Raw genomic sequence first — 55,494 nt, 5'->3', positions numbered from 1 at the left:
CGAGGCGACGGCGCAGTCGAGCCGGGTCAGCGTGACCATGTCCATGATCGTCTTTATACCGGCGCCGGGCTCGCCGACCATCTCGCCGATGGCGTTGACGAACTCTACCTCCGATGAGGCGTTGGAGCGGTTGCCGAGCTTGTCCTTCAGCCGCTGAAAGCGGAAGCCGTTGCCGGAACCGTCGCCGAGGATGCGCGGGACGAGAAAACAGGAAAGCCCTTCCGGCGCCTGTCCAAGCACGAGAAAAGCGTCCGACATCGGCGCCGACATGAACCATTTGTGGCCGGTGAGGCGATAAAAGCCGCTGCCGGCGCGTTCGGCCCGTGTGGTGTTGGCGCGCACGTCGGTGCCGCCCTGCTTTTCGGTCATGCCCATGCCGAGCGTCAGCCCGGCCTTGTCGACCGGCGGCTTCTGGCTCTGGTCGTATTTGCGCGTCGTCACGCGCGGCGCCCATTCGCGAAACAGCTTTGGGCTGGCCATCAGGGCGGCCAGCGAAGCGCTGGTCATGGTGATGGGGCAGAGATGCCCGGTCTCGAGTTCGGCGGTCAGGTAGAAACGCGCGGCGCGCACCTGATGGCGACGGCCGATCTCGCTATCGCCGTTTTCCCAGATCGAGGAATGCAGGCCGCCGGCAACCGAGCGGCGCATCAGCGCATGATAGGCCGGATGGAATTCGACGAGGTCGATGCGCCGGCCCTGACGGTCATGCGTGCGGAGCTTCGGCGTCTCGACATTGGCGAGGCGCGCCAGCTCCTGCGCCTCCTGCGTCAGGACGAACCGGCCAAGCCCGTCGAGGTCCTTGCGCACCGGATCGGAAAAACGCTCGGCAAGCTGGATCAGCAACGGATCGCCCCGCCAGGCGTTGCCGCCCGTCAGCGGCGGCGGCTGGTTGGTCACGTCGTCGGTCACGCCCAATCCTTCTGAAAGTAGAAGGGCCTTCTAACGGTAGAAAGGCCTTATCATCACAAGGCTTCGAATCCGAAGCAATCGGCTAGATATAGCCCAAGCCAGGCGGCGCGCGCGACGAAAATACCGGGGAGAAAGGCCGCAATCCCAAGCTGGCGCTTGCGGCAAGGAATTCTCCCCCCTATAGCAGCGCCTTGAGATGACCGACGCTTCGTCCCTGCCGCTTTATCCTCACCGCCATCTTCTGGGCATCCGCGATCTTTCCCCCGGTGACATCGAGCTTCTGCTCGACCGGGCCGATCGCGCCGTCGCCATTTCGCGGCAGTCCGAAAAGAAGACCTCGACGCTGCGCGGCCGCACCCAGATCAACCTCTTCTACGAAGCCTCGACGCGCACGCAGTCGTCGTTCGAACTGGCCGGGAAACGGCTCGGCGCCGACGTCATGAACATGTCGGTGGCGAGCTCTTCGGTGAAGAAGGGCGAGACGCTGGTCGACACGGCGATGACGCTGAACGCCATGCGCCCCGACATCCTGATCATCCGCCACCAGTCTGCGGGCGCCGCCGCCCTTTTGGCGCAGAAGGTCGGCTGCTCGGTGGTCAATGCCGGCGACGGCGCGCATGAACACCCAACGCAGGCGCTGCTCGACGCGCTGACCATCCGCCGCGCCAAGGGGCCGCTGTCGAAACTGATCGTAGCGATCTGCGGCGACATCCTGCATTCTCGCGTGGCGCGTTCCAACATCATGCTGTTGAACGCGCTTGGTGCGCAGGTGCGTGTGGTGGCGCCGTCGACCCTGCTGCCGTCCGGCATCGAGAAAATGGGCGTCATCGTCTCGCGCTCGATGGCAGAGGGCCTCAAGGGCGCGGACGTGGTGATGATGCTGCGCCTGCAGCGCGAGCGGATGGAAGGCGCCTTCGTGCCTTCGGTACGCGAATATTTCCGCTATTTCGGCCTCGATGCCGAAAAGCTGAAGGCCGCCAAGGACGGCGCGCTGGTGATGCATCCCGGTCCGATGAACCGCGGCGTCGAGATTGCGTCCGAAATCGCCGACGGTCCGCAAAGCGTCATCCAGGAACAGGTCGAGATGGGTGTCGCCGTGCGCATGGCGGTGATGGAAGCGCTGCTCGACCCGCGCCGCAACGAGGGCCGGAGCGCATGAGCACGACGGTCTTTGAGCGCGCCCGCATCGTCGACCCGTCACGCGGCTTCGACGAGGTCGGCACCGTGATCGTCGAGGGGAAAAAGATCGTTGCCGCCGGCAAGGCTGCCCTGAACCAGGGCCTGCCGGCGGGAGCCACCGTGGTCGACTGCGCCGGCAAGGCAATCATTCCCGGCCTGATCGACGCGCGCGTCTTCATCGGCGAACCGGGCGGCGAACATCGCGAGACCATCGCTTCGGCCAGCGTTGCGGCGGCGGCCGGCGGCGTTACCTCCGTCGTTATGATGCCCGACACGGACCCGGTGATCGACAATGTCGCGCTGGTCGAATTCGTGCTGCGCACCGCCCGGGACACGGCAAGCGTCAACATCTTTCCGGCGGCGGCGATCACCAAAGGCCTCGCCGGTCGCGAGATGACCGAATTCGGCCTGTTGCGCGAGGCCGGTGCGGTCGCCTTCACCGATGGGCGGCACACAATATCCAGCGCACTGGTGATGCGCCGGGCGCTCACCTATGCCCGCGATTTCGGCGGCGTCATCGCACATGAGACACAGGATGGCGACCTCGCTTCGGCAGGCGTGATGAATGAAGGCCTGTATGCCAGCTGGCTCGGCCTTGCCGGTATTCCGCGCGAAGCCGAGTCCATCCCACTGGAGCGCGACCTGGCGCTGGCGCGGCTGACGCGCGGCGCCTATCACGCGGCCAAGATCTCGACGGCAATGGCAGCGCAAGCGGTGACGCGGGCGAAAGCCGACCAGGCCAATGTCACGGCGGGCGTGGCGATCCACAATCTGTCGCTGAACGAGAACGATGTCGGGGAATACCGCACCTTCTTCCGGCTGACGCCGCCTTTGCGCGCCGAGGAAGACCGGCTGGCCATGATCGAGGCAGTCAAGGACGGCACAATCGACATCATCGTCTCCTCGCACGACCCGCAGGATGTCGACACCAAGCGCCTTCCCTTCGCCGATGCAGCTGCCGGCGCGATCGGGCTGGAGACGCTGCTTGGAGCAGCGCTTCGGCTCTACCACAATGGCGACGTGCCGCTACTTCGGCTGATCGAAACACTGTCCACCGCACCAGCAAGACTGTTCGGCCTGCCGGGCGGCACGCTGAAGCCGGGAGCGCCGGCCGATCTTGCCCTGATCGACCTCGAAGAACCCTGGATCGTCAGTGAAAGCGGCATCCGTTCGCGCTCGAAAAACACCTGCTTCGAAGGTGCGCGGCTGCAAGGCATGGTCTTGCAAACGCTGGTGGCGGGCCGCACAGTGTTTTCCACCTAGAGCGATCGCGCTACGTCGCCGACCGATATTCTGCTGGGGAAATGCGGGGGAAACAATGAGTTATAACGTTATCCTGGCATTGCTGTTCGGCTATCTCCTCGGCTCGATTCCCTTCGGCCTCTTGATCACCCGCGCGGCCGGCCTCGGCGATGTGCGCAAAATCGGCTCCGGCAATATCGGCGCCACCAACGTTCTGCGCACCGGCAACAAGGGCCTCGCCGCCGCGACGCTGGTGCTCGACGCGTTGAAGGGTACGGCGGCGGTGATGATCGCGCGCCATTTTGGACACGACTACGGACTGTGGGCCGGCCTTGGACTCTGGGCGGGCCTTGGCGCCTTCCTTGGCCATCTGTTTCCGGTCTGGCTCGGTTTCAAGGGCGGCAAGGGCGTGGCGACCTATCTCGGCGTGCTGATCGCGCTCGGCTGGCATGTGGCGCTGATTTTTATCGTCGTCTGGCTGGCGATGGCTTTTCTGTTTCGCTATTCCTCGCTGGCAGCGCTGACGGCGGCGGTCATCGTGCCGATCGCGCTTTATTTCTGGAGCACACCTGAGACCGCCGGGCTGTTCCTGGTGATGAGCCTGATCGTCATTTTCAAACATCGCGCCAACATTTCGCGCCTTCTTGCCGGCACCGAAGGCAAGATCGGAGCCAAGGGTTGAGCAAGCCCGCCGCCGGGCCGCGCCTCAGCGACCGGCAGCGGCTGAGCTGGCTGCGGCTGATCCGCACACAAAATGTCGGCCCGGCCTCGTTTCGCGAATTGATCAACCGCTTTGGTTCGGCGGAGGCGGCGTTGGAGATGCTGCCCGAGCTGATGATTTCGGGCGGAGCCAAAAGGATCATGCGCATTCCTTCCGTGGAGGAAGCCGAAGCGGAACTCGACGCAGCCAGTGAAAACGGCGCCCGCTTCGTCGGCATCGGCGAGGCCGACTACCCGCCGATGCTGAAAAACATGGACAATCCGCCGCCACTGATTGCCGTGAAGGGCGAGGCAGCCGTCTTTCGCCTGCCGGCGGTGGCCATCGTCGGCGCCCGCAACGCGTCGCTCGCCGGCATCAAGATGGCGCGCATGCTGGCGGCGGATCTTGGCCGCGACGGCTACGTCATCGTTTCCGGCCTGGCGCGCGGCATCGACACGGCAGCACACCAGGGCAGTCTCTCGACTGGTACAGTGGGTGTGCTGGCCGGTGGGCTCGATGTCCCCTACCCGCCCGAAAATATCGGCTTGTGCGAAGACATTGCCGAGCGTGGCGGCGCCGTTATTTCGGAAATGCCGTTCGGCTGGCAGCCGCGGGCGCAGGATTTTCCGCGCCGCAACCGGCTTGTCGCGGGCGCCGCCCTCGGACTGGTGGTGATCGAAGCTGCGCAACGCTCCGGCTCGCTGATCAGCGCGCGCCTGGCCGGCGAGATGGGCCGGCTGGTCTTTGCCGTGCCGGGTTCGCCGCTCGATCCGCGCTGCGCCGGCTCCAACGGCCTGCTCAAGGACGGCGCCACCCTGGTCACCGAGGCGGCCGATGTTTCCGGTGCGATCGCACCTTTGGCGGGCACGCGAACGCGAAGCATTGCGCCGCCAGAAAAGGCACCCGATTTTTCGGCAACTCCCCCGCCCGGTGAGGACGAACGCAGCGGCGTGCTCGAAGTGCTGGGCCCAACGCCGGTGGGCGTGGACGAGATCATCCGCCACACCGGCCTCAACGCCGCGCAAGTCTCCATGGTGCTGCTTGAACTCGACCTTGCGGGCCGCATCGAGCGCCATGCCGGCGGCAATGTCTCACTGGTTTCGTGAAAGCCTGAGACTTAGTTTGCGGCCGCAAATACCGCAGCACTTTCAGACATGAGGCGCCGCGCGGCGGGCTGGACATTATCCCTGTATGTAATGCATTGGCGGTAGCGGCCATCGGCAACGCGCTGTTTACCAATGCGCTCCCACTCCGGTGTCCAGGAGGAATTCCAGTCAAAATCCTGGGACAGCAGATTTTCCCTGTCGAAGCATTGTGGATCCCTCTCGAGTATCCGACGCGCTTCATCGGCGAGGGGACTATAGTTTTCAACAGCCGCTATCTTCCGCGCCCGCGCGGCCGGGGAAAGCTGAATTGCCGATTCGACACGTCCCGCCACATTTGGAACCGCAGCGGAACAAAGCTGTTTGCCGACCTGTGCCGTCTTTCGCAGTCCTCGGCAGAGGGCCTGGCCAAACGCAAAGGCAAGATCATGTATGGGATTATAGCCGTCGACCGCATCCGATACGATCTGGACACTCTTTGCGGTCGTTAGATCGGCGCGCACTCTCGAAAACACGTCGATCAGGAAATCATGGTTCCCGGCCAGCAGCGCTTCGTACCAGGCGCCATCCGGAATTTCCCCAAACACCGCGCCGCGTGTCGCGCCCGCAGCTTCGACCAGATCGCGCGAATAGCGGGTTCGCGATGTTTCCTTGCCGCCTGATCCGTCGGTCAGAAGATAGACCCTTGGTTTGGCGATCTCGAGCCAATGGTGGATCCTGAGTTCGTGCCCGGGGTGAGCGAGGATCAGCACGTTTTCCAGTTTTTCTCCTGACTTTTCAGGCAACAATGGCTCCAATCCAGTTTCTGGTCCGATCGAGCCGAATGGCCTGGGGACAAATTCAGGCGCAAACCTTGGCCGCGACAATGCTGACGAAGCTTGTTTGGTCAGCGGCTTCAACTTAAGACGCTGCCAGAAACTCATGCGCCTTTCTCTCTCATATCAGATGTAGTGCGCAAGCAAGGAATCGCCCGTTGCGAATTCTTATCACCAATCTCTCCCTGTCGCGAAACAGCGGATCGGAAGCGGTCGTCGAACTGTTGGCCGACGGGCTTCGCGGCGCCGGCCATCAGACCATGCTGCTGGCTCCCACTCTGGGCGACATGGCCGATAGAATGCGTCGGCGCGGGCATCATGTCGTCGATCGGATTGCCGAGATCGTCGAAAGGCCCGATGTCATTCACGCCCAGCATCTGACGCCCTGCCTGACTGCGCTCGCCAGGTTTCCCGACGTGCCAGCGGTATTTTCCTGTCACAGCGCCTTCTTTGAAGTCGAAGCGCCGATGCTGCATCCCCAGATACGCCATTGGATTGCGGTCGACGAGGCGTGCCGAGCCAAATGCCTGTCGAGGGGCATACCGGCCGACCAGATGAGCCTTGTCTACAACGCGGTCGATCTCAATCGCTTCAAACAGCGCCCACCGCTGCCCGCCAGACCCGCGCGAGGCCTGCTGCTGACCAAGAATTTCGAGCACCAGGCGGCGGTTCGTGAGGCCTGTGCGAGAAGTGGCATCCAGCTGGATGAGCTAGGTCCAGCCACCGGGCGGTTTTCGCAGCAGCTGGAACAGGATCTGCTTGGTTACGACATCGTGTTCGCAACCGCCCGGATGGCCATCGAGGCAGCTGCGGTCGGCTGTTCCGTCGTGGTTTGCGACGCGCGCGGTTTTGCGGGATTGCTCAGCAGCGCAAACATGGAGGCATGGCGTCGCTTCAATCTGGGCGTTGGGCTTTTGACCAAGCCGACCACGGTCGAAAATCTTCTGGGCGCGATATCCGGTTTCGATGCGAACGATGCCGCGGCGGTGTCCACCTATTTTCGGAAGGCGGCCGGCGACGCGTATTTTGTCGAGGAACATGTGCGCATCTATGATCAGGTGCTGCGATCCGACAGGGGGCTGAATCCCGATGAGCGCGCGCTTGCGACCGCCGTGTGGATCGAAGAGATCGGGGTCTCGCATCCACGCCGCAGATGGTTTCACATCGTGAAAGAATTGCACGGCTGGCCGGATGCGCCCGAATTGGCGACGCTTCTGGCTCAGTCCCACGCAAACTCGCGAGTTTTGGAGAAGCTTGGCGAACAGATCGCCAGAACCCAGCAGCTTGTTCTGGACGAGGCTGTCTCGCGCGCCGCCGCGCTGGGCGACAACCCGACTGTGCTGAGCCGGGTGGAGGAACAGCTTTCGAACCTTTCAAATTTTATGGACGAGATAAAGCGGCTGTACAACGGTATGATCCCCCTGTTCATCAGAAAGCTTCTCCTTCGGGCGCGTAAAGGGGTCGGACATTGACAGGGCTCGACGGCTTGGACCGCGATAAATTGAGTGGCTACAGCATCTGCACCTCGCCACGATCCGGCAGCAATTTCTTGTGCCAGCATCTGAGCGGCACGGGCCTGCTCGGACATCCGCTGGAATATTTCAATTGGGGCGGGCGGCGCTATTTCGATGACCCGGACTACCCCAAGGATATCGCCGGCCAGGTCTGGAAAATCCTTACCATGGGCGCCACTCCCAACGGCATCTACGGCTTGAAGTTATTTGCCCACCAGCACGACTGGATTTCGGGCGAGGTGAACTGGGTCGATGCCCTTCCCAATCTTCGCTTCGTGCTGCTCACCAGACGCGACTTGCTTGGCCAAGCGATTTCCTGGGCACGCGCGCTGCAGACAGGACAATACCGATCGAGCCAACCGATGGCCCAGAAGCCGGTCTTCGACGCTGGACTGATCCAGAGCCAGCTCAACGCCCTTGCTCGTGAACGAGCCCGCTGGGAGATGTTCTTTGCGCGCACCGGTATCGAGCCCTTGCGGTTCGAATACGAGACAATGATCGAGGACCCTCGCCACGCCGTCAGTCAGGTCGCCGAGCTGATGGGCCTGAAGCCGCCCTCCAAGCTGGACCCCGGCAACGTGACCGTTGAGCTGCAAAGGGATGCATCAAACCTCGAATGGGCAGACCGCTTCCGGGCAGAGCGCGGCGACCCGAACATCCTGGACTTGATCTAGCTCCGCAGAATTCGTCTTCGGGCTGTCTGGAGCGCCGCTGAGCGGGTAGCAAAAGTAGCCATTTACTCTTCGCCATCCCGTCTGTATCACCGCCCCAGACCGCGTGGGGCGCCACGCCATCCAGCCGGGGGGCAGATGTCGACACCGTTCAGTGCATTTACTTTGGTTGAGTTTCTCGCCTTTGCAGGGTTGAGCTTCCTTTATGTCCGGGCAGACGATTCGTTATCCCCCAGGGGCAAGACCGAGTGTACCATCGTCGCAGGGATACTGTTTGCGATCCTGGTCGCGGCAAGAGCCCCGGCGTTGCTTACTTTCTACAGGGTTTGGGCTGAAATTGGCCCTCTGTACTTCGGCTATGCCTATGCGAACGGTCCGTTAGCCGCTCTGTTCAACCCGGCAAGCAATTACTACGATCTAGCGGCAAACCTATCTTCAGCCGTTGCGGTGTCGGCCGGACTTCAGTGGTGGCCGGTCGTTGACACCGGCTCCGGTCTTCTGGTGGCTTTGCTGTTTCCATTTGTTGTCGCCGGCACAACGCAATCGATATCGTGGCGAACCGGAATCCTGTTGGCGGTTGCGACCGCGCTCTATTGCGTCACTGCATCGGAAACATTCGGAACGGCACTGCACATCAAAGGCTGGGGACCTGTTTATGCCGCGCTTGTTTTTGGGTCGTTAGCGTTCAAACAGCCGCTCAATCGCGTTCATATCGGTCTTCTTCTAGTGCTGCCGTTCACAGGAACCCCCGCAGCTTTCGCGCTTATCATATGGGCGGCTGCCGGCTTTGTGCTACGGCAGCCTTATCTTGTCCGACCTCTGGTTTGGTCTATTCCTGGATTGGCGACGCAGATCGGCTGCGCACTGTTGCCGGCAACGAATACCGGCTTGGCCGTACGGCCGTTCACGTTCCTCGGTTTTGCAAGCTTGCCGGACCTGTTCCTGCTCAAGGTGGGTGGTGCGATCCTTTGGCCGGCCTTGTTTTTCAGCAACTTGACACCGGGTACGCTTGAACTGATAGCAGCTGCCATCGTCTTCCTTGGCGTGCTTGGAGCTGCAGTTTTCCTCGCCCGCCGCCAGCCCATCCTGCTGCTCGTCCCGATCGTTGCGCTGCAATTTTCGGCTACTGCGATTCTCGCCGTCGGAGGTGCCGAGTCACTGCTCCAATCAGGATCTGGCTTCAGGTATTACTTCGCGCCAGTCGCAACACTTCTGATCGTTCTGGCGATTTGGGCGTCTTCGTGGAGGTTGGTTACAAGGGTCGCGGCGGTTGCTATTTGCCTATGCGCGGTCCTCGCAAATCGAGACTACAACGCCATGGTCGAAGGCTTGTTCTTCACACCGTCCCACACCAGTTGGTCCTCGCAGGCAACGACCCATCTCACGTCACCGTCGCAAACGCTTGTAAATTACCCCGGAGCAGGCGGAGTGCAGCTACCGGACTGTGGAGAATACCACTGCTAACAAGCACATCAGGTTGTTTCGGAATTGTGCTTATACATGACGAACCTGCCGACCAACGTCGCGCCTGCAATAACGCCTCCCGCCAGCATCAGCAAAAAAACCTGGTGAAACTCAGGCGATTCGAGAGACGCCGCATTGCCGAGCAATGAACCGACATAGACATAACCAAAAAGGGCGGGAAGCGACGCTGCGGTTCCTATCACGTAGTCGGCGAGGCGAATTCCACTCGCGCCCAGCGCAATGCTTGTGGCGGCAAAGGGAACGACCGGTGACAGGCGGATCAGAAAAACCGATCGCCAGCCGTCAGCGGCAAGGAACTGTTTGACCTTGTCGAGGCCGCCAACAATTTTCGTGTTGGTAAAAGGAACGTTTTGGAGACCCTTTCGGCCTACGTAGTAGCCGACGATGCCGCCGGCCAAAGTCCCGACGAGCGCCATTGCCGATCCACCGGCGAATCCGTAAACCGCTCCGCCTGCGATCCCGAGCAGGGACGCCGGCAATATGCCGGTGGCGGCCACTAGAAACTGCATCACGACCAGCGCAACGAAACCAAACAGCCCTGTCTGCTGAACGCTCGCTTTGGCGATCCGCAAGATATCGTCGAGATAGCCCGACAGCGCCGCGGGGACGAGAACCATCGCAAGGCCCGCCACACCGAGGGCCATTCGTGTCCGACGCCTCATCAGATATTGCTCCCGACGAATAACGGATCTTGTCGAATGCCCAGTTTGCTGAGGCGAAACTTCGCCGCGGTTTTCAAGACACCCAAGCCATAGACGACGCTACGCCGAAAGTTGATCGACGACGCCTCCGGGAAGTATCTCGTCGGACAGGACATCTCGCCACCACGCAGGCCGAGATAGACGGCCTGGCAGACCATCTCATTGTCGAACACAAAGTCGTCCGAGCACCGGTGATAAGGAATCTCGGTCAACGCTTTCCGGCTCCAGCACCGAAAGCCAGTGTGAAACTCCGACATTTTCTGACCGATCAGGATGTTTTGAACCAGGGTCAGAAAGCGATTGGCGATATATTTATAGACCGGCATGCCGCCGCGCAGGGCACCCTTGCCCAAGATGCGCGAACCAAAGACGTAATCATACTCGCCAGAGGCGACCATCGAGGCAATGGCCGGCACCAACCTGGGCGAATATTGATAATCGGGATGAAGCATCACGACGATATCGGCATCGCGCTGCAGCGCCGCATCGTAACAAGTCTTCTGATTGCCACCGTAGCCCTTGTTGATCGAATGCTCGATTGTGTGAATGCCGAGCTGTCGCGAAATGCCGACAGTATCGTCCTTCGAGAGATCGTCCGTGAGAATAACGTCGTCGATCAATTGCATCGGCAAGGCGAAGTAGGTCTTCTCCAGTGTAGCCGACGCATTATAGGCGGGCATGATCACCGCCACACGCAATCCATCAATCATTTCTACGCCAGCGCCCCGATGTTGCGTTTCCATTGCCGGAAAACGTCCTATAGCGCAAGCCGGCCTAGCATTTCCCGATCCACGTGCGGCAAAAACGCCACGCAATGTTTCCGTCCGCACCAAACGACGCCGGAACGAGAGACCGTGGTGGTCGAGGTCCCGGTTTATGTCGAGCCGCCAATCCAGTCGACGGCAGAACTCGCGCGCCTGCTGGCAAAGCGGGTCCGGCGCAAGGCGCTTTCCCTGGTCGGGTTGTCCTAAAGTTAGCCGATCAAGCAAACTGGGGCCGTCGGTTGCCGGGCAACGACGGCGCGCAGTCAGATCCATTCCAGATTGATGTTTCGGATGTTTCCTGGGCGATGCGCTGGCGAATGCGCTCCACCCGACGCGCTATGTCTGGCGACACCCGGTCGTGCGTTTCAACCAGAATGGCGCCGATAGCGTCTTGCAGCCCAGCTTCGCGGGATGCTTCGAGGCATTCGGCTTCGCTGCCCTCAATGTCCATCTTCATGATCGATGGCACGCCGGCGGCGCCAACGGCGGTACAGATGCCACCGCAGGGTATTTTCCAGGCGGCTCTCGGAAAAGCACTCCGCCATTCCAGGGCTCTCCGTTGCACTGACGATCACGCTCGCGATGGCATACTCGACAGCTGACGAAAACCGGGCTCGACAGTCTGCGCATCAGTCAGCGGAACAGATACTTCGATACCTCCGGATTGCCACGGCGCCACATCACATTGTCCAGAAAATAATGGTGCACATTGATGAAGATGAGCACGATGAAGAAGAACAGGGATGACCCCAGGACTTGCCTGTCATAGGGAATCAAAGCCGTCAGCGCGGATGGGATCAGCCAGAAGCCGAGATAGCCAAGGGCCGTGCCGCCGACGATGAAGCCGAGGAGCCGAAACCTGTAGAGAGGGCCAAGAAAGGACAGGATTTTCGGCTGCGGATCGCTTTCGGCATCGGAACTGTCGCGCTCGACGTTCGTCTGGTAGCGCCAGACCACGGCGAGATACTGCAGCGAGTGGAGCGCGGGCACGATCAGCAGCCAAAGCGGGTTTACGCGCGCAATCAGGATCCAGAGATAGAGCGACGCCACATAGGCCACCAAACCGTTATAGGGCAGGCCGCCGCCGTTCTTCCGCCAACGATTGACCAGCATCAAGAGCGTGGCCGCCGTCGACGCAACGGCCGCCAGCATGGCGATGTTGGTGACCCAGGAAGGGGCCGCGAATGTGTAATAGTCCAGGCCATAATATTTGCCCTGGGTGACCGCCGTATTCGTCTGCAGCCATGCCAGGATCCACACCGCATAGGAGTTCACCAGCAGCACCTTCTTGTCGCGGTCGTCGAAGAATTTGCGCTTCAGCACCGCATCCACCATCAGCATGCCGTAGCCCTGCTTGACGTAGTGCCAACCGACGAAAAAGAACATGGCGTTGGTGGCATAGCCGAGCAGGCGCGTGTTCGCCGCCGCGGCGCCATAGGCAAAGAACCCGGCCATGACCAGGGGCACGACAATGCCCGCGAAGATGTAGCGGAGCTGCAGGCTCCTGTCGTAGCCGTCGCCCGTCACCTTGCGCCCGAAATTGCGGTAGAAGAGCTGGTAGGAGTGGGCGAAGTGGGGATAGTTCACGAGATAGGCCACGAAGACCATCGTTGCGGCCACCGGACCTTCATATTCGAGCGGAACGAGAAACAGCACCGGCAGGATGAGAAAGGCGCTGCCGCCCAGCATGAGGAAATCGGCGACCGGGCCGAAGAGGTATTTTTGAGGCGCCGCCGCCTTAGGAGCGACAGCATCCGCCGAAAGCTGAAGTGTCATGTCAGAACCTCCCCTGGGAAGGCTGAGTTTAGCCATCGACTGGAATGGGGACAAGCTTGGAGCTGCCGCTCCGCGCCCGAACACTGGACCATCCTGCTGTTTCGCCAATGGTCTCGATCCGCCATGGGCTTCGAACCTGTGAAGGCCCTCCGCCGTTAAAAAAGCGCACCACCCCAATTTACGACTAACATGTTAGTGTGCTAGCACGGCATACACACCTACTTCGGAGACCTTCCGGTGACATCACGCTTTGGCCTTTCGGCCGCTCTCGCCACGCCTTTCGATGCCCGCGGGCAGATCGCCACCGCTCCCATGATCGCTCAGGCCAAAAGTTGCCTGGCGCAGGGTTGCGGCAGCGTGACGCTTTTCGGCACCACAGGGGAAGGCGCGTCGGTGGGCACGACGGAGCGGCGGTCGGTGACCGAAGCCATGCTGGCTGCTGGAATCTTGCCGCATCAACTCGTTGCCGGCGTGCTGGTCGACGCCGCCGAAGACGCCGCCGAACAGGCACAGCATGCCTTGCAGCGAGGCGCCCGAAACATTCTGCTGGCCCCGCCGAGCTACTTCAAGAATGTCGGCGAGGAGGGCCTTTTCGGCTGGTTCTCCGCCGTCTTTGCCGCGCTCGGCCCCCTCGCCCGTGACGTGCTGCTCTACAACATCCCTTCGGTTACCATGGTGCAGCTTTCGCTTGGCCTGATCGGCCGGTTGCGCACTGCTTTTCCCGACGTGGTCGCCGGGGTCAAGGATTCCGGTGGAAATTGGAGCTACAGCGAGGCGCTGCTTGCCGCCTATGGCGATCTGGTGATCCTGATCGGCGATGAAAGGCATCTGGCGCGTGCGGTGCGACTGGGTGCTCAAGGCGCAATCTCGGGCATGGCCAATTTCGTCCCGGGCGAAATCCGCGCCATGGCCGAGGACGGGCGCGACGATCCTCGCGTCGAAAGTTTTGTGCTCGAATTGCTGAAATATCCGGTCACCCCCGCGGTAAAGGTCATGGTGGCGCGCAAGACCGGCGACGAGCGCTGGCTGGCGGTCCGTCCGCCGCTGGAGCCGATTGCGTTGCAAGGGCAGCAGCAGCTTGCCGCAGCCTATGACAGCCTGTTTGCCAGGGAACCGGCCTGACCGGCAAAGGGAAGCGCGCCGAAATGGAAGACGGCAACGAACCGACCACCCTCAGGGAGAAGGCCTATGCCAGCTTCACGCGGCACTTGCTGGCGCGCGACTTCAAGCCGGGCCAGTTCGTGTCGCAACGTGAGCTGGTTGCCTTCACCGGACTGCCGCTCGGCGCCATTCGCGAGATCGTGCCGCGTCTCGAGGCGGAAGGACTGCTGACGACCATCCCGCAGCGCGGCATGCAGATCGCCCATATAGACATCAGCCTGATCCGCGAGGCCTTTCAGTTCCGCCTGTTCATGGAGCGTGAAGCGGTGGCGCTGTTTACGGTAAGCGCCTCCGATGCCGAGCTTGCCCGCTTGCGGCGCGAGCATGAGGACATGCTTGCCCAGGCGCTGGCGCAAACCCCGACGCCGGAGATGGAGGCCAAGGCGCAGACCATCGACTGGGCCATGCACGACACGTTCATCGATGCGCTGGGCAACGAGATCATCGCCAAGGCCTATCTGGTGAATTCGGTGAAGATCCGCCTGATCCACCAGGAGCGGTTCCGTATCGACGGGCGCGTCGTGCCGGTCATGCGCGAGCACCTGGCGGTGATCGATGCGATGCAGAGCCGCGATCCTGGGAAGGCGGTCGAGGCCATCAGCCAGCATATCGAAAAGGCGCGCCGGCTGGCGCTGCAAATCTGAGGAAGCATGAGCCGCGCCGCGGTCGCTGTGGCGCAATCAACAACGACAACACCGGGAGGAAGAAAATGTCATCCAATCTGTTCAACCCAACCAGGAGGCAACTCCTCCAGGGAACCGCGGCGCTTGCCGCCGCCAGCTTTGCGGGCGTTCGCCCAAGCTTTGCCGCCGGCGTCGACTGGAAGCGCTTTGCGGGAACGACGCTTGACGTCAATCTGGTGAAAAGCCCGCGCAGCGACACGCTGATAAAATACATCGCCGAGTTCGAGGAACTGACCGGGATCAAGGTCAATGCCGAAGCGACACCGGAACAGCAGCAGCGCCAGAAGACGGTGATCGAGCTGAGCTCCGGCAAACCGAGCTTCGACGTCGTGCATCTGAGCTACCACGTGCAGAAGCGCCAGTTCGAAAAGGGCGACTGGCTGGCCGACATATCAGGCTATCTCGCTGACCCGACCCTGACCGATCCTGCGCTGGTGGAAATCGATTTCGCCGATGCCGGCATGCTGTTTGCCAAGGACGGCCAGGGCGTGCTGCGCTCGCTGCCGTTCTCGGTGGATTACTGGATCGTCTACTGGAACAAGGAATTGTTCGAGGCCAAGGGCCTCAAATACCCCGAGACGTTCGAGCAGCTGGTGGCCGCCGCCGAAACGCTGACCGATCCGTCGACCAACACCTACGGCTTTGTCGCCCGCGGCCTGAAAAACGCCAACACGCCGGTGTGGACGTCGCTGATGCTCGGCTACGACATGACGCCGCTCGATGATAAGGGCAAGCTGCGCACGACCTCGCCCGAGGCGGTCGAGGCCGCCAGCCTCTACCAGCGGCTGATGACCAAGTCGGCGCCTCCAGGCGTCACCGGATTCAACTGGGCCGAAGCCCAGTCCGCCTTCCTGCAAGGCAAGATCGGCATGTGGTTCGATGGCGTCGGCTTTGCCCCGCCGATGGAAAACCCGGAAAAGTCACGAGTGGTCGGCAAGGTCGGCTACGGCGTCATGCCCAAGGGGCCCAAGGCGCATGCCGCCGGCACCTTTGGCGACGGCCTCGGCGTGACGGCCGCCAGCGAGAAGAAGGAGGCCGCCTACCTCTTCTGCCAGTGGGCGATTTCGCCCGCCATGGGCGCGCGCCTGCTGCAGGCGGGTGCCGGCGTGCCGTTCCGCAAGTCGGTGCTGGAAGATCCCAAGGTGCGCGAAGGCGTCACCATGCCGGCGAGCTGGCTCGATGCCGTGGTCGGCTCGGGCAATGTCAGCCGGCTGTCGCTGCCGGTCATCATTCCGGTCACTGAGTTCCGCGACATCTATGGCGTGGCGCTGACCAATCTGATCGCCGGCGCCGATCCGGCGGAGGAACTGAAGAAGGCCACCGAGCAGTTTCAGCCGGTGCTCGACCGGAGCGAGCAAGGCTGATGTCCGCCATCACCCCAGAACGCACCGGGGTGACGACGCAAGCCATCGAAGGGGGCCAGACCATCCGTCTGGCTCCCAACTACTGGCCTTTCGTCGTCCCGGCGCTCGTCGTCGTCGGCGCCGTGATCGTCTTTCCCTGGGCCTTCACACTGTGGATGAGCGTCAACCGCTGGACCCTCGGCCAGGCGCGAAGCTTTGCCGGGATGGAAAATTACCTGCGGCTGGCCGTCGACCAACGCTTCTGGGAATCGCTTTTCCATACGCTGACCTACACGGCGCTTTCGGTCGCGGCGCCGATGTTCCTTGGCACTGTCGCGGCGCTGATCTTCGACGCCAAATTTCCGCTGCGCGGCCTGTTGCGCGGCGTCTTCGTCATGCCGATGATGGCAACGCCAGTCGCCGTGGCGCTGGTCTGGACGATGATGTTCCATCCCCAGCTTGGCGTGCTCAACTATCTGTTGTCGCTGGTCGGCATCCCGGCGCAGGAATGGATCTTTAATGCCAGGACGGTCATCCCGTCCCTGGTTGCGGTCGAGACCTGGCAGTGGACGCCGCTGGTGATGCTGATCGTGCTGGGCGGCTTGGCCTCCGTGCCGCGCGAGCCCTTCGAGAGCGCCGAGATCGATGGCGCCAACGCCTGGCAGCAATTCCGCTATCTCACCTTGCCGATGATCGCGCCGTTCCTGATGATCGCGATGATCATCCGCACTATCGATGCGCTGAAAAGTTTTGACATCATCTATGCCATGACCCAGGGCGGACCGGGCACGGCCTCGGAAACCATCAACATCTATCTCTACAACACCGCCTTCTCCTACTACGACATCGGCTATGGCTCGGCCATGGCCGTGGTGTTCTTCATCGTCATCGTCGCGCTGTCCTTCATCCTGCTGATGCTCCGCCAGCGCTCCCAATGGATCGGGGTGGAGGGCAAATAGATGAGTTCACGGCTGCTCAACCGGATCGGGCTGTTTTTCGCGGCTCTGGTCTTCGTCTCGCCGGCGATCCTGTTCTTCCTCTGGATGGTCTCGCTGTCGCTGAAGTTCGAGATCGACAACGGTGCATACCCGCCGATCCTGATCCCGGAACATCTCGCCTGGTCGAACTATGTGAAGGTATTCGAGGAGAACAATTTCCTGCTCTATTTCTGGAATTCGGTTCTGGTGACGGGCACGGCAACGTTGCTGGCGCTGCTGATCGGCGTGCCGGCCGGCTATGGCATCGCGCGGCTCAAGGCCGAACGCTCGGCGGTGGTCATCATGATCGCCCGCATGACGCCGGGGCTTTCCTATCTCATTCCGCTGTTCCTGCTGTTCCAGTGGGTCGGCATTCTCGGCACGCTGTGGCCGCAGATCATCATCCATCTGGTGGTGACGGTGCCGATCGTGGTCTGGGTGATGATCGGCTATTTCGAGACCACGCCGATGGAGCTGGAAGAAGCGGCCAACATCGATGGCGCCAGTTCCTGGCAGGTGTTCCGGCTGGTCGCCTTGCCCATCGCCAAGCCGGGCATTGTCGTCGCCTTCATCCTGTCGATCATCTTCTCATGGAACAATTTCGTCTTCGGTATTGTGCTCGCCAGCCGCGAGACCCGCACGCTGCCGGTCGCCGTCTACAACATGCTTTCCTACGAGCAGGTGAGCTGGGGTCCGCTCGCCGCCGCAGCACTTGTGGTGACGCTGCCGGTGCTGGTGCTGACCCTGTTCGCGCAAAGGCAGATCGTCGCCGGGCTGACCGCAGGCGCCGTCAAGGGCGGCTGAGGCACGGCCCCGACATCACTCATTTCCGGGAGAAATCCAATGGCATCGGTAACAATCAACAACGTTCAGAAGGCTTTCGGAGCCGCCAAGATCATCCACGATGTCAGCGTCGACATCGCCGATGGCGAATTCGTCATCCTGGTCGGGCCGTCGGGCTGCGGAAAGTCGACGCTGCTGCGCATGATTGCCGGACTGGAAACGATCTCGGGCGGCAGGATCGCCATCGGCGATCGCGTCGTCAACAATCTCAGGGCGCGCGACCGAAACATCGCCATGGTGTTCCAGAACTACGCGCTCTATCCGCATATGACGGTGGCCGACAATATGGGCTTTGCCCTGAAGATCAAGAAAGCCGATCCGGCCGACACCGCCGGCCGCGTCGGCAGGGCCGCCAGCATTCTCGGCCTGGACAAGCTGCTCGACCGCTATCCGCGTCAGCTTTCCGGCGGCCAGCGCCAGCGCGTCGCCATGGGCCGCGCCATCGTGCGCGACCCGCAGGTGTTCCTGTTCGACGAGCCGCTGTCCAATCTCGACGCCAAATTGCGAGTGCAGATGCGCGGCGAGATCAAGGCGCTGCACCAGCGGCTGGGAACCACCACCATCTACGTCACCCACGACCAGATCGAGGCCATGACCATGGCCGACAAGATCGTCGTGCTGCATGACGGCCTTGTCGAGCAGATCGGCGCGCCGCTCGATCTCTACGATCGCCCGGCCGACCTCTTCGTTGCCGGCTTCATCGGCTCGCCGGCGATGAATTTCATTCGCGGCCATGTCGAGGAAGGTGTTTTCCGCAGCGCCGGTGGACTGATCTTGCCGTTGCCGGAAGGCAGCGACCTGGCAAACATACCCGGCCGCGACCTCATCTACGGCATTCGCCCCGAACATATCCGTGCGACGACCGCCAAAGGAATCCCCGGCACGATCGTGCTTCTGGAAGCAACGGGTTCGGAAATCTTTGCCCGGGTCGACTGCGCCGGAGAAGAAATCTCCTGCCTTTTCCGCGAGCGGCTGGCACTGAAACAGGGCGAGCAGATGCGCATCGAGATCGACCGCGCCTGCGCTCATCTGTTCGACGTCAAGACCGGGCGGCGATTGTAGGCGGCGATGGGGGCTGCTGACAGCGAGCAACTTCCGCACGAAATATTTCTGGTGAGCGCGTCGGGGTTCGAACCCGAGACCTACTGATTAAAAGTCAGTTGCTCTACCGGCTGAGCTACGCGCTCCCGCGGGCTCTAAAGGCCGCCCTCGAAATTGCGCGGAACATAGGGAGAGTGCCGCGACCGGTCAACCGGAAAAAGATGGCCGTTCCACCGGGGTTTCAGCCATCGCCCGACGCGCCGCAAATTGCGTCGTCACCAGTCCGGTGAGCCGCTCCCGCAACGTGGTCGCCGCGTCGATCTGTTGGCGCGCGAGACGCGCCTTTTCTCACGCGCCACATTCGAGAAACATTACAAATCAGCAACTTACTGTTTTGGTGGGAACCATCGCACGAGCGGGCCGTTTTCGTCTCACAAGGGACGTCAACCACCCTTCAAGGAGAAGATCATGAACAAGATCGCAACGGGTCTACTGGCGACCACCCTGTCAATTTCGTTTGCTGCGGCCGCCGCTATGCCGGCCAATGCCACCCAGATGTTCGTGCCCCAGTCATCAGCAACTTCGTCCGACATCGTGAATGTGGGCGATTCTCGTCATGACAACTGGCGGTGGATGCGCCATGGCAATCGCAATTCCGGCAATCGCGATTTCCGCGTAGGCCGCCAGTTCTCGCGCAACAATGATGGCGGCAGCTATTGGAATGGCCATCGCGGCTATCGCGAATATCACCGCGGCTATCGCCGTCACGGCGACTACTGGTTCCCGCTGGCTGCCTTCGCCACCGGCGCTTTGATCACCGGTGCGATCGTCAACAGCGAGAACAACCGCGTTTACGGCGGCGATGCGCATGTGCAGTGGTGCTACGACCGCTATCGCTCCTACCGCGCCTCGGACAACACATTCCAGCCCAACTACGGCCCTCGGCGGCAGTGTAATTCGCCCTATTGATGTGTTTAGCGCGAAGTTAGGGTAGGACGGAGCCTGCGCCGGCAACGGGCGCGGGCTTCGTCTTTTCGCGGACTTGGTCTTAAGTGCGAAATCAGGACGCGCTCAGCGTCCGGCGCACCGCATCGCGCCAGCCGGCCAGTTTTGCCGAACGCACCGTGGCATCCATGTCCGGCTTGAAGCGGCGCTCGAGCGCCCAACTCCTGGCAAAATCCTTCGCCTTCGGCAACACACCCGCCTTCGAGCCGGCAAGCCACGCTGCGCCCAGCGCCGTCGTCTCCAGAATGGTCGGGCGATCGACCGGGGCATCGAGGATATCGGCCAGCCGCTGCATGGTCCAGTCGGAGGCCACCATGCCGCCGTCGACGCGAAGCACGGTTTTGGCCGATGCCCCCTTCCAGTCCTTGCGCATGGCGTCGAGGAGATCGCGCGTCTGGTAGGCGACGGATTCAAGCGCCGCGCGGGCAAACTCCGCCGGGCCTGAGTTGCGCGTCAGCCCGAAGATCGCGCCACGCGCTTCGGCGTCCCAATGCGGCGCGCCGAGACCGACGAAAGCCGGCACCAGATAGACGTTCTGCGTGGGGTCGGCGGTTGCAGCCAAAACGCCGCTATGCTCGGCCTTGCCGATCACCTTGATGCCGTCGCGCAGCCATTGCACGGCGGCACCGGCGATGAAGATCGAGCCTTCCAAGGCATAGGTGGTCTTGCCGTTCAGCCGATAGGCGATGGTGGTCAACAGCCGGTTCTTCGAGCGCACCAGATCGGCGCCGGTGTTGAGCAGCGCAAAGCAGCCGGTGCCATAGGTCGATTTCATCATGCCTGGCTCGAAACAGGCCTGGCCGATGGTCGCTGCGTGCTGATCGCCGGCCACGCCAAGGATTTTGATTTCGGCGCCAAACAGGCTTTTTTCCGTCACGCCGTAGTCGTCGGCGCAATCCTTGACCTCAGGCAGCATCGCCACCGGGATGCGCAGGATGGAGAGCAGCTCGTCGTCCCAGACATTTTTCTCGATGTTATAGACCAGCGTGCGCGAGGCGTTGGTGGCATCCGTCGCATGCACCTTGCCGCCGGTCAGCCGCCAGATCAAAAAACTGTCGATAGTGCCGGCGAGCAGTTCGCCCTTTTCGGCGCGCTTTCTCGCACCGTTTACCTTGTCCAGCATCCAGGCGATCTTGGTGCCGGAGAAATAGGGATCGAGCAGCAGGCCGGTCTTTTTGGTGAACTTTTTCTCCAGGCCGTGTTTTTTCAGCTTCTGGCACAGCGGCGCGGTGCGGCGGTCCTGCCAGACGATGGCATTGTGGATCGGCTTGCCGGTCGCCTTGTCCCAGATGACGACGGTTTCGCGCTGGTTGGTGATGCCGATCGCCGCCACATCCGAGGCCTCGCGGCCGGCGGCCTTCAGCGCGCCTTTGACCGTCGCGACGACGCTTGCCCAGATCTCTTCCGGATCATGCTCCACCCAGCCGGAGGCAGGATAATGCTGCGTGAATTCCTGCTGCTTGCTGCCGGCGACCTTCATCGCGCCGTCGAACAGGATCGCCCTGGTCGATGTCGTACCCTGGTCGATTGCAAGGATGTATCCGGTCATTAGTCCTCCCGGTAGCTCGCCTATACAAACAGGGGAGACGGCAAGATGCCGCCTCCCCGTTCACTATGATCCTGGCGCGTACGCCAAGATTACTTCTGCCAGCTCTTCACCAGTTCGTCGTAGTTGATGGTGATCGGCTTTTCCTTCTCGTTCTCGATCTTCAGCTGAGGCGCGAGATTGCCGTTCTTGACCGCGTCGGCGTTCCAGTAGGCGAGGTCATGCTCTTCGGCCATCTTCGGGCCGATATCGCCCTGGACGCCCGACTTCTCGATGCGGGTCATGACTTTTTCCTGCTCGGCGCAGAGCGAGTCCATGGCTTCCTGCGCCGTCTTGGCGCCGGACGAGGCATCGCCGATCGCCTGCCACCAGAGCTGTGCCAGCTTCGGATAATCGGGCACGTTGGTGCCGGTCGGCGACCACTGAACGCGGGCCGGCGAGCGGTAGAACTCGATCAGACCACCGAGCTTCGGCGCACGTTCGGTGAAGCTCTTGTCGTGGATCGTGCTTTCGCGGATGAAGGTCAAGCCGACATGGCTCTTCTTCACGTCGACCGTCTTCGAGGTCACGAACTGCGCGTAGAGCCAGGCGGCCTTGGCCCGGTCAGTCGGCGTCGACTTCATCAGCGTCCAGGAACCCACGTCCTGATAGCCGAGCTTCATGCCGTCCTTCCAGTAGACGCCATGCGGCGACGGGGCCATGCGCCACTTCGGCGTACCGTCGTCGTTCAGCACCGCCTTGGCGCCGGCGTCGACCATCGAAGCGGTGAAGGCGGTGTACCAGAATATCTGCTGCGCGACCGCACCCTGTGCCGGCACCGGGCCGGATTCGGAGAAGGTCATGCCTTGGGCTTCGGCCGGAGCGTAGGCCTTCAGCCAGTCGAGGTATTTCTGGATCGAGTAGACGGCAGCCGGGCCGTTGGTGTCGCCGCCGCGCGCCGTGCAGGAGCCGACCGGCTGTGATTTCTCGTTGACCTTGATGCCCCATTCGTCGACCGGCAGGCCGTTCGGCAGGCCCTTGTCGCCGTTGCCGGCCATCGACAGCCAGGCATCGGTGAACCGCCAGCCGAGCGACGGGTCCTTCTTGCCGTAGTCCATGTGGCCATAGACCTTCTTGCCGTCGATCTCGCGGCCGGTGAAGAACTCGGCGATGTCCTCATAGGCCGACCAGTTGACGGGAACGCCGAGGTCGTAGCCGTATTTCGCCTTGAAGTCGGCCTTGTTCTTCTCGTCGTTGAACCAGTCGTAACGGAACCAGTAGAGGTTGGCGAACTGCTGGTCGGGCAGCTGATAGAGCTTCTTATCCGGCGCGGTGGTGAAGGAGGTGCCGATAAAATCCTTCAGGTCGAGGTTCGGATTGGTAACGTCCTTGCCCTCGCCCGCCATCCAGTCGGTCAGGTTGCGGACCTGCTGGTAGCGCCAGTGGGTGCCGATCAGGTCGGAATCGTTGACCCAGCCGTCATAGAGGTTCTGGCCGGTCTGCATCTGGGTCTGGATCTTCTCGACGACGTCGCCTTCCTGGATGACGTCATGCGTGATCTTGATGCCGGTGATGGCGGTAAAGGCCGGCGCCAGTACCTGCGATTCATACTGGTGGGTGGCGATGGTTTCGGACACGACCTTGATGTCCATGCCGGCGAAAGGCTTCGCGGCATCGATGAACCACTGCATTTCTGCTTCCTGGCCGGCGCGGTCGAGCGTCGACAGCGGGCCGATTTCCTTGTCCAGAAACGCCTTGGCCTCATCCATTCCGGCGTAGGCGTTGCCTACCCCGAGCAACAGGACAAGGGCAGTTGTTGATGTTAAAAATTGCCGTCGCATAGGTTTCCTCCACATTTAGGTTTCAAGTGCGATCTGGAACGGCCGCCGGCACGCGGTCGATCCAACAGTTTCCCCCTCTATACGTAGCGGAACACGCCGACGGCGTAGACCACGGAGAGAGCGAGAGCCCACCACAGGTTGGATCCGACAAGACCCAGCCAAGCGAGATGGATAAAGGCGCTGCCAAGCAGCGACAGAAAAAGACGGTCGCCGCGCGTCGTCTCGAAGCGCAGGATGCCGACGCGCGGATTGCCGCCCGGCGAGGCAAATTCCCAAAACGCCATGCCGCACAGCAGCAGAAGAATGGTGCCGAAGAACGCCGCCGTCGGCCACGTCCACGCCATCCAGGTGAGGTCGAGATTCATGGTGACACCCTCCCCAGGGCAAAGCCCTTGGCGGTGGTGGTGAGGATGAACCCGTGCTTTTGTTTCATCACACCCTCCCCAGGGCGAAGCCCTTGGCGATGTAGTTGCGGACAAACCAGATGACGAGCGCGCCGGGGATCAGCGTCAGCACGCCGGCGGCGGCGAGCAGGCCCCAATCCATGCCGGCGGCCGAAACGGTGCGGGTCATGGTGGCGGCGATGGGCTTGGCGTCAGTGGTGGTCAGCGTGCGGGCGATCAAAAGTTCGACCCATGAGAACATGAAGCAGAAGAAGCAGGCGACACCGATGCCACTGGCGATCAGCGGCATGAATATCCTGACGAAGAAGCGCGGGAAGGAGTAGCCGTCGATATAGGCTGTTTCGTCGATCTCTTTGGGCACGCCCGACATGAAGCCTTCGAGGATCCACACCGCCAGCGGCACGTTGAACAGGCAGTGCGCCAGAGCCACCGCGATGTGGGTGTCGATCAGGCCGAAGGCCGAATAGAGCTGGAAGAACGGCAGCGCGAACACCGCCGGCGGCGCCATGCGGTTGGTCAGCAGCCAGAAGAACAGATGCTTGTCGCCGAGGAAGCGGTAGCGCGAAAAGGCGTAGGCCGCCGGCAGCGCTGCGGCCACCGAGATCACCATGTTCATCACCACATAGGTGATCGAATTGATGTAGCCCGAATACCAGGAGGCGTCGGTAAAGATGGTGACGTAGTTGGCGATCGTAGGCTGATGCGGATAGAGCGTCAGCGAGGAGACGATCTCGGCATTGGTCTTGAAGCTCATGTTGATGAGCCAGTAGATCGGCAGCAGAAGCACGATGATGTAGATCGTCGGCACGATCCACCACCAGCGCGATTCCTCGCCGCGCTTGCGCATCAGCCGGGCGACCTGATCCTGCGAAGGCGTGCTCGCCAATTTTCCCGAAGCGGTGGTTTCACTCACTCTGTCGGCTCTTTCGTTGGCGCCGCTCATCTCAGCGCTCCGCGTCGTAGTTGGTCATCACGGTGTAGAACACCCACGACAACAACAGGATGATCAGGAAGTAGACCAGCGACATGGCGGCCGCCGGACCGAGGTCGAACTGGCCGAGCGCGGTCTTGACGAGGTCGATCGACAGGAAGGTGGTCGAGTTGCCGGGGCCGCCGCCGGTGACGACGAAGGGCTCGGTGTAGATCATGAAGCTATCCATGAAGCGCAACAGCACGGCGATCAAAAGCACACGCTGCATCTTCGGCAGCTGGATATAACGGAACACCGCCCAGCGCGAGGCGCCGTCGATCTTGGCCGCCTGGTAGAAGGCATCCGGGATCGAAACCAGGCCGGCATAGCAGAGCAGCACGACAAGGCTGGTCCAGTGCCAGACGTCCATGATGATGATGGTGACCCAGGCGTCGAACGGATCCTGCACGTAATTGTAGTCGATGCCGAGCGCGTTGACGTAGTAGCCGAGCAGGCCGATGTCGTTGCGGCCGAAGACCTGCCAGATGGTGCCGACGACGTTCCACGGAATGAGCAGCGGCAACGACATAAGCACCAGGCAGACCGGCACGCCCCAACCCTTCTTCGGCATGTTGAGCGCGATGAAGATGCCGAGCGGCACTTCGATGGCCAGGATGATGAAGGAGAAGATCAGGTTGCGCACCATGGCTTCCCAGAAGCGGCTGGACGACAGCAGTTCCTCGAACCACTGGGTGCCTGCCCAGAAGAAGACGTTGTTGCCGAAGGTGTCCTGCACCGAATAGTTGACGACCGTCATCAGCGGAATGACGGCCGAGAACGCCACCAGCACCAGCACCGGCAGCACCAGGAACCAGGCCTTGTTGTTCCAGGTCTTTTCCATCTATGCCCCCATCTCGACACGCCCCATCTCAACCAGCCAGGAATCGGCATAGATGTTGATGCCGGCCGGATCGAAGCGAACCTTTGGGTCGGCCGGCACGCTCTCGTCCTCGCCGATGACGGCAGCGATCTCGCGGCCTTCGAGGCTGGCGCGCACCACCTTGTGGCGGCCGAGATCCTCGACCTTGCTGATTTTAACCGCCATGCCGTCACGGCCGAGCCTGACATATTCGGGGCGGATGCCGAGTTCGATGGCGCCGGAGCTCCCAGCGGCGGTCTTTGGCGCGCCGGGCAGCTCGATGCGTTGGCTGCCAATGGTCGCGGTCTTGCCGTCGATCGCCACCGGCATGACGTTCATGCCGGGCGAGCCGATGAAGTAACCGACGAATGTGTGGCGCGGGCGCTCGAACAATTCGGCCGGCGTGCCGATCTGGACGATACCGCCATCATACATGACGACGACCTGGTCGGCGAAGGTCAGCGCCTCAGTCTGGTCATGGGTGACATAGACCATGGTGTAGCCGAAGCGGCGGTGAAGTTGCTTCAATTGCGAGCGCAGCACCCACTTCATGTGCGGATCGATGACCGTCAGCGGTTCGTCGAACAGGATGGCATTGACATCCGAGCGCACTAGGCCGCGGCCGAGCGAGATCTTCTGCTTCTGGTCGGCGGTCAGGCCCCTCGCCTTCTTCTTCGCCCACGACGCCAGGTCGATCATCTCCAACGTCTCGCGCACCTTGCGGTCGACATCGGCCTCCGGCACGCCGCGGTTGCGCAGCGGGAAGGCCAGATTGTCGTACACCGTCATGGTGTCGTAGATGACCGGGAATTGGAACACCTGCGCAATATTGCGCTCCTGCGTCGACAGATTGGTGACGTCCTTGCCGTTGAACAGCAACTCACCGTGCGAGGGTTGCAGAAGTCCCGAAATGATGTTGAGCAGCGTGGTCTTGCCGCAACCCGAAGGCCCAAGCAGCGCGTAGGCGCCGCCATCCTCGAAAGTGTGGTGCACTTCCCGCAGCGCAAAATCGGCATCCTTCTGCGGGTTGGGCAGGTAGGAGTGCCTGACATGGTTGACGTCGATGCGCGCCATCTCTTTCTTCCCCTTCAGGCCGCAAGCTTCGGCGCGGCGACGGCGCTGCCGTTGCTGTCGAAGACCATGATGTGGCGCGGATCGATAAACACCTCGATCTCGGCGTCGGGCTCGAAATCGCGGATGCCGTGGGTCAGCATGACCCAGCGCGCATCGGCGAAATCGAGATGGATGAAGCTTTCCGAGCCGGTGATCTCGGTGATCGTCACCTTGGCGCGCACCGGCACGGCGGCAGCGTTGGGCCGCTCGAGCGACAGATGATGCGGCTGGAAGCCGATCGTGTAGTTGGCGTCGGAAATGCCGGCGAGTTCGGCCGGTACCGGCAGCTTGACGCCGCCCTCGAGAAGGAAATCGGGACCTTTCTTGGCCAGCACGATGGTGTTGAGCGGCGGATCGGCAAAGGTTTTCGCCGTCACCAGGTCGATCGGCTTGCGGAAGACGTCGATGGTCGGCCCGAATTGGGTGATCCGCCCCTCGGACAGCGTCGCCGTATTGCCGCCGAGCAGCAAGGCTTCATGCGGCTCGGTCGTGGCGTAGACGAAAATAGTGCCGGCGGCGGCAAATATCTTGGGCAGTTCGGCGCGCAGCTCCTCGCGCAATTTGTAGTCGAGGTTGGCGAGCGGCTCGTCGAGCAGCACCAGACTGGCATTCTTGACGATGGCGCGGGCCAGCGCCGTACGCTGCTGCTGGCCGCCGGACAGGCTGAGCGGCGTGCGGTCGAGATAGGGTGTGAGCTTCAAAAGCCCTGCCGCGTTGCGGACTTCCTTGTCGATCTTGGCCTGGTCGGTGCCGGCGACGCGCAACGGCGAGGCGATGTTCTCGTAGACGGTCATCGCGGGGTAGTTGATGAACTGCTGATAGACCATGGCGATCTTGCGCTGCTGCACCGGCATGCCGGTGACATTCTGGCCGTCGAACCAGACTGAACCGGTGGTCGGCACGTCGAGTCCGGCCATCAGCCGCATCAGGCTGGTCTTGCCCGACAGTGTCGGCCCGAGCAAAACGTTGAGCGAGCCGTGCTGAAGCGTCAGCGACACGTCGCGGATATGCTCCACCGCGCCGACCATCTTCGTCACGTTTCTCAGTTCCAGCATGATGCCTCCTCCCAGGCTTTGTGCATCAATCGCCTTCCCTATTCCGCTGCCGCGACATGGCGCCGGCTGATGCCGCGCATGAATTCGTCAAGCGCCGACGCCTGTTCCCGGCTGAGATGCAGACCGCGCTTGGTGCGACGCCACAATACATCTTCGGCGGTCAGCGCCCATTCGTTTTCGCTGAGGTAGCGTACCTCGGCCTCATAGAGATCGGCGCCGAAATTGCGGCCGAGATCGGCGTTCGACTTGGCGAGGCCGAGCAGCACTTGCGCGCGCGTGCCGTAAAGCCGGGTCAACCGACGCGCCAGGCGCTGGTCGATGAAAGGAAAGGCGCTCTTCAGCTTCGCCACCTGGACGTCGAAACCGGTGGCCGGGAAATCGCCGCCCGGCAAGGGCGCGTTCGCCGTCCACGGCTTACCGCGCTTGCCGAGAAAACCTTCGACCTTTTCCAGCATCGATTCCGACAACCGGCGGTAGGTGGTGATCTTGCCGCCGAAAGCGTTGACGATCGGCGCCTTGCCCCCGCCGCCATCGGCTTTCAGCACATAGTCGCGGGTCGCTTCCTGCGCCTTCGAAGCGCCGTCGTCGTAGAGCGGGCGCACGGCCGAATAGGTCCAGACGATGTCGGGGCGCGTCACGGCTTCAGCAAAATATTCGCTCGCCGCCGCGCAGAGATAGTCGATCTCGGTGTCGCTGATCTTCACGTCATGCGGATCGCCGGGATAGTCGCGATCGGTGGTGCCGATCAGCGTAAATTCTTCCTCGTAGGGAATGGCGAAGATGATGCGCCCGTCCTTGTTCTGGAAGAAGTAGGCGCGCGGATCATCGAACTTCTTTTTGATGACGATATGACTGCCCTGCACCAGGCGCACATTGTGCACGTCGTTCTGGCCCACAGTGGTCGACAGGACGTGGTCGACCCACGGACCGGCGGCATTGACCAGCAGCCGGGCCTTGACCTCCTCTGCCTCTCCCGTCTGCACGTCTTCCACGCGGATCGCCCACAGATCGCCTTCGCGCCGCGCCCCGACGACTTTCGTGCGGGTGCGGATGGTGGCGCCGCGGTCGGCGGCGTCACGCGCGTTCAACGCCACCAGCCGGGCATCGTTGACCCAGCCGTCCGAGTACTCGAAAGCCTTGTGAAACAGCGGCTTCAGCGGCTTGCCGGCCGGATCCTTGGACATGTCCAGTGTCCGGGTCGCCGGCAGCAATTTGCGGCCACCAATATGATCGTAGAGGAACAGGCCGAGCCGGATCAGCCAGGCCGGGCGCAGGCCCTTGGCGTAGGGCAGCACGAAGCGCATCGGCCAGATGATGTGCGGCGCGTTCTTCCACAGAACCTCGCGCTCCATCAGTGCCTCGCGCACAAGTCGGAACTCGTAGAATTCGAGGTAGCGCAGGCCACCATGGATCAGCTTGGTCGAACCGGAGGAGGTTCCGCTGGCAAGATCGTTCATCTCAGCCAGAAACACCGAAAAGCCCCGCCCAACGGCGTCGCGGGCGATGCCGCAGCCATTGATGCCGCCACCGATGACGAAGATGTCATGGATTGCGTCCACAAAGCCCTCCCGCGATTTCGCATTGCAGCATTTTTAGGTTTTTACGAAACCGTAGCGGGATTATTTCGAAATAAGAACGAATGTCAAACGAAATGTAACGGGACCGTGATTGATAGCTTAGCCGAGCGACGTTTCGATCAATTGAACCTCCGCTTCCTCGCAGATCTTGCGCACCGACGGGATGTCGCAATGGTCGGTAATGAAGGTGTTGACCTGCGAGAGATGGCCGATGCGAACCGGCGCGGTTCGTTCGAACTTGGTCTGGTCGGAGACCAGGATGACATGCCTGGCATTGGCGATAATGGCTTGCGCGACTTTCACTTCGCGAAAGTCGAAATCGAGCAGCGCGCCGTCATGGTCGATGGCCGAGGCGCCGATCACCGCATAGTCGACCTTGAACTGCCTGATAAAATCGACCGCGGCCTCGCCGACAACGCCGCCGTCGGAGCCGCGCACGACGCCGCCGGCGATTACCACCTCGATCGAAGGATAGATGCGCATCCTATTGGCAACATTGATATTATTGGTGATGACCATCAGCCCGGTATGGTCGAGCAGCGCCTTGCTGACCGACTCGGTCGTGGTGCCGATGTTGATGAACAGGGAGGCGTTGTCGGGTATCAGCCTGGCCGCCGCGCGGCCGATGGCCTCCTTCTCGTCGGCGGCAATCTTACGGCGCGCCTCATACTCCATATTCTCGATGCCGGACGGGAACAGGGCCCCGCCATGGATGCGCGTCAGCAGCCGCTGGTCGCAGAGATCGTTGAGGTCCTTGCGGATGGTCTGTGGCGTCACGTTGAAATGCGTGGCGAGGTCATCGACCAGCACACGGCCATGGTCCTTCGCCATCTGGATGATTTCGGCATGGCGCGGCGACAAATACACTGAGAACCTCCCGTTTTCGTTTTTCTTGTTTGTAGCTGAAAACGAAAGCAATGAAAAGGGAGACGCCGGCTAATGAAATATCGATGATTGCAAAGGCGAACCGGGCAGATACGGCTCAGACCCGCTCCGCCACCTTGCGGGTGACAGCCGCGACTTTACCTGGCGAGCGGATCATCAGGAAATTGCCGGACCAGTATCCCGGGATTCGCCAAGTGCCTTTGATCTCGGTTGCATCACCGTTGATGATGCCGCTGTAGTGAATCGGGTGCGCCTTCAATTGGGCCTTGTCGTATGTCTTGGTAAAGGAGACGGCGTTGCCCTCTCGCTGCCCCTGCAGGCTTGCGTATCTTGCCGTGCTGGTCGCCGCCGGTTCGTGGGTCATGCCCGTCAAGCCGGTTGCCGTCTCGATCAGCGTTGCAACGAAGGAAACCGGCGGCAGTTCGCGCGGATAGAAATAGCGCCCGCTCCAGACGCCCGTCAGATTCTGGCTAACCCCTTCAGCCCTTCCGGCCATATGCTTGCTCGCAGGTCCTTGCTGGCTTGCCCCGGCGGCGGCAACCACCCGGGCAATACCTGTCAGTCCTTCGGGGATCTTGCACACTCGCAGATGACAGTGAAGGCGGTATCGACATCGGCCGCGGTTGTCTCGAACTGGCCTGCCTGGAAGCGGATGGCGACCCGCCCATCGACACGCGTCTGCGTCAGGTAGATACGGCCGTCATTGTTGATGGCGTCGACCAGACGCAGATTGTGCTCGTCGCAGTCAGCGCCGGATGCGGCGCGATGCCGGAACGAGAACAGCGACAGCATCGGCTGGCTGGCGAGCTCGAAATCCTCCTCCTCGGCCAAGCGCGCTGCTATGCCTTCGCTCCAGGCGACGTGATTGCGGATCATGGTGCGCAGCGCCTCGAGGCCATGGGCGCGCAGCAGGAACCACAGCTTCAGCGCCCGGAAGCGACGGCCGAGAGGCACCGACCATTCGGAGTAGTTGATGATGCCGTCATGGCCGCGAGTTTTCAGATAGTCCGGCTTGATCGCCAGCGTGCGCACGAGATCCTCCGGCTGGCGGACGAACTGGATCGAGCAGTCGAATTGCGCGCCCAGCCATTTGTGCGGGTTGAAGACGATCGAGTCCGCGCCCTCGACACCGGTCCAGAAATGCCGGTATTCCGGACAGATCATCGCCGATCCGGCCCAGGCGGCGTCGATATGCAGATAGAGCCCCTGGCGTTTGGCCACCGCGGCCACTTCAGCGATGTCGTCGGTGCCGCCGGTGCTGGTGCCGCCGACGCACGCGATGATGCCGGCCGGCAATAGGCCGGCCGCGCGGTCGGCAACAATCGCCGCTTCCAAAGCCGCGGTATCCATGGCGCGGTAGGTGCCGGCGACGGGAATGCGGACGAGGTTTTCCTCGCCAATGCCGGCGACCCAGATGGCGCGGTCGATCGAGGTGTGCACCTGGTCGGAGGAATAGACGCGCAGCCTGCCCTGCCCGGAAAGACCCTTCTTGTTGCCCTGCCAGTCGAGCGTGCGCTCGCGCATGGTCAACACGGCGGCCAGCGTCGCCGATGATGCGGAGTCCTGGATCACGCCGGAAAAGCCTTCGGGCAGGCCGAGCGCCTGGCGCATCCAGTCGACGATGCGCGTCTCAAGCTCTGTCGCCGCCGGCGAAGTCTGCCACAGCATGCACTGCGCGGCCATCGCAGAGACCAGATATTCGGCAACCACCGAGACGGGTGCTGCATTGGCCGGGAAATAAGCAAAGAAACGCGGATGCTGCCAATGCGTCATGCCGGGCACGATCTTGGCTTCGAAATCGGCGAAGATCGTCTCCATCGATTCCGCGGCCTCCGGCGGAGAAGCTTCGATGCTCCTGAAGATCTCGCCCGGCGCTATGGCAGGTCGCACGGGCCGATCGCGAAGGCCGGCGCGGTAATCAGCGCCCCAGTCGGCGGCGCGCCTCGACCAGTCGCGGAATTGCTCGTTGTCCATGGATCCTCCCGACGCGCCGATCAGCCAGCCGTTTGAATTTTGATTAACATGTTAAATAGAGACAGGCAACCGCGACGAAGGTTCCCGCGCTACCCCGGAAAATCCGGCAGGCTGGCAAAGGCCGTCTTCAACGCGTTCGACCAGCCTTCGGAAATAGCACGATAATATCGATCGTCTTGGCCGATGCGCTTTTTCAAACCCACCGTGAACGTGTCCTCCTCCAGGAACAGCAGGTCGAGAGGCAGGCCGACGGACAGGTTCGATTTCAGCGTCGAATCGAACGATACCAGCAAGAGCTTGACCGTTTCAGCCAGGCTCATCGTCCTTTCATAGGCACGGATGATGATCGGCTTGCCGTATTTGGTCTCGCCGATCTGGAAGAACGGCGTGTCGTCGGTCGATTCGATGAAATTGCCCTCGGGATAGATCATGAACAGCCGTGGCGGGCTGCCCTTGATCTGGCCGCCGAGGATGAAGGAGGCGTTGAAATAGGAATCCGCCTTTTCGCCGGCAGGCGACGAGCTGGCGATGACTTCCTTGACGGTGTCGCCGACCAGCCGCACCGTCTGGTACATGGATGGGGTCTCGAGCAGCGTCGCGTGGCGTTCCGCCACAGCTTTGGTGCGCTCGTCGAGCAGGCTGACCACGGCCTGCGTTGTAGCCAGATTGCCGGCCGACATCAGCACGATGACGCGCTCGCCTGGCTCTTCCCAGACATGCATCTTCTTGAAAGTGGAGATCGAATCCATCCCGGCATTGGTGCGCGTGTCCGACATGAACACGAGCCCACGATCGATCTTGAGGCCGACGCAATAAGTCATGGAATCTCTTCAGGCAGCAATCTTGCCGGAGACTACTGCTCTACCGTGACGGTGACTGCAAGCTGTTCCTCCGCCTGTCCCAGTCGAATTCCCGATACCGGCGAGGCGTCGCGATAATCACGGCCGGTGGCTACCCTGACATAGCGTTCATCGGGGGAAATGCCGTTGGCGGCATCGAAGGCGACCCAGCCGAGACCCTGAACATGGGCTTCGGCCCAGGCATGGCTCGCCGCCTGCTCGATGGCCGCATCCATCATCAGATAGCCACTGGCATAGCGGGCCGGAAAACCCATGACGCGGGCTGCGGTGACAAAGATGTGGCTGTGATCCTGGCAAACGCCGGTCTTCAGCGCCAATGCCTCTTCCGCCGGGGTCGTCACACTGGTGGTGCCCGGCGTGTAGGCGACGCGCTCGACGATCAGCGCCATCAGCCGATGCAGCCTTTCGATGTCGGTACCTTTGCCGACCGCCGCGGCAAGCTCGCTTATGCCCTCGCCGGGGATGGTCAAAGCTGTCTCCTGGCTGAACAGCCACAGCGGCGCAAAGCCGTGATGCGGACCCGAGACGCCCGCTGTGTCGCGCGTGACAACCTCGCCGGAGGCCTCGACGGTGATGAAGTCGCGCTCGCCCTCGACGCTCAACAGCCTGTTATCGTTGCCGAAATGGTCGTTAAAGCGGACTTCCTCGCGCGCGCCCTCGATCTTCAGCGCCCAGGACAGCACGGTCTGCGTCGGGCCACTGACCGGTAACAGGCGTAGCCGCTGCAACAGATAGTGCACCGGCGCGTCGTAGCGGTATTCGGTACGGTGGGTGATCTTGAGCCGCATGCCTATTTTCCGTTTGTAAGCATGATCTTATCCGAAAACCGGGTCTCACTTGTCGCTAGCGCGGCCCTCCGGTTCGCGATCATGCTCAATTGAACCGGTAATCTTGTGCGATCTCTTCGCCAAGCTTGGTGTTGTCTTGAATGAACCTGGCCAGGAATTCGTGCAGGCCGGCGTCGAATATGTCCTTGATCGACCCTGCCTGCAGCATCGCCTGTGTCCTGTCGACGGTGGCGTGGCAGGCATGACGGTCGCCATAGTCGTCGCCCAGGAACTTCAGATGCTCGGCGAGAAAACGATAACAGAAGGTCAGCGAACGCGGCATGCGCACATTGAGGATCAGATAGTCGGCAATATTGGTCGGTTTGTAGTCGGCCTCATAGACCCAGCGATAGGAACGGTGCGCCGACACCGAGCGCAGGATCGATTCCCATTGGTAGTTGTCGAGGCTCGAGCCGACCCAGGAGATCGACGGCAGCAGCACGTAGTATTTCACGTCGAGGATGCGTGCCGTGTTGTCGGCCCGCTCGACATAGGTGCCGAGCTGCGAGAAGTCGAAGATCTCGTTGCGCAGCATCGTGCCGTAGAACGAGCCGCGGATCAGCGCCGTCTCGCGTTTGATGGCGTCGAGCACACTCGGCAGGTCGCGCTCGTCGATCGGCTTTGCCAGCATGCGCTTCAGGGCCATCCAGGCTTCGTTGATGCTCTCCCAGGTCTCGCGCGTCAGCGCGGTGCGCACCATGCGGGCATTGTTGCGAGCGGTCTCGATCGCCGACATCGTGCTCGACGGGTTCGAGGTGTCGCGCAGCAGGAAGTCGGCGACATTGGCGGCGGTATAGTCCTTGTATTTCTGCGTGAAGGTGACGTCGGAGCCGGCGCTGAGCAGCACCGAATTCCACTCTTCCGACGCGCTCTGGGTGCGGGTCAGCGCCATGCGAAGGCCGGCATCGACCAGACGCGCCATGTTTTCCGCCCGCTCGATATAGCGGTTCATCCAGTAGAGCCCGTTGGCGGTGCGGCCGAGAAGCATGTGAAGTGGCCCTTCGGGGCTAGTGAGTAGGGAATAGTGAGTAGGGATTAGTAAGCATTTGAATCTCTGTGGAATATGGCATTTCTTGTCCCTCTACTGCCTACTGCCTACTGCCTACTGCCCTATTCCCTACCTAATCGTCCAACACCCACGTATCCTTCGTGCCGCCGCCTTGCGAGGAATTCACGACCAACGACCCCTCCTTCAGCGCCACCCGCGTCAAGCCGCCGGGAACGATCTGGATTCGGTCGGAGACCAGAACATAGGGCCTGAGATCGACATGGCGCGGCGACAGGCCTTTTTCGGTCAGGATCGGGCAAGTCGACAGCGCCAGCGTCGGCTGGGCGATGTAGTTGGAGGGCTTCGCCTGCAGCTTCTTGGCGAAATCCTGGCATTCCTTCTTGGTCGCAGCCGGGCCGACCAGCATGCCGTAGCCGCCGGAGCCGTGCACTTCCTTGATGACCAGCTCATGGATGTGTTCGAGCACGTATTTCAGGCTGTCGGGCTCCGAGCAGCGCCAGGTCGGGATGTTGCCGAGGATGGCCTTGCGGCCGGTGTAGAACTCGACGATGTCGGGCATGTAGGAATAAATCGCCTTGTCGTCGGCGATGCCGGTTCCCGGCGCGTTGGCGATGGTGATGTTGCCGGCGCGGTAGACGTCCATGATGCCGGGCACGCCAAGGGCCGAGTCCGGCCGGAAGGTCAGCGGATCGAGGAAGGAATCGTCGACGCGCCGGTAAAGCACGTCGATCTGCTTGTAGCCTTCGGTCGTGCGCATGGCGACGTGGCCGTCTACAACGCGCAGATCCTGGCCTTCGACCAACTGCACGCCCATCTGGTCGGCGAGGAAGGCATGTTCGAAATAGGCGGAGTTGAAGCTGCCCGGCGTCAGCACGGCAATGGTCGGTGCACCCTTGGTGCTTTGCGGCCGCACTGCCGCCAGCGACTGGCGCAGCAATTGCGGATAATTCTCCACCGGCCGCACCTTGATCTGCTGGAACAGCTCGGGAAAGAGCTGCATCATCGTCTCGCGGTTCTCCAGCATGTAGGAGACCCCCGACGGCGTGCGCGCATTGTCCTCCAGCACGTAGAACTCGTTCTCCGAGATGCGGACGATATCGACGCCGATAATGTGGGTGTAGACGCCGGCCGGTGGCCGCACTCCGATCATTTCCGGCAGGAACGCCTCGTTCCTGGCGATCAGCTCCCTCGGCACGCGGCCGGCGCGCAGGATTTCCTGGCGGTGGTAAATGTCGTGGAGGAAAGCGTTCAGCGCCTGCACGCGCTGCTCGATGCCTTGCGTCAGCCTTCGCCATTCATTGCCGGAGATGATGCGCGGCACGATGTCGAAGGGGATCAGCCGCTCGGAGGCTTCCTGCTCGCCATAGACGGCGAAGGTAATGCCGGTCTTGCGGAAGACGCGCTCGGCGTCCTGCATCTTTTCGGTAAGCCTGGCCGGGTCCTGCTCCTTCAGCCAGCGGTCGTAAGCCGTATACGGTTGTCTAAGCCCGGAAACTTCCGGAAGCATTTCATCGAACGCTGCCAATCGCATACTCCCCTGTGACGCCATTTCACTGGCGTCGCGGGAGAAAATCAAGCGCAATCGGTGATTTGGAGGATATCGGCGATCAGTATGTTTCGACTGCCCAAAATTCGGGCAGTCGGAACGGGACCTTAATCAGGCTCTGCCTTGTCGCCGGGCAAGTGCCTGATGCGGCCATAGCAGTTCACCGTTTCATGGCAACGGCGACCTGCCATGGCTTTTTGCTTCGACGCAATTCCGGACGGAAAACCGCTTCACACTTTTCCTGGAATTGCTTTAGAAAGCGCGGAAAGTGACGACCGTGAAGGTGTCCTTGATTCCGGGAATAATCTGCACCTTCTCGTTGACGAAGTGGCCGACATCTTCCTCGTCGTCGACATAGAATTTGGCAAGCAGGTCGTAATTGCCGGCGGTCGAGTAGATTTCCGAGGCGATTTCGGCATCGGCGAGCGCGCTGGCGACCTCGTAGGACTTGCCCAGATCGCACTTTATCTGCATGAAAAACGTCTTCATTGCCGGTCCCGATCAAGCTTCAGCACACAAGCGGCCCTTGTGGCAGACTGCCGCCCGGCTTTCAAGCATCAGGCCGAGCGCGCCTTGGCGACGGCTTGTCTCAGTTCGGACACCGGCATGCCGCGCCGATACAAGTTGCCGCCGATGACCAGGGCTGGCGTGCCGCGCAGCTTGAACGCCGCCGCCTGGACTTCGGTGCGGACAAGGGCAGCGTCGATATCGGGTTCACGGATGGCGAGGTCGGCACGCACCATCGCCACATCGACACCGACGGAAGAAAGGATGTCGTTGGTGCGGCGTTCCGAAAGGCCGCGCTGGTTGGTCATCAGCGCATCGACCGCCGCGCCATAGTGTTCGCCGCTCAGCAGCGTCACCCGCGCCGCGTCGCGCGACACGTCGCCGAAGATCGGCCAGTCCTTCATCACAAGCCGGACGCCGTTGTCCTCTTCCATCAACTTCTTCAGCTCGACGAAGACGAGCTTGCAGATCGGGCACTGATAGTCGACGAATTCGGCGATGGTGACGTCGCCATCGGGGTTGCCGAGCGCTGGAATGGCGGGATCGAAGGCGACTTCCGTGACGGTCGGCCCGGTGCTTGCCCAGGCGGGCAAGGGAGCCAAAACTGCGAGGCTTGCCGCGCCCTTCAGCAAAAGGCGCCGGTCGATCGGCTGCTTGAACATGGTTGTCCCCTGGTTGCGCGAACGGGTCCCCACCCGTCCCTACGATGCGCGCCCCGCGTTAAAGGAGGCTTAAGCATGATCATGTGGCACTTGCGTGGCGAATATTGCGGTTGCTGAAACCGTGAGGCTCCGCAAAGCGTATGGTATGATGCGTCCCGGGACAGGTTTTGTTGGGGGACAATGGAGACAGGCCATGCGCCGCACCGCATTCGCAGTCGTTTCATTGCTGTTCGCGTTGTTCGTGTCGGCAGCCCTTGCCGGCGACGCCGAAGTCAAGGCCGGCCAGGCCGTCATCGATGGTCAGTTGAAGGCGCTCATCGCCAATGATGGCGCCAAGGCGTACAGTTTCGCCGCTCCAAATGTGAAGCGCGTCTTTCCGACCGTCGACACCTTCATGAACATGGTGACCAACGGCTATCCGCCGGTGCGCCAGCCGCAGAGCTATTCCTTCGGCAAGGTCGAGCAGATGGGGCCAACTTCGCTAATCCAGCAAGTGCTGATCGTTGGGCCCGACGGCAAGGACTATGAGGCGGTCTACACGCTGGAACAGCAGCCCGACGGCAGCTTTCGGATCACCGGCTGCAGCTTGCGCGCAGCGAATTCGCTCAGTACCTGAGGCCCGGCTACAGCACCGGAATATCACCCCTCGCCCATCCCTCTGAAATGTCTGATGTGCGCGCCTCGAAGGCCTTTGCCTCGATCGCGGCGCGAACGTCCTGCATCAGCTTCTGATAGTAAGACAGGTTGTTCCACGTCAGAAGCATCGCGCCCAGCGCCTCCTGCGAGCGCACGAGATGATGCAGATAGGCGCGTGAATAGTCGCGTGCCGCCGGGCAGTCACTCTCCTCGTCCAGCGGCCGCGGATCGTCCGCATGGCGGGCATTCCTGAGATTGACCTTGCCGCGCCTGGTATAGGCCAGGCCATGGCGGCCGGCGCGGGTCGGCATGACGCAGTCGAACATGTCGATGCCGCGCGCCACCGATTTCACGATGTCGTCCGGCGTGCCGACGCCCATGAGATATCGAGGCTTGTCGTCAGGCAATTCCGGACAGGTGATCTCCAGCATATCCAGCATCACCGCTTGCGGTTCGCCGACGGCCAGGCCGCCGACCGCATAGCCCTTCAGCTCCATCGCGCTCAGCGCCTGCGCCGAACGCACCCTGAGAGCTGCGTTGTCGCCACCCTGGACGATGCCGAACATCGCCTTGCCGGGCTGATCGCCGAACGCTGTCTTGCAGCGCTCGGCCCAGCGCAGCGACAGCTCCATCGCGCGCTCGATCTGCTTGAGGTCGGCCGGCAGCGCTGTGCATTCGTCGAGCTGCATCTGGATGTCGGAATCGAGCAGGCCCTGGATCTCGATCGAGCGCTCCGGCGACATCTCGTAGGCAGCGCCGTCAATGTGCGAGCGAAAGGTGACGCCCTTCTCGGTCAATTTTCTGAGCTTCGACAGCGACATGACCTGAAAACCGCCACTGTCGGTCAGGATCGGCTGCGGCCAGCGGGCGAATTCATGCAACCCACCAAGCCGCGCCACGCGCTCGGCGCCGGGGCGCAGCATCAGATGATAGGTATTGCCCAGGATGATGTCGGCGCCGACGCCGCGCACCTGGTCCATATACATGGCCTTGACCGTGCCGCCGGTGCCGACCGGCATGAAGGCCGGCGTGCGGATTTCGCCGCGCGGCATGGTGATGGAACCGCGCCGCGCCTTGCCGTCGGTGGCGAGGATCTTGAAGGTGAATGTCTCAGCCATTGAATTCCTTGTCATGGACAGGCGCGCCTGGCGCCTGCCTGTCGAGCGACTGGCGGTATTGGATGCAGCCGCGCATGAATTTCGGCCATGGCGGCACGGCAATCGATGGATCGGTCTTTTCCGGCAGCAGGTCCCACAGGTTGGGATGATGCCAGCATAAATCATGGCCGGTAGAATCTCGATGCTGGCGAATGCCGGCACGCAATTTCTTCACTTCGGCGATCAGGCTTTCGCGATCAAAGGCCTGCAGGTCATCATCCATCGCTCATCTCCGCTCGATAAAGCAGGCTTGCATCTCCGTAGGAATAGAACCTGTAATCGTTCCCGATGGCATGAGCATAGGCCGCACGCATCGTATCTAGGCCGCTGAAGGCCGAAACCAGCATGAACAGCGTCGAACGCGGCAGATGGAAATTGGTCATCAGCAGGTCGGCGGTCTTGAACCGATAGCCCGGCGTGATGAAGATGTCGGTCGGGCCGGACCAGGCGGTCAGCGAGCCATCAGGCCGTGCCGCGCTCTCCAGCAGGCGCAGCGAGGTCGTGCCGACAGCGATGATGCGCCCGCCCCGCGCCTTGGCGCCATTCAGAGCGTCGGCTGTTGCTTCGCTGACCGAGCCGGTCTCGGCATGCATCTTGTGGTCAGCGGTGTCGTCCGCCTTGACCGGCAGGAAGGTGCCGGCGCCGACATGCAAGGTGACGAAGCGGCGTTCGATGCCTTTTGCATCCAGCGCGGCAAACAGCTCCGGCGTAAAATGCAGGCCTGCGGTGGGGGCAGCGACTGCGCCCTCCTCCTTGGCATAGATTGTCTGGTAATCCGTCAGGTCGCGTGCGTCGTCGTCGCGCTTGGAGGCGATATAGGGGGGCAGCGGGATGTGGCCGACGGCGCGCAGCGCTTCGTCGAGAAATGGGCCGGAGAGGTCGAAGCCGAGCAACGCCTCGCCGGCGTCTCCCTTCTCGATCACCGTGGCGTCGAGCTGGCCGAGAAAACAGGAATTGCCGTCATGGCCGAAATGGAGACGGTCGCCGGCGGCGATGCGCTTGCCCGGCCGCATGAAGGCCAGCCAGCGGTCCGGCGCCATGCGCATATGCAGCGTGGCGTCGACCTGCGCCTGCGCTTCGCCGCGCCGCCTGATGCCTCTTAACTGGGCAGGAATGACCTTGGTGTCGTTGAAGACCAGAACATCGCCAGCCCTGAGCAAGGACGGCAGGTCGCCAACCGTGCGATCCGAAAGACCCTCGCCCGGCCTGACCACCAGCATTCTGGCGCTGTCGCGCGGCTCGGCCGGGCGAAGCGCGATGCGCTCCTCAGGCAGGTCGAAGTCGAAGAGGTCGACGCGCATCAGTAGAGCCGGACGAGCAGCGCTCCGGCCAAGAGCAGCACCGCGCCGGCGATGCGGCCGAGCGAAATCTCGCGCACCGCCACGCCGAGAAAGCCGACGCGATCGATCAGCATGCCGGCGAAGAGCTGGCCGGCAACCAGGAACGCCATCAACGCGGCTGCACCAATGCGCGGCGTAAGAATGGTTGACAGGGTAACATAGAAACCGCCGAGCATGCCGCCGGCGATGAACAGCCAAGGCGCCGGCGCCTTCCAGTCGAGCGAGATGTCCTGCAGCCGCACAACGGCAATGGAGATGATACCAAGCACGATCGCGCCCGACAGGAACGAGAACGCAGCAGCCGCGACCGGGAGCCCCAGGCCGCGCGCCAGCTGCGAGTTGATCGGCGCCTGGACGGCGATGAAGGCGCCTGACAGGATGCCGAGCAGCGACCAGACCACGCCCATCATCGTCGTTTGTCCTTACTTGACGTCGGCCGCGACCTTCAGCGACACGATCTTGTCGGGATCGACCACCGGCTCGCCGCGCTTGATCTTGTCGACATTGTCCATGCCTTCGATGACCTGGCCCCAGACCGTGTACTGGCGGTTGAGGAAGGCGGCATCGTCGAAGCAGATGAAGAACTGCGAATTGGCCGAGTTCGGGTTCTGCGAACGGGCCATCGAGCAGGTGCCGCGGCCATGGTTGGCGTTGGAGAACTCAGCCTTCAGGTCCGGCTTTTCCGAGCCGCCCATGCCCGCACGCGACGGCGCGAAGGTCGGCTTCGACGAATTGCCGAACTTGACGTCACCGGTCTGCGCCATAAAGCCTTCGATGACGCGGTGGAAAACCACGCCGTCATAGGCGCCTTCGCGGGCCAGTTCCTTGATGCGGGCGACGTGGCCGGGGGCCAGGTCGGGAAACAGTTCGATGACGACCTTGCCCTTGGTCGTTTCCAGGATGAGCGCGTTTTCGCGGTCCTTGATCTCAGCCATGTCGGATCTCCTTTATCTCAGAAAAACAGATTGATTTGATTGGTTTACTTGTCGGCGGCGATGCGTACCTTGATCATGCGGTCGGGGTCGCTGACCGTGCCGTTGTCGGCCTCGTCGCCCTTCTTGATCTTGTCCACCAGCTCCATGCCACTGACGACATTGCCGACGATGGTGTACTGGCCATCGAGGTTTGGCGCCGGCGCGAACATGATGAAGAACTGTGAATTGGCGGAGTTCGGATCCTGCGAGCGGGCCATGCCGAGCGTGCCGCGCTTGAAATGCTCACTCTGCGAGAATTCGGCCGGCAGGTCGGGCAGGTCTGAACCGCCGGTGCCGACGGCCTCGGGGCTGAACCCCTTCTTCATGTTGCCGAACTTGACGTCGCCGGTCTGCGCCATAAAGCCGTTGATGACCCGGTGGAATGCGACATCGTTATAAGCGCCTTCACGCACCAGCTTCTTGATCTGCGCGACATGCTTGGGTGCCAGGTCGGGGCGTAGCGCGATGGTGACGTCGCCGTTCTTCAAGGTGATGACCATGGTGTTTTCCGGTTCGGCGGCGAAGGCCGAAACGGATGCGGTCACGAGACCGGCAAGCACGACGAGAAACGAGGCGAGCTTTTTCAGCTGCATAAGGGATCTCCGAAGGTCTTTGTTAGGGTGCATGTCGTTGCCCCAAAAACCGGCATCCACTTTGGGGCGACATGCACTATTTCGCGAATTTGGCGGTGAGCGCACCGGCAACGGCGGCCGGTACGAAGGGACGGATGTCTCCGCCCATCGAGGCTATCTGGCGCACAAGTGTGGCGGTAATGGTGCGTACCGATGGGCTGGCGGGCAGAAAAACCGTCTGCAGTTCCGGCGCCATGGTCTCGTTCATGCCGGCCATCTGCATCTCGTAATCGAGATCGGTGCCGTCGCGCAGGCCGCGGATCATGATCGAGGCGCCATGCTTGCGGGCCGCGTCGATGACCAGCCCGTCAAAGGCGACGACCTTGATACGGTCGCCGTCGCGGCCAAATTCGGCCTTGGTCGCGGCCTCGATCAGCTTCACCCGTTCGTCGAAGGAAAACAGCGGCGTCTTGCCGGGGTGAGTGCCGATCGCCGCATAAACCGTGTCGGCGACAGCCAGCGATGCCTTCAGGACATCGAGATGGCCGTTGGTCAGCGGGTCGAAGGAGCCGGCATAAAGGGCGATGCGATCGGTCATGGGAGGTGCTTCTAGCGGGGCATTGGGCGGAAGGCAAATGCGATTGGGAACATCTGCGTGAACCTTTTCGCAGACATGAACGACAGATGAATGCCTTGATCACGAAGACTTCACGCCGCGTTCGCTAGTTTGCACTTCGGAAGATGAAACCAAAACCCGACCTAACCGTTGGATAGGCGCAGGAGAACACGCACATGCTGATCTACATGCTCGCCACCGCAATGACCGTCGCCATGCTGATCGCCACCGCATTCGGATTGCATAGCGAGGCAGAGCGCGTCCGTGTCCGCACAAAGCGGTTCGAAGGTTTCGGCGCTCGCTGGCCCCACCGTCGCCCCTGATTTATTGCTAGTTTCTTGTTTGCGCCGGCCCATCGGGCCGGCGTTGTTGCTCAAACCTATTCGGTGCTGTCCGGTACGGCATCTCCGGCGCCGGCCTCAATGACACCCTCTTCGACATCCTCGTCGGCCTGCGGCTCCGAAATCCGTTCGACCGAAACCACCTTCTCGCCTTCGGCGGTGTTGAAGATGGTCACGCCCTTGGTGGCGCGGCTGGCGAAACGGATACCGTTGACCGGCACCCGGATGACCGTGCCGCCATCCGAAACCAGCATGATCTGGTCGTCATTGCCGACCGGGAAAGTCGCCACCAGCTGGCCGATCTCGGCCACCTTCGACACGTCGGTGGCGCGGATGCCTTTGCCGCCGCGTCCGGTCAGGCGGAAATCGTAGGATGACGAGCGCTTGCCGTAGCCATATTCGGTCACCGTCAGCACATACTGCTCATGCGCCTTGAGCTCTTCGTAACGGCTGTCGGAAAGCTCGGTCTCCTCGCCAATCTCCTCATTGGTGAGTGCAATCTCTTCTTCCTCGCCGGTCACCTCGGCGGCAAGCCGCCGCTCCAGTGCTGCCCGCTTGAGGTAGGCGGAGCGTTCCGCCGGTGAAGCATCGACATGCTCGATCACCGACATGGAGATGATGCGGTCGGTCTCGGCCATGCTTATGCCGCGCACGCCGACCGAATTGCGGCTCTGGAAGACGCGCACATCGCCAACGCGGAAGCGGATGCACTGGCCGGAGCTGGCGGTCAAAAGCACATCGTCATTGTCTGTGCAGGTCTCGACGCCGAGGATCTCGTCGCCCTCCTCCTCCAGCTTCATGGCGATCTTGCCGTTGCGGTTGACCTGGACGAATTCGGACAGCTTGTTGCGGCGCACGGTGCCGCGCGTGGTGGCGAACATGACGTCGAGTTCGCCCCAGCTGGTCTCGTCCTCGGGCAGCGGCATGATGGTGGTGATGCGCTCGCCCTGCTCCAGCGGCAGCATGTTGATCAGCGCCTTGCCGCGCGACTGCGGATTGCCGATTGGCAGCCGCCAGACCTTTTCCTTGTAGACGATGCCGCGCGAGGAGAAGAACAGCACCGGCGTATGCGTGTTGGCCACAAACAGCCGGGTGACGAAATCCTCTTCCTTGGTCGACATGCCGGAGCGGCCCTTGCCGCCGCGGCGTTGCGCCCGGTAGAGCGACAGCGGCACGCGCTTGATGTAGCCGGAATGGCTGACGGTGACGACCATGTCCTCGCGCTGGATCAGGTCCTCGTCTTCCATGTCGGCGCCGCCGTCGGTGAGCTCGGTGCGGCGCGGCGTGCCGAACTCGTCGCGCACGGCGGCAAGCTCGTCCTTGACGATCTGCTGGATGCGGGCGCGGGACGACAGAATGTCGAGGTAATCCTTGATCTCGTCGCCGATGGTGTTCAGCTCGTCGGCGATTTCGTCACGGCCGAGCGCGGTCAGGCGCTGCAGGCGCAGTTCGAGGATTGCGCGCGCCTGTTCCTCGGAGAGGTTGTAGGTGCCATCCTCATTGATGCGATGGCGCGGATCGTCGATAAGCAGAATCAATGACTCCACGTCCCCGGAGGGCCAGCGTCGCTCCATCAACTGCTCGCGCGCCGTCTGCGGATCGGGCGCGGTGCGGATCAGCTTGATCACTTCGTCGATGTTGGCGACGGCGATGGCGAGGCCGACCAGCACGTGGGCGCGGTCGCGCGCCTTGCGCAGCAGGAATTTCGTGCGCCGGCTAATCACCTCTTCGCGGAAGCTGACAAACGCCTTCAGCATGTCGGTCAGGTTCATCACTTCCGGCTTGCCGCCGTTCAGCGCCACCATATTGGCGCCGAAGGAGGTCTGCAGCGGCGTGAAGCGGTAAAGCTGGTTGAGAATGACGTCGGCGACAGCGTCGCGCTTCAGCTCGATGACGACGCGGTAGCCCTGGCGGTCGCTTTCGTCGCGAATGTCGGAAATGCCTTCGATGCGCTTGTCGCGCACCAGCTCGGCCATTTTCTCGATCATCGAGGCCTTGTTCACCTGGTACGGGACTTCCGTGATGATGATCGATTCACGGTCGTTTCCGCGCTGTTCGACATTGACCTTGCCGCGCATGACGATGGAGCCACGGCCAGTCGCATAGGCGCTGTAGATGCCGGAACGGCCGAGCACGATGCCGCCGGTCGGGAAATCGGGACCCGGAATGATCTCCATCAGCGCCGGCAAATCGATCGCCGGATTGTCGATGATGGCGATGGCGCCGTTGCAGATCTCGGCCAGATTGTGCGGCGGGATGTTGGTGGCCATGCCGACGGCGATGCCGCCGGAACCGTTGACCAGAAGATTGGGGAAGCGGGCCGGCAGCACCTTCGGTTCGGTGTCGGATGCGTCATAAGTCTCCTGGAAATCGACGGTTTCCTTGTCGATGTCCTCCAAGAGTTCATGCGCGACCTTGGTCAGCCGCGATTCGGTGTAGCGCATCGCCGCCGGCGGATCGCCGTCGATGGAGCCGAAATTACCCTGCCCGTCGATCAGCGGAACGCGCAGCGACCAGTCCTGCGCCATGCGCACCAAGGCGTCGTAGATCGAGGCGTCGCCATGCGGATGGTATTTACCCATCACGTCGGCGACCGGGCGGGCCGACTTCACATATTTGCGGTTCCAGTGGTAACCGCTCTCATGCGCCGCATAGAGAATGCGGCGGTGAACCGGCTTCAGGCCGTCGCGTACATCGGGCAGCGCACGGCTGACGATGACGCTCATGGCATAAGAGAGGTAGGAGCTCTGCATCTCCTCGATGATGGAGATGGGCTCGATGCCGGTAGGGCCGCCGTCGGCGCCGCGCGGGGGTTTTTGGTCGGTCAAATCGGATCACAATCTAATCAGGAATCACTGACCGCTTATATAGGAAGCACGGCCGAAACTCCAATATTCGTGGTGCTTTTCCAACGACAATTTTGGCGGCAATTTCAAATGGATACCTCTGATTGCGACGATTTGGCCATAACGCATTTCGCCGCCGCAAGGGCAAAAGCCTGCGATGGACCGTTTTCAAAGCAAAGAGCGTATCAGGAGGCAGGCGGACGCATCAGCGGGTAGCCACCCGCCGGGCGCGATAGTGGCCAGGCGTCTCACCCATGACGCGCCGGAAACGGCGGTTGAACGTCGACAAATCGTTGAAACCGGCCTCGAAGGCGATTGCCGAGATGGCATCGCCTGACATGCGCAGCCGCACCGCCGCGCGGTGCAGCCGGGTTCTCAGCAGAAACTGATAGGGCGTCATGCCGGCGACCTGCCGGAAGGTGCGCAGGAAATGATACGGGCTGGTCGCCGTCGCGCAGGCAAGCTCGGAAAGCGAGACCGGCCTGTCGGCATTGAACTCGATCTGCCGCACCGCCTCGGCAACCCGTTTCTGGTCGCGGCGGCTCGGCGGTCGAACGCCAGGCACCGCATCGCTGGCCACAGGCAGTGCTGCGCCGGCAACTGCCAGTGCTGCGCCGGCAATTCGCAGGCCAAGCTCTTCAAAGGCGTCGATGTCGACCATCTCGCGCGCCGCTTCCGCCTCGGCCAGCAGCGATGCGAGCGCCGGCAAGGGCGGCAGATGCGGCACGCCGAAGGCGGGCTTGCTCGCGCCGGGCACGTCGCTGGCGATGCGGTCGAGATAGGCCGGTGCGAAGTGGAAGGACAGGCAACGGTCGCCGGCGCCATGCTCATGCCCGCATTCATAGCAGGCGCCGACATTGCCGAGCAGGATCGCGCCCGGCGCCAGCATGGCGGCGCCTTGCCTGGTGCGGTAGCGGAAGGTGCCGCTGGTGACAGCGGCAACGCAGAAGGTGTCGTGCGCCTCCTCGAACGGGCGGTCGCCGGCGCCGGCCGTGCACAGCACGTCGGACACATGCCAGCCCTGCCCCGATGCCAGGTTTTGTTCGCTCGTCGTCATGGCTTGAAAGATAGCAATTTTTCCCAAGCGCGACACCCGGTCGGGGCCTATCGCTTGCAGCCTCCTGACACAACGAAGGCAGCAAGTATGATCGGTACATCCTCCTTTGACGAAGCGCTCCACAGCGACGGCCCCAATCCCGGCCTGGCTGAAAAGCTGGATCTCTACGGCCGCTTCGTCGGCGCCTGGACATTCGATGCCACGCGCCATCTCGAGGACGGCACGGTTCTCACCGGACGCGGCGAGGTGCATTTCGGCTGGGTCCTGGAAGGCAGGGCGATCCAGGATGTATGGATCCTGCCCGCGCGCGATGCCGGCCCCTCACCCTCGGTCGGCAGATGGACTTTCTATGGCACAACGCTGCGGGCCTATGATCCCGGCTCGGATGCCTGGCACATCTTCTGGAGCGACCCGCGAAACCAATACTACAGCCGCCAGCTTGGTCGCGCCGAAGGCGACACAATTGTGCAGGTCGGCGCCGACGGCACTGGTTCCTCGGTCCGCTGGAGCTTTTCGCGCATCACCAAGGACAGCTTCCGCTGGCTCGGCGAGCGTTCGCACGACGATGGCAAGACATGGCGTCTCGAAGTCGAGTTCCTGGCGCGCCGCGTCGCCCAGGACTGATGACGCAACATATTGCAAAAAAGGTGAAAAAACATGCTTGACCATGTCTCGATCGGCGTCCGCGACACCAACGTTTCGAAGCCCTTCTACGATGCCGCGCTAAAGCCGCTCGGTTATTCCTGCCTCAGCCAGTCGCCAGGCTCACTGGGTTATGGTGCGCAAACCGTGGCGCTGTGGGTGAACGATGCGGCGCGGCCAGTGTCATCGGACGAGAAGTCCGGTCTGCATTTCTGCTTTAGCGCGCCGACGAGGCAGAGTGTCGTTGCCTTCCATGCCGCCGCCTTGCGTGCAGGCGGCAGCGACAATGGCGCGCCGGGCCTGCGCGCCGACTATGGCGAGAACTATTACGCTGCCTTCGTCGTCGATCCCGACGGCTATCGTCTGGAGGCCTATTGCAACGCTGCCGCCTAACACTGACGCCGTCTCCGGTATCGCCATGTCAGACGGTTCCCACCGGTCGGGCTTTGCTCTACCACTATGGTGGCGCAGGGGTCCGGCCCGGCGGGAGGGGTCAGCGATGCCGAGTTTCGACAGCCTGTTCAACGCCTTCGTCACCATTCTGGTGACCATCGACCCGCCAGGTCTCGCGCCGCTCTTCCTCGCGGTGACACGCGGCATGAACCGCGAGGAACGTCAGCAGGTTTCGGTGCGCGCCTCGATCATCGGCTTCCTGGTGATGGCGCTGTTTGCGGTGGCCGGGGCGTCCATCCTGTCGGTGTTCGGCATCACGCTGCCGGCTTTCCGCGTTGCCGGCGGGTTTTTGCTGTTCTTCATCGCGTTCGAAATGGTGTTTGAGCGCCGCCAGGACCGCAAGGAGAAGATCGGCGACGTTGCCATCACCAAGGACATGATCCACAACATCGCGGCCTTCCCGCTGGCGATCCCGCTGATCGCCGGCCCCGGTGCGATTTCGGCGACCGTGCTACTGTCGAGCTCGTTTCAGGGTTTTGCAGCACAAGCGGCGCTGGTCGGCATCATCTTCGTCTGCCTTGCCATCACCTATCTGGTGTTCGTGCTGTCGGAGCGCATCGACCGCATCCTCGGCCAGACCGGCCGCTCGATCCTCACCCGCCTGCTCGGCGTCATCCTGGCCGCGCTTGCGGTTCAGTTCGTCGCGGATGGCATCAAGGCGCTGATGGCGGGGTAAGCGGCAGCCCCTACTCCACCGCCGTATCGACGACCTTGAAATCGTGGGTGATGACAGCCGTCTTGGCCAGCATGGCCGAGGCCGAGCAGTATTTCTCGATCGACAGGTTGATGGCGCGCTGGACCTTGTCGCGCGACAGCGCGTGGCCCGTGACGATGAAATGCATGTGGATGCGGGTGAAGACTTTCGGGTCGGTTTCGGCCCGGTCGGCGTCGAGTTCGACAACACAGTCCTCGATCGCCTCGCGGCCTTTTTCGAGGATGTGGACGACATCATAGGCCGAGCAGCCGCCGGTGCCGATCAGCACCAGCTCCATCGGGCTCGGACCCGGCGTCTTGCCTTCCGGCCCGGAGGCGGTTCCCAGCACAACCTTGTGGCCGCTGCCGGACTCGCCGACGAAGGTGCGCTCCTCGACCCATTTGATCCGGGCTTTCACGGCAATCTTCCTTTCAGAAAGCGTCACTGGCCGAAGACGACCGTGTGCATGATCCGCCCCGGCAGCAGCGTGAACACGCCGGCGCCGATCAGGGCGAAAACATACAGCGATATCATGACCCTGCGATGTGTGGCGACCCGATGCATATGCGCGTGCCAGACCGCCAGCGGCACGGCGATCAACACTAACATCGACAAGAGATGGATCGGGCTGAACGGACCGACGAGGCGTATCTGCTGGATCCAGAAACTGGAGATGGCGACGACCAGCATCAGCGCCGCCCAGGTATAGCCGACGACACGATGACGCGTCGTGCCTTTCGGCAGCGCTAGTTGCGTAGCGCCAATGGCCAGCGCGGCAAGGGCCGCGAAGGCGTGCCATGGAATGGGAGGGCGCGCCGATAGAAGCGGTCCGAGCGACATCGCGCCCTCTCCTCAGATATCGCTGACTACCGTCAGCTCAGAACGGGATTTCGTCGTCCAGTTCGCGCGACGAGCCGCCGCCACCGCCGCCCTTGGAACCGCCGCCACCGCTGTTGCCGCCGCGGTTGAAGCTCTCATTGGGGCCAGACTGGCCGAAATCCGAGCCACGGCTCGCGCCGCTGCCGCCGGCATAGTTGCCGACCTGACCGCCGCCCTCGCCGCGAGAATCGAGCATCTGCAGCTCGCCGCGGAATTTCTGCAGCACGACTTCGGTCGTGTACTTGTCGGCGCCGGTCTGGTCTTGCCATTTGCGTGTCTGCAGCTGGCCTTCGACGTAAACCTTCATGCCCTTCTTCAGGTACTGCTCGGCGACCTTGGCGATCTGGTCATTGAAAATGACCACGTTGTGCCATTCGGTCTTTTCCTTGCGCTCGCCGGAGTTCTTGTCGCGCCAGCTTTCCGACGTGGCGATGCGGATGTTGACGACCGGATCACCGGAATTCAGGCGGCGGATTTCAGGGTCCGCGCCGAGGTTACCGACCAGAATGACCTTGTTGACGCTACCCGCCATGACACTTCTCCGTGCTCATCCGAAACAAATTTCAAGTCGTTCACCTTACAGGCCGCGCACAATCCTGGCTTGCCGCGGCTGGCTTTTCCCACAAGGTTTTTGTTCCCTTTTCGTTCCTATACTGTTAACCACGGATTGTCAAGGAATGGCAGCAATCGCCGACGCGGGCGCGTGGATTTAGCTGACACGCAGGGGCGAGAAGCGGTGTCGTCAGCGCCGTTTTTTAGCTGGCCGCAACGGACCGAAAAAGCCGCTCCACTCCATGCCCATGCCATGGGCGCGCTGTGCGATCACGGTTGGCGCCGACATCAGCCCGACTGCAGGTTCAGATTTCAGAGCCGGGTCATTCAGCAATTTCCCGATCGCGCGCCCGTGCCACCACACCTGAGCGACGAGCGCCGCTACCACCGCGATCAGGCCCCAGGTCCCCAATCCTTCGCCGAAGACGTAAATCCCGTATGGCGGCGATAGCGCCGTACCCAGCTTGGCCAACAAGATCACGGCCACGAAACCGATGACGGCGATCGCTCCTATACCGAGTACGAGGCGGCGATAGAGCCTCAGAGCCTCGTTGAGGTTCTCGGCGGACGAAAGATCGACGTTGGAATTCATAAATACTACTCCTGCCTCGCGATGATCGGCCCATCTTGTTCCCCACGGCTTAGAGGCCCGGCAGGATCCAATCAATACGCAGCATTCAAAACACCCCTTGCCAAATCGATAAGTATCGACTTATGCTTTGCCATGATCGAAGCAGAGATTTTTCGCGCCCTGGCCGACCCGACGCGACGCGCCGTCTACGAGCGGCTGACTTCCGGCGAGATGAGCGTGTCGGAGTTGCGCACCGGCATGAGCGTGTCGCAGCCGGCGGTGTCGCAGCACCTTGCCGTGCTGCGCGGCGCAGGCCTGGTCAGCGAAAGACGCGCCGGCCGCAACGCCTACTATCGCGCCGATCCGCAAGGGCTCGAGCCGCTGCTCGGCTGGATCGAACGCTACCGCGCATTCTGGCCGGAGCGCATCGAAAGACTGAAGGTCGTTTTGAAGGACATGGACCAATGACCGACGAAAAGCAGACGCAGACCGCCAAAGATGCCCTCGCCTTCGAATGCGATCTGCCGGACGCACCGGAAAAAGTGTGGCGGGCACTGACCGTGCCGGACCTCTTGGCGGAATGGATGATGCCGAACGACATCAATCCGGAAACCGGCAGCCGCTTTGCCTTTGCCGGGCCTGAGAAGCCGATCGAGTGCGAAGTGCTCGACGCCGAACCGGGGCGCCTGCTGCGCTATTCCTGGCGCGAGCGTTCCGGCGACGCCGACCGCGAGGAGCTGGGGAGCATCGTCACCTTCACACTCGCCCGCACCGTTTCCGGCGGCACGCATCTGCGCATCGTCCATGACGGGTTTGTCCTGACGCCTGCGGTCGCGATGGCCGGCGCCGGCTGCCGGCTCTCGCTGCGCGCATACAAGCCCAAGCCGCCAGTTGCCGCCAACGCGCCGCGCCTGTTGCTGCGCGCTGCCTGAACCGGAAAAATCAAAACGGAGACAATGAGATGAGCGGCTTTGCCAATCTGGTGCCGATGGTGATCGAGCAATCGAGCCGCGGCGAACGCGCCTTCGACATTTTCTCGCGGCTGCTGCGCGAGCGCATCATCTTCGTCAATGGCGAGATCAATGACGGCATGTCGGCGCTGGTCTGCGCCCAGCTCCTGTCGCTGGAATCGGACAATCCCGACAAGGAGATCTCGCTCTACATCAACTCGCCGGGCGGCGTGGTGACCAGCGGTTTCGCCATCTACGACACGATGCAATATGTCAGCTGCCCGGTGTCGACCGTGTGCATGGGCTTTGCCGCGTCGATGGCCTCCTTCCTGCTGATGGCGGGAACGCCGGGGCGGCGCATCGCGCTCCCCAACGCCAGCATCGTGCTGCACCAGCCTTTGGGCGGCTTCCAGGGCCAGGCCTCCGACATCCAGCGTCACGCCGAAGGCATTTTGCGCACCAAGCGGCACATGGCCGACCTCTACGCTCACCATTGCGGCCGCACCCACGAAGAGGTCGAACGCACGCTCGACCGCGATTTCTTCATGACCGCGAAGGAGGCCAAGGACTGGGGCCTCGTCGACCATGTGTTCGACACCCGCAAAAAGGCGGCGGCCTGATCGGCGGATTGAATGCAGGCCGGTGTTCCCTCAATTTCAACGCCGCTGGTCTGGCCTCGCCTTGAGCGCGGCACTATAGTCTTGCCATGCGCTACCACCTGAACAGACTGACCATAGCCATTGCCATCACGGCGGCGACATCGAGCATGGCCTTTGCCGGGGGCAGCACCAGCACGTCGCGGAAAGGCGCCCTGCCCGGCGTGACCGGCGACTACCGCATCGCCAAGCCCGCGCCGCAGCCGGAGCCGGACGACGCGCTGCCTGCCGGCGAGAACGGCACGTTCAAGATCGGCGACACCGATGTCAGGATTTCCGGCAGCATCACTGTCGATGTCGGCACGGGTGGGATCAAGCCGCCGCGCCGGTAGCCCCTTTTCCCAGTTACTATACGGGAGAGAAAGCCTGCGCCGACGACTTCCTCACAAAAGAACAGCCCCGCCGTTGCTTCCGCTAACGGTCGGGGCTTTTTTTGGATTCCAAATCCAAACTGCCGGTAGTGTTATACCGACTTTGATTTCGGATGCTTCGCGGCGTTCAGCCGACGATCCGACTAGCCGTCTCTAATTTTTGTGGGATTCGGCAGGTCACGGTTTGTCGGGTGGTTTGTTGGATTGTCGCGATGCGTCCATTTGGACACATACACTTCAATGCCTCGAAACTACCTGGCACTTATGCCCGCCGCGGCTCCACTAGCAGGTGGAGCCTCAAGGGACTATCCGGTGGCGTCATGCTCCGCTCCTATGTCCGTTGCGACAGGTGTCAATCCGAAGCACAAATCGCAAAAGCCTGCGGCGTCTCGCAGGCCGCTATGGGCGGCGAGGCCATCAAAGACGGCCGGCTCCGTTGACTCCGGCAGAGTGCGCCCCCGATTCGACGACGTCAACCTTGAATAGCCGGTTACGGAAAATGTGATCGCCGGGAGCTTGCGTCACGGTCAGTTTCTGAAACACCCTTGTCAGTTTCTGCACAGCTTTGTCAGGAGCGTGTTCGGTCTTTGTTCTTTCCGCTTGCCCCTTCGCGCGAAAGACGGTTAAACGGCTTTTGGTCGAGAAGTGTGGCGTCTCTCGACGTGGCGGCAAAAATACCTACATAGGGAATGGCCGGGAAAACCCGCCGATCCCACTGACACCAGACCTGAGGCGGCGACCGGCGATGGCCGACCATAAATACCTTTCCATTCGCGGGGCACGCGAACACAACCTGAAGAATGTCGATCTCGACCTGCCGCGTGACAGCCTGATCGTCATGACCGGCCTGTCGGGCTCCGGCAAATCGTCGCTTGCTTTCGACACCATCTATGCCGAGGGCCAGCGCCGTTACGTCGAGAGCCTGTCGGCTTATGCGCGCCAGTTCCTCGAAATGATGCAGAAGCCGGATGTCGACCAGATCGACGGCCTGTCGCCGGCCATCTCGATCGAGCAAAAGACCACGTCGAAGAACCCACGCTCGACAGTCGGCACCGTCACCGAGATCTACGACTACATGCGCCTGCTGTTCGCGCGCGTCGGCATCCCCTATTCGCCGGCGACCGGCCTGCCGATCGAAAGCCAGACGGTCAGCCAGATGGTCGACCGGGTGCTGGCTGTCGAGGAAGGCACGCGCCTTTTCCTGCTGGCGCCGATCGTGCGCGGCCGCAAGGGTGAGTATCGCAAGGAACTGCTGGAGCTGCAGAAGAAGGGCTTTCAGCGCGTCAAGGTCGACGGCGTCTTCTATGAGATCGCCGATGTGCCGGCGTTGGACAAGAAGTACAAGCACGACATCGATGTCGTCGTCGACCGCATCGTCGTGCGCGGCGACCTGGCGACACGGCTTGCCGATTCCATCGAAACGGCGCTCAAGCTGGCGGAAGGGCTGGCGGTGGCCGAGTTCGCCGACCGGCCGCTCGACGCCAGCCAGACCGGCGAGGACTCGGTCAACAAATCGAAGAACGAGACGCATGAGCGCATCCTGTTCTCGGAAAAATTCGCCTGCCCGGTTTCCGGCTTCACCATTCCGGAGATCGAGCCCAGGCTGTTCTCGTTCAACAACCCGTTCGGCGCCTGCCCGACCTGCGACGGCCTCGGCAACCAGCGCGCCATCGACGCCAGCCTGATCGTGCCGGACGAAAACGTCTCGCTGCGCGACGGCGCCGTCAGCCCGTGGGCGAAGTCGACCTCACCCTATTACGCCCAGACGCTGGAAGCGCTGGGCAAAGCCTATGGCTTCAAGCTCGGCGACAAGTTCAAAGACCTGACCGAAGAGGCCAAGGAAGCCGTCCTGCGCGGCACCGGCGAGCGCGAGGTCACCTTCCAATATGATGACGGCCTGCGCTCCTACAAGACCACCAAGACGTTCGAGGGCGTCATTCCCAATCTCGAACGGCGGTGGAAGGAAACCGAATCCGCCTGGATGCGCGAGGAGATCGAGCGCTTCATGTCGGCGACGCCCTGCCCGGTCTGCAAGGGATACCGGCTGAAGCCGGAAGCGCTGGCGGTGAAGATCGCCGGCAAGCATATCGGCGAAGTCACAGAGCTGTCGATCCGCAAGGCCGACCAGTGGTTCACCGAACTGCCGCCACATCTCAACGACCAGCAGAACGAGATCGCGGTGCGCGTTCTCAAGGAAATCCGTGACCGCCTGCGCTTCCTCAACGATGTCGGCCTCGACTATCTGACGCTGTCGCGCAATTCCGGCACGCTGTCGGGCGGCGAGAGCCAGCGCATAAGGCTGGCGTCGCAGATCGGCTCCGGCCTCACCGGCGTGCTCTATGTGCTGGACGAGCCGTCGATCGGCCTGCACCAGCGCGACAATGCCCGCCTGCTCGACACGCTCAAGCATCTGCGCGACATCGGCAACACGGTGATCGTCGTCGAGCATGACGAGGACGCCATCCTGCATGCCGATTATGTCGTAGACATGGGTCCAGCCGCCGGCATTCATGGCGGCGAGATCATCGCCCAGGGCACGCCGCAGCAGGTGATGGCCAATCCCAACTCGATCACCGGTAAATATCTGTCGGGCGCGCTCGAAGTCGCCACGCCCGGTGTCAGGCGCGAGGCCAAGAAAAACCGCCGGCTGAAGATCGTCGG

The 55,494-nt window shown here is 62.0% G+C and carries 60 protein-coding genes and 1 tRNA gene (2 of these 61 running past the window's edge); 24 read left to right on the top strand and 37 right to left on the bottom strand.

Annotated elements, in window-relative coordinates; all coding sequences use genetic code 11:
- Positions 1–909, bottom strand: partial view of a DNA alkylation response protein gene (locus NLY36_RS31390; RefSeq protein ID WP_023736574.1) — the 5' portion only. The gene continues 720 nt to the left of window position 1, outside the view; only the first 909 of its 1,629 coding nucleotides appear in the window; its start codon is at positions 907–909; its stop codon lies off the left edge, out of view.
- Between the two features lie 196 nt (positions 910–1,105).
- Here NLY36_RS31390 and NLY36_RS31385 point away from each other — a divergent pair, with 196 nt between their 5' ends.
- The 4 genes from NLY36_RS31385 to dprA are packed head-to-tail and all read left to right on the top strand — an operon-like array spanning position 1,106 to position 5,136.
- Entirely contained in the window at positions 1,106–2,068 is a 963-nt protein-coding gene (locus tag NLY36_RS31385) for an aspartate carbamoyltransferase catalytic subunit (protein ID WP_023712363.1), read from the top strand.
- Complete coding sequence (locus NLY36_RS31380) at positions 2,065–3,351, top strand: dihydroorotase (protein WP_023712364.1); 1,287 nt, start codon at positions 2,065–2,067, stop codon at positions 3,349–3,351. Before NLY36_RS31385 ends, NLY36_RS31380 begins: the two co-directional genes overlap by 4 nt.
- Before the next feature lie 55 nt (positions 3,352–3,406).
- On the top strand, positions 3,407–4,012 hold the full coding sequence (gene plsY / locus NLY36_RS31375) for a glycerol-3-phosphate 1-O-acyltransferase PlsY (protein WP_023696534.1): 606 nt from the start codon (positions 3,407–3,409) through the stop codon (positions 4,010–4,012).
- Positions 4,009–5,136, top strand: coding sequence for a DNA-processing protein DprA (gene dprA / locus NLY36_RS31370; RefSeq protein WP_031199582.1), 1,128 nt, complete (start codon positions 4,009–4,011; stop codon positions 5,134–5,136). The genes plsY and dprA overlap by 4 nt, the downstream gene beginning before the upstream one ends.
- 11 nt (positions 5,137–5,147) lie before the next feature.
- Here dprA and NLY36_RS31365 read toward each other — a convergent pair whose 3' ends face one another.
- On the bottom strand, positions 5,148–6,056 hold the full coding sequence (locus tag NLY36_RS31365; RefSeq protein ID WP_245260299.1) for a hypothetical protein: 909 nt from the start codon (positions 6,054–6,056) through the stop codon (positions 5,148–5,150).
- Positions 6,057–6,106: 50 nt separating this feature from the next.
- On the opposite strand from NLY36_RS31365, the gene NLY36_RS31360 reads away from it, so the two are divergent.
- The 3 genes from NLY36_RS31360 to NLY36_RS31350 all read left to right on the top strand — a co-directional run bounded on the left by NLY36_RS31360 (position 6,107) and on the right by NLY36_RS31350 (position 9,597).
- Positions 6,107–7,420 carry a glycosyltransferase gene (locus tag NLY36_RS31360; protein WP_023736572.1) on the top strand — a complete coding sequence of 438 codons (1,314 nt, stop codon included), beginning with the start codon at positions 6,107–6,109 and terminating at the stop codon, positions 7,418–7,420.
- Positions 7,417–8,136: a Stf0 family sulfotransferase gene (locus NLY36_RS31355; protein WP_023688604.1), complete on the top strand. Its 720-nt coding sequence runs from the start codon at positions 7,417–7,419 to the stop codon at positions 8,134–8,136. The genes NLY36_RS31360 and NLY36_RS31355 overlap by 4 nt, the downstream gene beginning before the upstream one ends.
- A 135-nt stretch (positions 8,137–8,271) precedes the next feature.
- Positions 8,272–9,597 carry a hypothetical protein gene (locus NLY36_RS31350; RefSeq protein WP_156933248.1) on the top strand — a complete coding sequence of 442 codons (1,326 nt, stop codon included), beginning with the start codon at positions 8,272–8,274 and terminating at the stop codon, positions 9,595–9,597.
- An 8-nt stretch (positions 9,598–9,605) separates the two neighbouring features.
- On the opposite strand, the gene NLY36_RS31345 is transcribed toward NLY36_RS31350, so the two are convergent.
- The 4 genes from NLY36_RS31345 to NLY36_RS31330 all read right to left on the bottom strand — a co-directional run bounded on the left by NLY36_RS31345 (position 9,606) and on the right by NLY36_RS31330 (position 12,859).
- Positions 9,606–10,262, bottom strand: a complete 657-nt coding sequence (locus NLY36_RS31345) for a TVP38/TMEM64 family protein (protein ID WP_023712368.1) — start codon at positions 10,260–10,262, stop codon at positions 9,606–9,608.
- Positions 10,263–10,279: 17 nt separating this feature from the next.
- Positions 10,280–11,062, bottom strand: a complete 783-nt coding sequence (locus NLY36_RS31340; RefSeq protein ID WP_198020860.1) for a glycosyltransferase family 2 protein — start codon at positions 11,060–11,062, stop codon at positions 10,280–10,282.
- A 238-nt stretch (positions 11,063–11,300) separates the two neighbouring features.
- Positions 11,301–11,540 (bottom strand): class I SAM-dependent methyltransferase, encoded by a 240-nt coding sequence (locus NLY36_RS31335; RefSeq protein ID WP_023713238.1) that lies wholly within the window; start codon positions 11,538–11,540, stop codon positions 11,301–11,303.
- A gap of 176 nt (positions 11,541–11,716) precedes the next feature.
- Positions 11,717–12,859: a hypothetical protein gene (locus tag NLY36_RS31330; RefSeq protein ID WP_023712370.1), complete on the bottom strand. Its 1,143-nt coding sequence runs from the start codon at positions 12,857–12,859 to the stop codon at positions 11,717–11,719.
- Between the two features lie 237 nt (positions 12,860–13,096).
- On the opposite strand from NLY36_RS31330, the gene NLY36_RS31325 reads away from it, so the two are divergent.
- From NLY36_RS31325 to NLY36_RS31300, 6 genes are all read left to right on the top strand, one after another.
- Entirely contained in the window at positions 13,097–13,981 is an 885-nt protein-coding gene (locus NLY36_RS31325; RefSeq protein ID WP_023736571.1) for a dihydrodipicolinate synthase family protein, read from the top strand.
- Positions 13,982–14,004: 23 nt separating this feature from the next.
- Positions 14,005–14,664, top strand: coding sequence for a GntR family transcriptional regulator (locus NLY36_RS31320; protein ID WP_023688610.1), 660 nt, complete (start codon positions 14,005–14,007; stop codon positions 14,662–14,664).
- Positions 14,665–14,729: 65 nt separating this feature from the next.
- Positions 14,730–16,067 (top strand): ABC transporter substrate-binding protein, encoded by a 1,338-nt coding sequence (locus NLY36_RS31315; RefSeq protein ID WP_023736570.1) that lies wholly within the window; start codon positions 14,730–14,732, stop codon positions 16,065–16,067.
- Complete coding sequence (locus tag NLY36_RS31310; protein WP_023670984.1) at positions 16,067–17,005, top strand: carbohydrate ABC transporter permease; 939 nt, start codon at positions 16,067–16,069, stop codon at positions 17,003–17,005. The genes NLY36_RS31315 and NLY36_RS31310 overlap by 1 nt, the downstream gene beginning before the upstream one ends.
- Positions 17,006–17,827 carry a carbohydrate ABC transporter permease gene (locus NLY36_RS31305; RefSeq protein WP_023684659.1) on the top strand — a complete coding sequence of 274 codons (822 nt, stop codon included), beginning with the start codon at positions 17,006–17,008 and terminating at the stop codon, positions 17,825–17,827. It abuts the gene before it with no gap.
- Between the two features lie 39 nt (positions 17,828–17,866).
- Entirely contained in the window at positions 17,867–18,928 is a 1,062-nt protein-coding gene (locus tag NLY36_RS31300; RefSeq protein WP_023736569.1) for an ABC transporter ATP-binding protein, read from the top strand.
- 49 nt (positions 18,929–18,977) lie between these two features.
- Here the strand turns inward: NLY36_RS31300 and NLY36_RS31295 are convergent.
- Positions 18,978–19,053, bottom strand: a tRNA-Lys gene (locus NLY36_RS31295).
- Positions 19,054–19,375: 322 nt separating this feature from the next.
- On the opposite strand from NLY36_RS31295, the gene NLY36_RS31290 reads away from it, so the two are divergent.
- The gene (locus NLY36_RS31290) at positions 19,376–19,876 is read left to right on the top strand and encodes a BA14K family protein (RefSeq protein ID WP_023736568.1); all 501 of its coding nucleotides are present in this window, start codon (positions 19,376–19,378) and stop codon (positions 19,874–19,876) included.
- A 91-nt stretch (positions 19,877–19,967) separates the two neighbouring features.
- Here NLY36_RS31290 and glpK read toward each other — a convergent pair whose 3' ends face one another.
- From glpK to NLY36_RS31205, 17 genes are all read right to left on the bottom strand, one after another.
- Positions 19,968–21,461 (bottom strand): glycerol kinase GlpK, encoded by a 1,494-nt coding sequence (glpK, locus tag NLY36_RS31285; RefSeq protein ID WP_023696520.1) that lies wholly within the window; start codon positions 21,459–21,461, stop codon positions 19,968–19,970.
- 89 nt (positions 21,462–21,550) lie between these two features.
- Positions 21,551–23,278, bottom strand: coding sequence for an ABC transporter substrate-binding protein (locus tag NLY36_RS31280; protein WP_023670978.1), 1,728 nt, complete (start codon positions 23,276–23,278; stop codon positions 21,551–21,553).
- A 77-nt stretch (positions 23,279–23,355) separates the two neighbouring features.
- Positions 23,356–23,643 (bottom strand): DUF2160 domain-containing protein, encoded by a 288-nt coding sequence (locus NLY36_RS31275; protein ID WP_023670977.1) that lies wholly within the window; start codon positions 23,641–23,643, stop codon positions 23,356–23,358.
- A 67-nt stretch (positions 23,644–23,710) separates the two neighbouring features.
- Positions 23,711–24,625 (bottom strand): carbohydrate ABC transporter permease, encoded by a 915-nt coding sequence (locus NLY36_RS31270; protein WP_023730146.1) that lies wholly within the window; start codon positions 24,623–24,625, stop codon positions 23,711–23,713.
- A 1-nt stretch (position 24,626) separates the two neighbouring features.
- Positions 24,627–25,493, bottom strand: coding sequence for a carbohydrate ABC transporter permease (locus NLY36_RS31265; protein WP_023670975.1), 867 nt, complete (start codon positions 25,491–25,493; stop codon positions 24,627–24,629).
- Entirely contained in the window at positions 25,494–26,585 is a 1,092-nt protein-coding gene (locus tag NLY36_RS31260; protein ID WP_023696519.1) for an ABC transporter ATP-binding protein, read from the bottom strand.
- A 14-nt stretch (positions 26,586–26,599) separates the two neighbouring features.
- A complete protein-coding gene (locus NLY36_RS31255; RefSeq protein ID WP_023696518.1) occupies positions 26,600–27,679 on the bottom strand; it encodes an ABC transporter ATP-binding protein in 1,080 nt (359 codons plus the stop codon).
- 38 nt (positions 27,680–27,717) lie between these two features.
- A complete protein-coding gene (gene glpD, locus NLY36_RS31250; protein ID WP_023696517.1) occupies positions 27,718–29,238 on the bottom strand; it encodes a glycerol-3-phosphate dehydrogenase in 1,521 nt (506 codons plus the stop codon).
- A 117-nt stretch (positions 29,239–29,355) separates the two neighbouring features.
- Positions 29,356–30,123 (bottom strand): DeoR/GlpR family DNA-binding transcription regulator, encoded by a 768-nt coding sequence (locus NLY36_RS31245; protein WP_023736567.1) that lies wholly within the window; start codon positions 30,121–30,123, stop codon positions 29,356–29,358.
- Positions 30,124–30,238: 115 nt separating this feature from the next.
- Positions 30,239–30,685, bottom strand: a complete 447-nt coding sequence (locus NLY36_RS31240; RefSeq protein WP_023696515.1) for a hypothetical protein — start codon at positions 30,683–30,685, stop codon at positions 30,239–30,241.
- 14 nt (positions 30,686–30,699) lie between these two features.
- Positions 30,700–32,115, bottom strand: a complete 1,416-nt coding sequence (locus NLY36_RS31235; protein WP_023688617.1) for a pyridoxal phosphate-dependent decarboxylase family protein — start codon at positions 32,113–32,115, stop codon at positions 30,700–30,702.
- 89 nt (positions 32,116–32,204) lie between these two features.
- The gene (locus NLY36_RS31230; protein WP_023684646.1) at positions 32,205–32,936 is read right to left on the bottom strand and encodes a proteasome-type protease; all 732 of its coding nucleotides are present in this window, start codon (positions 32,934–32,936) and stop codon (positions 32,205–32,207) included.
- Between the two features lie 32 nt (positions 32,937–32,968).
- The gene (locus NLY36_RS31225) at positions 32,969–33,763 is read right to left on the bottom strand and encodes a transglutaminase family protein (RefSeq protein WP_023696514.1); all 795 of its coding nucleotides are present in this window, start codon (positions 33,761–33,763) and stop codon (positions 32,969–32,971) included.
- A gap of 85 nt (positions 33,764–33,848) precedes the next feature.
- Positions 33,849–34,790 (bottom strand): alpha-E domain-containing protein, encoded by a 942-nt coding sequence (locus NLY36_RS31220; RefSeq protein ID WP_023693403.1) that lies wholly within the window; start codon positions 34,788–34,790, stop codon positions 33,849–33,851.
- Between the two features lie 133 nt (positions 34,791–34,923).
- The gene (locus NLY36_RS31215) at positions 34,924–36,336 is read right to left on the bottom strand and encodes a circularly permuted type 2 ATP-grasp protein (protein WP_023736566.1); all 1,413 of its coding nucleotides are present in this window, start codon (positions 36,334–36,336) and stop codon (positions 34,924–34,926) included.
- 273 nt (positions 36,337–36,609) lie between these two features.
- Complete coding sequence (locus NLY36_RS31210) at positions 36,610–36,846, bottom strand: Lrp/AsnC family transcriptional regulator (RefSeq protein ID WP_023670963.1); 237 nt, start codon at positions 36,844–36,846, stop codon at positions 36,610–36,612.
- A gap of 68 nt (positions 36,847–36,914) precedes the next feature.
- Positions 36,915–37,526, bottom strand: coding sequence for a DsbA family protein (locus tag NLY36_RS31205; protein ID WP_023696513.1), 612 nt, complete (start codon positions 37,524–37,526; stop codon positions 36,915–36,917).
- Positions 37,527–37,719: 193 nt separating this feature from the next.
- Between NLY36_RS31205 and NLY36_RS31200 the strand changes: the two genes are divergently transcribed.
- Positions 37,720–38,142, top strand: a complete 423-nt coding sequence (locus NLY36_RS31200) for a DUF4864 domain-containing protein (RefSeq protein ID WP_023736565.1) — start codon at positions 37,720–37,722, stop codon at positions 38,140–38,142.
- Positions 38,143–38,149: 7 nt separating this feature from the next.
- Here the strand turns inward: NLY36_RS31200 and tgt are convergent, their stop codons facing one another.
- From tgt to coaD, 7 genes are all read right to left on the bottom strand, one after another.
- On the bottom strand, positions 38,150–39,280 hold the full coding sequence (gene tgt / locus NLY36_RS31195) for a tRNA guanosine(34) transglycosylase Tgt (protein WP_023736564.1): 1,131 nt from the start codon (positions 39,278–39,280) through the stop codon (positions 38,150–38,152).
- Positions 39,273–39,542 carry a hypothetical protein gene (locus NLY36_RS31190; RefSeq protein ID WP_023684641.1) on the bottom strand — a complete coding sequence of 90 codons (270 nt, stop codon included), beginning with the start codon at positions 39,540–39,542 and terminating at the stop codon, positions 39,273–39,275. Before NLY36_RS31190 ends, tgt begins: the two co-directional genes overlap by 8 nt.
- On the bottom strand, positions 39,535–40,620 hold the full coding sequence (queA, locus tag NLY36_RS31185) for a tRNA preQ1(34) S-adenosylmethionine ribosyltransferase-isomerase QueA (RefSeq protein WP_023736563.1): 1,086 nt from the start codon (positions 40,618–40,620) through the stop codon (positions 39,535–39,537). Before queA ends, NLY36_RS31190 begins: the two co-directional genes overlap by 8 nt.
- Positions 40,620–41,069: a DMT family transporter gene (locus NLY36_RS31180; RefSeq protein WP_023726680.1), complete on the bottom strand. Its 450-nt coding sequence runs from the start codon at positions 41,067–41,069 to the stop codon at positions 40,620–40,622. The genes queA and NLY36_RS31180 overlap by 1 nt, the downstream gene beginning before the upstream one ends.
- Before the next feature lie 12 nt (positions 41,070–41,081).
- The gene (locus tag NLY36_RS31175; RefSeq protein WP_023696509.1) at positions 41,082–41,594 is read right to left on the bottom strand and encodes a peptidylprolyl isomerase; all 513 of its coding nucleotides are present in this window, start codon (positions 41,592–41,594) and stop codon (positions 41,082–41,084) included.
- A 44-nt stretch (positions 41,595–41,638) separates the two neighbouring features.
- Positions 41,639–42,133: a peptidylprolyl isomerase gene (locus NLY36_RS31170; protein WP_245260304.1), complete on the bottom strand. Its 495-nt coding sequence runs from the start codon at positions 42,131–42,133 to the stop codon at positions 41,639–41,641.
- A 169-nt stretch (positions 42,134–42,302) separates the two neighbouring features.
- A complete protein-coding gene (coaD, locus tag NLY36_RS31165) occupies positions 42,303–42,803 on the bottom strand; it encodes a pantetheine-phosphate adenylyltransferase (RefSeq protein WP_023670954.1) in 501 nt (166 codons plus the stop codon).
- Between the two features lie 194 nt (positions 42,804–42,997).
- On the opposite strand from coaD, the gene NLY36_RS31160 reads away from it, so the two are divergent.
- Entirely contained in the window at positions 42,998–43,144 is a 147-nt protein-coding gene (locus NLY36_RS31160; protein WP_023670953.1) for a hypothetical protein, read from the top strand.
- Positions 43,145–43,200: 56 nt separating this feature from the next.
- Here NLY36_RS31160 and gyrA read toward each other — a convergent pair whose 3' ends face one another.
- Positions 43,201–45,990 (bottom strand): DNA gyrase subunit A, encoded by a 2,790-nt coding sequence (gene gyrA / locus NLY36_RS31155; RefSeq protein ID WP_023696506.1) that lies wholly within the window; start codon positions 45,988–45,990, stop codon positions 43,201–43,203.
- Between the two features lie 223 nt (positions 45,991–46,213).
- A complete protein-coding gene (locus NLY36_RS31150; RefSeq protein WP_023736561.1) occupies positions 46,214–47,065 on the bottom strand; it encodes a helix-turn-helix transcriptional regulator in 852 nt (283 codons plus the stop codon).
- 87 nt (positions 47,066–47,152) lie between these two features.
- Here NLY36_RS31150 and NLY36_RS31145 point away from each other — a divergent pair, with 87 nt between their 5' ends.
- The 3 genes from NLY36_RS31145 (at position 47,153) to NLY36_RS31135 (ending at position 48,836) form a co-directional block, all read left to right on the top strand.
- Positions 47,153–47,689 carry a hypothetical protein gene (locus NLY36_RS31145; protein ID WP_023736560.1) on the top strand — a complete coding sequence of 179 codons (537 nt, stop codon included), beginning with the start codon at positions 47,153–47,155 and terminating at the stop codon, positions 47,687–47,689.
- A gap of 33 nt (positions 47,690–47,722) precedes the next feature.
- A complete protein-coding gene (locus NLY36_RS31140; protein WP_023726684.1) occupies positions 47,723–48,100 on the top strand; it encodes a VOC family protein in 378 nt (125 codons plus the stop codon).
- 106 nt (positions 48,101–48,206) lie between these two features.
- Positions 48,207–48,836 carry a MarC family protein gene (locus NLY36_RS31135; RefSeq protein ID WP_023736559.1) on the top strand — a complete coding sequence of 210 codons (630 nt, stop codon included), beginning with the start codon at positions 48,207–48,209 and terminating at the stop codon, positions 48,834–48,836.
- Between the two features lie 10 nt (positions 48,837–48,846).
- Here the strand turns inward: NLY36_RS31135 and NLY36_RS31130 are convergent, their stop codons facing one another.
- From NLY36_RS31130 to NLY36_RS31115, 4 genes are all read right to left on the bottom strand, one after another.
- The gene (locus tag NLY36_RS31130) at positions 48,847–49,272 is read right to left on the bottom strand and encodes an OsmC family protein (protein ID WP_023684635.1); all 426 of its coding nucleotides are present in this window, start codon (positions 49,270–49,272) and stop codon (positions 48,847–48,849) included.
- A gap of 23 nt (positions 49,273–49,295) precedes the next feature.
- Positions 49,296–49,694, bottom strand: a complete 399-nt coding sequence (locus NLY36_RS31125) for a DUF2306 domain-containing protein (RefSeq protein ID WP_023684634.1) — start codon at positions 49,692–49,694, stop codon at positions 49,296–49,298.
- A gap of 37 nt (positions 49,695–49,731) precedes the next feature.
- Positions 49,732–50,265, bottom strand: a complete 534-nt coding sequence (gene ssb, locus NLY36_RS31120) for a single-stranded DNA-binding protein (RefSeq protein ID WP_023684633.1) — start codon at positions 50,263–50,265, stop codon at positions 49,732–49,734.
- A gap of 210 nt (positions 50,266–50,475) precedes the next feature.
- Positions 50,476–50,877, bottom strand: coding sequence for a hypothetical protein (locus tag NLY36_RS31115; RefSeq protein WP_023684632.1), 402 nt, complete (start codon positions 50,875–50,877; stop codon positions 50,476–50,478).
- Positions 50,878–51,009: 132 nt separating this feature from the next.
- Here NLY36_RS31115 and NLY36_RS31110 point away from each other — a divergent pair, with 132 nt between their 5' ends.
- The 5 genes from NLY36_RS31110 to uvrA form a co-directional block, all read left to right on the top strand.
- Positions 51,010–51,324: an ArsR/SmtB family transcription factor gene (locus NLY36_RS31110; RefSeq protein ID WP_023706188.1), complete on the top strand. Its 315-nt coding sequence runs from the start codon at positions 51,010–51,012 to the stop codon at positions 51,322–51,324.
- Entirely contained in the window at positions 51,321–51,788 is a 468-nt protein-coding gene (locus NLY36_RS31105) for an SRPBCC family protein (protein WP_023736558.1), read from the top strand. Before NLY36_RS31110 ends, NLY36_RS31105 begins: the two co-directional genes overlap by 4 nt.
- 29 nt (positions 51,789–51,817) lie before the next feature.
- The gene (locus tag NLY36_RS31100; RefSeq protein WP_023670942.1) at positions 51,818–52,426 is read left to right on the top strand and encodes an ATP-dependent Clp protease proteolytic subunit; all 609 of its coding nucleotides are present in this window, start codon (positions 51,818–51,820) and stop codon (positions 52,424–52,426) included.
- A gap of 146 nt (positions 52,427–52,572) precedes the next feature.
- Entirely contained in the window at positions 52,573–52,794 is a 222-nt protein-coding gene (locus tag NLY36_RS31095; protein ID WP_032891865.1) for a hypothetical protein, read from the top strand.
- Between the two features lie 784 nt (positions 52,795–53,578).
- Positions 53,579–55,494, top strand: the 5' portion of a protein-coding gene (gene uvrA / locus NLY36_RS31090) for an excinuclease ABC subunit UvrA (protein ID WP_023736557.1). Its footprint extends 1,006 nt past the window's final position; the window shows 1,916 of its 2,922 coding nt (coding positions 1–1,916); the start codon lies at positions 53,579–53,581; its stop codon lies off the right edge, out of view.

Origin of the sequence: Mesorhizobium sp. C399B, assembly GCF_030323185.1 — a bacterium.
Lineage (GTDB): Bacteria > Pseudomonadota > Alphaproteobacteria > Rhizobiales > Rhizobiaceae > Mesorhizobium.
This window is presented reverse-complemented; position numbering and strand designations above follow the sequence as displayed.

Bases quoted from the DNA above. Each gene is read 5' to 3' on its own strand.
- NLY36_RS31385 (WP_023712363.1), top strand. From the start codon at position 1,106: ATGACCGACGCTTCGTCCCTGCCGCTTTATCCTCACCGCCATCTTCTG.
- NLY36_RS31380 (WP_023712364.1), top strand. From the start codon at position 2,065: ATGAGCACGACGGTCTTTGAGCGCGCCCGCATCGTCGACCCGTCACGC.
- plsY (WP_023696534.1), top strand. From the start codon at position 3,407: ATGAGTTATAACGTTATCCTGGCATTGCTGTTCGGCTATCTCCTCGGC.
- NLY36_RS31365 (WP_245260299.1), bottom strand. From the start codon at position 6,056: ATGAGTTTCTGGCAGCGTCTTAAGTTGAAGCCGCTGACCAAACAAGCT.
- NLY36_RS31350 (WP_156933248.1), top strand. From the start codon at position 8,272: ATGTCGACACCGTTCAGTGCATTTACTTTGGTTGAGTTTCTCGCCTTT.
- NLY36_RS31345 (WP_023712368.1), bottom strand. From the start codon at position 10,262: ATGGCCCTCGGTGTGGCGGGCCTTGCGATGGTTCTCGTCCCCGCGGCG.
- NLY36_RS31340 (WP_198020860.1), bottom strand. From the start codon at position 11,062: ATGGAAACGCAACATCGGGGCGCTGGCGTAGAAATGATTGATGGATTG.
- NLY36_RS31335 (WP_023713238.1), bottom strand. From the start codon at position 11,540: ATGAAGATGGACATTGAGGGCAGCGAAGCCGAATGCCTCGAAGCATCC.
- NLY36_RS31330 (WP_023712370.1), bottom strand. From the start codon at position 12,859: ATGACACTTCAGCTTTCGGCGGATGCTGTCGCTCCTAAGGCGGCGGCG.
- NLY36_RS31320 (WP_023688610.1), top strand. From the start codon at position 14,005: ATGGAAGACGGCAACGAACCGACCACCCTCAGGGAGAAGGCCTATGCC.
- NLY36_RS31315 (WP_023736570.1), top strand. From the start codon at position 14,730: ATGTCATCCAATCTGTTCAACCCAACCAGGAGGCAACTCCTCCAGGGA.
- NLY36_RS31310 (WP_023670984.1), top strand. From the start codon at position 16,067: ATGTCCGCCATCACCCCAGAACGCACCGGGGTGACGACGCAAGCCATC.
- NLY36_RS31305 (WP_023684659.1), top strand. From the start codon at position 17,006: ATGAGTTCACGGCTGCTCAACCGGATCGGGCTGTTTTTCGCGGCTCTG.
- NLY36_RS31300 (WP_023736569.1), top strand. From the start codon at position 17,867: ATGGCATCGGTAACAATCAACAACGTTCAGAAGGCTTTCGGAGCCGCC.
- NLY36_RS31290 (WP_023736568.1), top strand. From the start codon at position 19,376: ATGAACAAGATCGCAACGGGTCTACTGGCGACCACCCTGTCAATTTCG.
- glpK (WP_023696520.1), bottom strand. From the start codon at position 21,461: ATGACCGGATACATCCTTGCAATCGACCAGGGTACGACATCGACCAGG.
- NLY36_RS31280 (WP_023670978.1), bottom strand. From the start codon at position 23,278: ATGCGACGGCAATTTTTAACATCAACAACTGCCCTTGTCCTGTTGCTC.
- NLY36_RS31275 (WP_023670977.1), bottom strand. From the start codon at position 23,643: ATGAATCTCGACCTCACCTGGATGGCGTGGACGTGGCCGACGGCGGCG.
- NLY36_RS31270 (WP_023730146.1), bottom strand. From the start codon at position 24,625: ATGAGCGGCGCCAACGAAAGAGCCGACAGAGTGAGTGAAACCACCGCT.
- NLY36_RS31265 (WP_023670975.1), bottom strand. From the start codon at position 25,493: ATGGAAAAGACCTGGAACAACAAGGCCTGGTTCCTGGTGCTGCCGGTG.
- NLY36_RS31260 (WP_023696519.1), bottom strand. From the start codon at position 26,585: ATGGCGCGCATCGACGTCAACCATGTCAGGCACTCCTACCTGCCCAAC.
- NLY36_RS31255 (WP_023696518.1), bottom strand. From the start codon at position 27,679: ATGCTGGAACTGAGAAACGTGACGAAGATGGTCGGCGCGGTGGAGCAT.
- NLY36_RS31235 (WP_023688617.1), bottom strand. From the start codon at position 32,115: ATGGACAACGAGCAATTCCGCGACTGGTCGAGGCGCGCCGCCGACTGG.
- NLY36_RS31230 (WP_023684646.1), bottom strand. From the start codon at position 32,936: ATGACTTATTGCGTCGGCCTCAAGATCGATCGTGGGCTCGTGTTCATG.
- NLY36_RS31225 (WP_023696514.1), bottom strand. From the start codon at position 33,763: ATGCGGCTCAAGATCACCCACCGTACCGAATACCGCTACGACGCGCCG.
- NLY36_RS31220 (WP_023693403.1), bottom strand. From the start codon at position 34,790: ATGCTTCTCGGCCGCACCGCCAACGGGCTCTACTGGATGAACCGCTAT.
- NLY36_RS31210 (WP_023670963.1), bottom strand. From the start codon at position 36,846: ATGAAGACGTTTTTCATGCAGATAAAGTGCGATCTGGGCAAGTCCTAC.
- NLY36_RS31205 (WP_023696513.1), bottom strand. From the start codon at position 37,526: ATGTTCAAGCAGCCGATCGACCGGCGCCTTTTGCTGAAGGGCGCGGCA.
- NLY36_RS31200 (WP_023736565.1), top strand. From the start codon at position 37,720: ATGCGCCGCACCGCATTCGCAGTCGTTTCATTGCTGTTCGCGTTGTTC.
- tgt (WP_023736564.1), bottom strand. From the start codon at position 39,280: ATGGCTGAGACATTCACCTTCAAGATCCTCGCCACCGACGGCAAGGCG.
- NLY36_RS31190 (WP_023684641.1), bottom strand. From the start codon at position 39,542: ATGGATGATGACCTGCAGGCCTTTGATCGCGAAAGCCTGATCGCCGAA.
- queA (WP_023736563.1), bottom strand. From the start codon at position 40,620: ATGCGCGTCGACCTCTTCGACTTCGACCTGCCTGAGGAGCGCATCGCG.
- NLY36_RS31180 (WP_023726680.1), bottom strand. From the start codon at position 41,069: ATGATGGGCGTGGTCTGGTCGCTGCTCGGCATCCTGTCAGGCGCCTTC.
- NLY36_RS31175 (WP_023696509.1), bottom strand. From the start codon at position 41,594: ATGGCTGAGATCAAGGACCGCGAAAACGCGCTCATCCTGGAAACGACC.
- NLY36_RS31170 (WP_245260304.1), bottom strand. From the start codon at position 42,133: ATGGTCATCACCTTGAAGAACGGCGACGTCACCATCGCGCTACGCCCC.
- coaD (WP_023670954.1), bottom strand. From the start codon at position 42,803: ATGACCGATCGCATCGCCCTTTATGCCGGCTCCTTCGACCCGCTGACC.
- NLY36_RS31160 (WP_023670953.1), top strand. From the start codon at position 42,998: ATGCTGATCTACATGCTCGCCACCGCAATGACCGTCGCCATGCTGATC.
- NLY36_RS31150 (WP_023736561.1), bottom strand. From the start codon at position 47,065: ATGACGACGAGCGAACAAAACCTGGCATCGGGGCAGGGCTGGCATGTG.
- NLY36_RS31145 (WP_023736560.1), top strand. From the start codon at position 47,153: ATGATCGGTACATCCTCCTTTGACGAAGCGCTCCACAGCGACGGCCCC.
- NLY36_RS31140 (WP_023726684.1), top strand. From the start codon at position 47,723: ATGCTTGACCATGTCTCGATCGGCGTCCGCGACACCAACGTTTCGAAG.
- NLY36_RS31135 (WP_023736559.1), top strand. From the start codon at position 48,207: ATGCCGAGTTTCGACAGCCTGTTCAACGCCTTCGTCACCATTCTGGTG.
- NLY36_RS31125 (WP_023684634.1), bottom strand. From the start codon at position 49,694: ATGTCGCTCGGACCGCTTCTATCGGCGCGCCCTCCCATTCCATGGCAC.
- ssb (WP_023684633.1), bottom strand. From the start codon at position 50,265: ATGGCGGGTAGCGTCAACAAGGTCATTCTGGTCGGTAACCTCGGCGCG.
- NLY36_RS31115 (WP_023684632.1), bottom strand. From the start codon at position 50,877: ATGAATTCCAACGTCGATCTTTCGTCCGCCGAGAACCTCAACGAGGCT.
- NLY36_RS31110 (WP_023706188.1), top strand. From the start codon at position 51,010: ATGATCGAAGCAGAGATTTTTCGCGCCCTGGCCGACCCGACGCGACGC.
- NLY36_RS31105 (WP_023736558.1), top strand. From the start codon at position 51,321: ATGACCGACGAAAAGCAGACGCAGACCGCCAAAGATGCCCTCGCCTTC.
- NLY36_RS31100 (WP_023670942.1), top strand. From the start codon at position 51,818: ATGAGCGGCTTTGCCAATCTGGTGCCGATGGTGATCGAGCAATCGAGC.
- NLY36_RS31095 (WP_032891865.1), top strand. From the start codon at position 52,573: ATGGCCTTTGCCGGGGGCAGCACCAGCACGTCGCGGAAAGGCGCCCTG.